The 57671-nt window shown below is 66.5% G+C and carries 46 protein-coding genes (1 of these 46 running past the window's edge); 23 read left to right on the forward strand and 23 right to left on the reverse strand.

Annotation, left to right across the window (positions count from 1 at the left end):
* Both IV113_RS11860 and IV113_RS11865 read right to left on the reverse strand, forming a co-directional pair.
* Window positions 1-577, reverse strand: a 577-nt coding sequence (locus IV113_RS11860; protein ID WP_291084970.1) for a biotin/lipoyl-containing protein, incomplete at its 3' end; no start/stop codon positions are given.
* Between the two features lie 110 nt (window positions 578-687).
* Window positions 688-993 (reverse strand): RNA-binding protein, encoded by a 306-nt coding sequence (locus tag IV113_RS11865; protein ID WP_056266355.1) that lies wholly within the window; start codon window positions 991-993, stop codon window positions 688-690.
* 244 nt (window positions 994-1237) lie between these two features.
* Between IV113_RS11865 and IV113_RS11870 the strand changes: the two genes are divergently transcribed.
* Entirely contained in the window at window positions 1238-4216 is a 2979-nt protein-coding gene (locus IV113_RS11870) for an EAL domain-containing protein (RefSeq protein WP_291084975.1), read from the forward strand.
* A gap of 127 nt (window positions 4217-4343) precedes the next feature.
* Here the strand turns inward: IV113_RS11870 and IV113_RS11875 are convergent, their stop codons facing one another.
* The gene (locus IV113_RS11875) at window positions 4344-7319 is read right to left on the reverse strand and encodes an L-glutamate gamma-semialdehyde dehydrogenase (RefSeq protein WP_291084978.1); all 2976 of its coding nucleotides are present in this window, start codon (window positions 7317-7319) and stop codon (window positions 4344-4346) included.
* Window positions 7320-7423: 104 nt separating this feature from the next.
* Here IV113_RS11875 and IV113_RS11880 point away from each other — a divergent pair, with 104 nt between their 5' ends.
* Complete coding sequence (locus tag IV113_RS11880; RefSeq protein WP_291084981.1) at window positions 7424-7897, forward strand: Lrp/AsnC ligand binding domain-containing protein; 474 nt, start codon at window positions 7424-7426, stop codon at window positions 7895-7897.
* A 30-nt stretch (window positions 7898-7927) separates the two neighbouring features.
* Here IV113_RS11880 and IV113_RS11885 read toward each other — a convergent pair whose 3' ends face one another.
* Window positions 7928-9559 carry a hypothetical protein gene (locus IV113_RS11885; RefSeq protein ID WP_291084983.1) on the reverse strand — a complete coding sequence of 544 codons (1632 nt, stop codon included), beginning with the start codon at window positions 9557-9559 and terminating at the stop codon, window positions 7928-7930.
* Window positions 9552-10094 carry a hypothetical protein gene (locus IV113_RS11890; RefSeq protein WP_291084986.1) on the reverse strand — a complete coding sequence of 181 codons (543 nt, stop codon included), beginning with the start codon at window positions 10092-10094 and terminating at the stop codon, window positions 9552-9554. Before IV113_RS11890 ends, IV113_RS11885 begins: the two co-directional genes overlap by 8 nt.
* 210 nt (window positions 10095-10304) lie before the next feature.
* Between IV113_RS11890 and IV113_RS11895 the strand changes: the two genes are divergently transcribed.
* Entirely contained in the window at window positions 10305-10847 is a 543-nt protein-coding gene (locus IV113_RS11895) for a DUF3617 domain-containing protein (RefSeq protein ID WP_291084989.1), read from the forward strand.
* Here the strand turns inward: IV113_RS11895 and IV113_RS11900 are convergent.
* The gene (locus IV113_RS11900) at window positions 10831-11547 is read right to left on the reverse strand and encodes a YggS family pyridoxal phosphate-dependent enzyme (protein ID WP_291084992.1); all 717 of its coding nucleotides are present in this window, start codon (window positions 11545-11547) and stop codon (window positions 10831-10833) included. The genes IV113_RS11895 and IV113_RS11900 overlap by 17 nt on opposite strands.
* A gap of 39 nt (window positions 11548-11586) precedes the next feature.
* On the opposite strand from IV113_RS11900, the gene IV113_RS11905 reads away from it, so the two are divergent.
* The 3 genes from IV113_RS11905 (at window position 11587) to IV113_RS11915 (ending at window position 14892) form a co-directional block, all read left to right on the forward strand.
* A complete protein-coding gene (locus tag IV113_RS11905; RefSeq protein ID WP_291084995.1) occupies window positions 11587-12630 on the forward strand; it encodes a type IV pilus twitching motility protein PilT in 1044 nt (347 codons plus the stop codon).
* A 114-nt stretch (window positions 12631-12744) separates the two neighbouring features.
* Window positions 12745-13881 (forward strand): PilT/PilU family type 4a pilus ATPase, encoded by a 1137-nt coding sequence (locus IV113_RS11910; protein WP_291084998.1) that lies wholly within the window; start codon window positions 12745-12747, stop codon window positions 13879-13881.
* 108 nt (window positions 13882-13989) lie between these two features.
* A complete protein-coding gene (locus IV113_RS11915; RefSeq protein ID WP_291085001.1) occupies window positions 13990-14892 on the forward strand; it encodes an NAD(P)-dependent oxidoreductase in 903 nt (300 codons plus the stop codon).
* Between the two features lie 27 nt (window positions 14893-14919).
* On the opposite strand, the gene IV113_RS11920 is transcribed toward IV113_RS11915, so the two are convergent.
* From IV113_RS11920 to IV113_RS11930, 3 genes are read right to left on the reverse strand one after another with little or no spacing between them, the layout of a single operon-like run.
* Window positions 14920-15570 (reverse strand): BON domain-containing protein, encoded by a 651-nt coding sequence (locus tag IV113_RS11920; protein ID WP_291085004.1) that lies wholly within the window; start codon window positions 15568-15570, stop codon window positions 14920-14922.
* Window positions 15567-16187: an SIS domain-containing protein gene (locus IV113_RS11925; protein WP_291085007.1), complete on the reverse strand. Its 621-nt coding sequence runs from the start codon at window positions 16185-16187 to the stop codon at window positions 15567-15569. The genes IV113_RS11920 and IV113_RS11925 overlap by 4 nt, the downstream gene beginning before the upstream one ends.
* 27 nt (window positions 16188-16214) lie before the next feature.
* Entirely contained in the window at window positions 16215-16646 is a 432-nt protein-coding gene (locus IV113_RS11930) for a YraN family protein (protein ID WP_291085010.1), read from the reverse strand.
* Between IV113_RS11930 and rsmI the strand changes: the two genes are divergently transcribed.
* Window positions 16646-17584: a 16S rRNA (cytidine(1402)-2'-O)-methyltransferase gene (gene rsmI / locus IV113_RS11935; protein ID WP_291085013.1), complete on the forward strand. Its 939-nt coding sequence runs from the start codon at window positions 16646-16648 to the stop codon at window positions 17582-17584. The two genes, IV113_RS11930 and rsmI, sit on opposite strands and share 1 nt — an antisense overlap.
* 2 nt (window positions 17585-17586) lie before the next feature.
* Here the strand turns inward: rsmI and IV113_RS11940 are convergent, their stop codons facing one another.
* The gene (locus tag IV113_RS11940) at window positions 17587-17925 is read right to left on the reverse strand and encodes a hypothetical protein (protein ID WP_291085015.1); all 339 of its coding nucleotides are present in this window, start codon (window positions 17923-17925) and stop codon (window positions 17587-17589) included.
* Between the two features lie 223 nt (window positions 17926-18148).
* Between IV113_RS11940 and IV113_RS11945 the strand changes: the two genes are divergently transcribed.
* From IV113_RS11945 to IV113_RS11960, 4 genes are all read left to right on the forward strand, one after another.
* On the forward strand, window positions 18149-18787 hold the full coding sequence (locus IV113_RS11945) for a DUF502 domain-containing protein (protein ID WP_291085018.1): 639 nt from the start codon (window positions 18149-18151) through the stop codon (window positions 18785-18787).
* A gap of 61 nt (window positions 18788-18848) precedes the next feature.
* Window positions 18849-21536: a bifunctional acetate--CoA ligase family protein/GNAT family N-acetyltransferase gene (locus tag IV113_RS11950; RefSeq protein ID WP_291085020.1), complete on the forward strand. Its 2688-nt coding sequence runs from the start codon at window positions 18849-18851 to the stop codon at window positions 21534-21536.
* 65 nt (window positions 21537-21601) lie between these two features.
* Complete coding sequence (locus IV113_RS11955; RefSeq protein ID WP_291085179.1) at window positions 21602-22159, forward strand: protocatechuate 3,4-dioxygenase; 558 nt, start codon at window positions 21602-21604, stop codon at window positions 22157-22159.
* Window positions 22159-23175 carry a metal-dependent hydrolase gene (locus IV113_RS11960; RefSeq protein ID WP_291085023.1) on the forward strand — a complete coding sequence of 339 codons (1017 nt, stop codon included), beginning with the start codon at window positions 22159-22161 and terminating at the stop codon, window positions 23173-23175. The genes IV113_RS11955 and IV113_RS11960 overlap by 1 nt, the downstream gene beginning before the upstream one ends.
* Here IV113_RS11960 and gloA read toward each other — a convergent pair whose 3' ends face one another.
* The 6 genes from gloA to dinG all read right to left on the reverse strand — a co-directional run bounded on the left by gloA (window position 23176) and on the right by dinG (window position 29532).
* Window positions 23176-23709 carry a lactoylglutathione lyase gene (gene gloA / locus IV113_RS11965; protein WP_291085025.1) on the reverse strand — a complete coding sequence of 178 codons (534 nt, stop codon included), beginning with the start codon at window positions 23707-23709 and terminating at the stop codon, window positions 23176-23178.
* Window positions 23710-23799: 90 nt separating this feature from the next.
* The gene (locus tag IV113_RS11970) at window positions 23800-24213 is read right to left on the reverse strand and encodes a ribbon-helix-helix domain-containing protein (protein ID WP_291085028.1); all 414 of its coding nucleotides are present in this window, start codon (window positions 24211-24213) and stop codon (window positions 23800-23802) included.
* Window positions 24214-24326: 113 nt separating this feature from the next.
* Window positions 24327-25895 (reverse strand): GMC family oxidoreductase, encoded by a 1569-nt coding sequence (locus IV113_RS11975; protein ID WP_291085031.1) that lies wholly within the window; start codon window positions 25893-25895, stop codon window positions 24327-24329.
* Window positions 25896-25970: 75 nt separating this feature from the next.
* Window positions 25971-26522: a twin-arginine translocation signal domain-containing protein gene (locus IV113_RS11980; RefSeq protein WP_291085180.1), complete on the reverse strand. Its 552-nt coding sequence runs from the start codon at window positions 26520-26522 to the stop codon at window positions 25971-25973.
* Between the two features lie 201 nt (window positions 26523-26723).
* Complete coding sequence (locus IV113_RS11985) at window positions 26724-27194, reverse strand: CopD family protein (protein ID WP_291085033.1); 471 nt, start codon at window positions 27192-27194, stop codon at window positions 26724-26726.
* Window positions 27195-27219: 25 nt separating this feature from the next.
* Window positions 27220-29532 (reverse strand): ATP-dependent DNA helicase DinG, encoded by a 2313-nt coding sequence (gene dinG / locus IV113_RS11990; protein WP_291085035.1) that lies wholly within the window; start codon window positions 29530-29532, stop codon window positions 27220-27222.
* Between the two features lie 134 nt (window positions 29533-29666).
* Here dinG and IV113_RS11995 point away from each other — a divergent pair, with 134 nt between their 5' ends.
* The 3 genes from IV113_RS11995 to IV113_RS12005 all read left to right on the forward strand — a co-directional run bounded on the left by IV113_RS11995 (window position 29667) and on the right by IV113_RS12005 (window position 31480).
* Window positions 29667-29954 carry a GNAT family N-acetyltransferase gene (locus IV113_RS11995; RefSeq protein ID WP_291085037.1) on the forward strand — a complete coding sequence of 96 codons (288 nt, stop codon included), beginning with the start codon at window positions 29667-29669 and terminating at the stop codon, window positions 29952-29954.
* A 34-nt stretch (window positions 29955-29988) separates the two neighbouring features.
* On the forward strand, window positions 29989-31089 hold the full coding sequence (locus tag IV113_RS12000) for a patatin-like phospholipase family protein (protein WP_291085040.1): 1101 nt from the start codon (window positions 29989-29991) through the stop codon (window positions 31087-31089).
* A gap of 91 nt (window positions 31090-31180) precedes the next feature.
* Window positions 31181-31480, forward strand: a complete 300-nt coding sequence (locus tag IV113_RS12005; RefSeq protein ID WP_291085043.1) for a hypothetical protein — start codon at window positions 31181-31183, stop codon at window positions 31478-31480.
* 59 nt (window positions 31481-31539) lie between these two features.
* On the opposite strand, the gene IV113_RS12010 is transcribed toward IV113_RS12005, so the two are convergent.
* Together IV113_RS12010 and IV113_RS12015 are read right to left on the reverse strand one after the other, a co-directional pair.
* Window positions 31540-31941 (reverse strand): GreA/GreB family elongation factor, encoded by a 402-nt coding sequence (locus IV113_RS12010; RefSeq protein ID WP_291085046.1) that lies wholly within the window; start codon window positions 31939-31941, stop codon window positions 31540-31542.
* Window positions 31942-32202: 261 nt separating this feature from the next.
* Window positions 32203-34656 (reverse strand): ATP-binding protein, encoded by a 2454-nt coding sequence (locus IV113_RS12015; protein WP_291085048.1) that lies wholly within the window; start codon window positions 34654-34656, stop codon window positions 32203-32205.
* 236 nt (window positions 34657-34892) lie between these two features.
* On the opposite strand from IV113_RS12015, the gene IV113_RS12020 reads away from it, so the two are divergent.
* The 5 genes from IV113_RS12020 (at window position 34893) to IV113_RS12040 (ending at window position 45132) form a co-directional block, all read left to right on the forward strand.
* Window positions 34893-36449, forward strand: a complete 1557-nt coding sequence (locus IV113_RS12020) for a methyl-accepting chemotaxis protein (protein WP_291085050.1) — start codon at window positions 34893-34895, stop codon at window positions 36447-36449.
* A gap of 68 nt (window positions 36450-36517) precedes the next feature.
* Complete coding sequence (locus tag IV113_RS12025) at window positions 36518-38179, forward strand: SulP family inorganic anion transporter (RefSeq protein ID WP_291085052.1); 1662 nt, start codon at window positions 36518-36520, stop codon at window positions 38177-38179.
* A gap of 220 nt (window positions 38180-38399) precedes the next feature.
* Complete coding sequence (locus IV113_RS12030) at window positions 38400-38792, forward strand: response regulator (RefSeq protein ID WP_291085053.1); 393 nt, start codon at window positions 38400-38402, stop codon at window positions 38790-38792.
* Complete coding sequence (locus IV113_RS12035) at window positions 38789-43927, forward strand: CHASE domain-containing protein (RefSeq protein ID WP_291085054.1); 5139 nt, start codon at window positions 38789-38791, stop codon at window positions 43925-43927. The genes IV113_RS12030 and IV113_RS12035 overlap by 4 nt, the downstream gene beginning before the upstream one ends.
* A complete protein-coding gene (locus tag IV113_RS12040) occupies window positions 43924-45132 on the forward strand; it encodes a hybrid sensor histidine kinase/response regulator (protein WP_291085055.1) in 1209 nt (402 codons plus the stop codon). Before IV113_RS12035 ends, IV113_RS12040 begins: the two co-directional genes overlap by 4 nt.
* 14 nt (window positions 45133-45146) lie before the next feature.
* Here the strand turns inward: IV113_RS12040 and IV113_RS12045 are convergent, their stop codons facing one another.
* Window positions 45147-45881 (reverse strand): PEP-CTERM sorting domain-containing protein, encoded by a 735-nt coding sequence (locus IV113_RS12045; RefSeq protein WP_291085056.1) that lies wholly within the window; start codon window positions 45879-45881, stop codon window positions 45147-45149.
* A gap of 167 nt (window positions 45882-46048) precedes the next feature.
* Window positions 46049-50866, reverse strand: coding sequence for a PAS domain S-box protein (locus IV113_RS12050; protein ID WP_291085057.1), 4818 nt, complete (start codon window positions 50864-50866; stop codon window positions 46049-46051).
* Window positions 50867-51027: 161 nt separating this feature from the next.
* On the opposite strand from IV113_RS12050, the gene IV113_RS12055 reads away from it, so the two are divergent.
* On the forward strand, window positions 51028-52164 hold the full coding sequence (locus tag IV113_RS12055; RefSeq protein WP_291085058.1) for a response regulator: 1137 nt from the start codon (window positions 51028-51030) through the stop codon (window positions 52162-52164).
* Window positions 52165-52180: 16 nt separating this feature from the next.
* Window positions 52181-53104, forward strand: coding sequence for a delta(1)-pyrroline-2-carboxylate reductase family protein (locus tag IV113_RS12060; RefSeq protein WP_291085059.1), 924 nt, complete (start codon window positions 52181-52183; stop codon window positions 53102-53104).
* Here the strand turns inward: IV113_RS12060 and IV113_RS12065 are convergent.
* Window positions 53095-53514, reverse strand: coding sequence for an Lrp/AsnC family transcriptional regulator (locus IV113_RS12065; protein WP_291085061.1), 420 nt, complete (start codon window positions 53512-53514; stop codon window positions 53095-53097). The genes IV113_RS12060 and IV113_RS12065 overlap by 10 nt on opposite strands.
* Before the next feature lie 123 nt (window positions 53515-53637).
* Between IV113_RS12065 and IV113_RS12070 the strand changes: the two genes are divergently transcribed.
* Window positions 53638-54696 (forward strand): ornithine cyclodeaminase, encoded by a 1059-nt coding sequence (locus tag IV113_RS12070; RefSeq protein WP_291085063.1) that lies wholly within the window; start codon window positions 53638-53640, stop codon window positions 54694-54696.
* Window positions 54697-54700: 4 nt separating this feature from the next.
* Here IV113_RS12070 and IV113_RS12075 read toward each other — a convergent pair whose 3' ends face one another.
* Window positions 54701-56302 carry an NAD(P)/FAD-dependent oxidoreductase gene (locus IV113_RS12075; protein WP_291085065.1) on the reverse strand — a complete coding sequence of 534 codons (1602 nt, stop codon included), beginning with the start codon at window positions 56300-56302 and terminating at the stop codon, window positions 54701-54703.
* A gap of 93 nt (window positions 56303-56395) precedes the next feature.
* Entirely contained in the window at window positions 56396-57280 is an 885-nt protein-coding gene (locus IV113_RS12080) for a LysR substrate-binding domain-containing protein (protein ID WP_291085067.1), read from the reverse strand.
* 136 nt (window positions 57281-57416) lie between these two features.
* Between IV113_RS12080 and IV113_RS12085 the strand changes: the two genes are divergently transcribed.
* Window positions 57417-57671, forward strand: the 5' portion of a protein-coding gene (locus tag IV113_RS12085) for a class II aldolase/adducin family protein (RefSeq protein WP_291085183.1). 585 nt of this gene lie beyond the right edge of the window; 255 of the gene's 840 nt are visible here — the first part of the coding sequence; the start codon lies at window positions 57417-57419; its stop codon lies off the right edge, out of view.

The following is a 57671-nucleotide window of genomic DNA, read 5'->3' on the forward strand; positions in this document are numbered from 1 at the left end:
CGTAGGCCATGACGACGGTGCGCGATCGCTCCGGGCCACAATCCGCCGCGTTGACCGAACCAATGCCGGTCACCATGCCGTCTGCTGGCGTGTTGGCCACCAGGTCCCCCTGGCTGCGCCGGGCGCGCTGCGCGGCCACCGCCAGGGCGCCGTACTCGATGAAGCTGCCCTCGTCGCACAGATCGGCCAGGTTTTCGCGCGCGGTTCGCAGGCCCAGGACATGGCGGCGCGCCACGGCATCGGGTCGCGCGGCGTCTTGCGTGAGCGCATCGCGGTTCAGCATCGCCTGCAGGTCGGGGCGCACCTGGCCCGGTGGATGCGGGTGGACCGACGCCTTGGCCGCCACGGCCGGGCTGGTTGCCACTGGCTCGGCACGCAGCAACACATCGTTCATCTGCACCGACTCTTCGGGCTCGAACAACAGCTCCAGCACCCGGGCATCGGACTCGGCACGCAGCTCGTGCTCCATCTTCATGGCTTCCAGCACCACCACCACGTCGCCGCGCCGCACGGAGTCACCCGGTGCGACGAGCCATTGAACGATCCGTGCCTGCAAGGGAGAACGCAAGAAATTCATGGCGGGATTCTGCGCTTCGTGACCTCCGACAAGGGTCGATGACGCGACACCTCACCCACCATGCAAACAGGCCCTGAAAAGGGCCTGCGACGGGAAAGAGCAGCGAAGAATCAATAAATATCGGAATCAGCCCATTGGGAAGACGGGCCGAAGTCGTTGGCCGTGACCGGGGTGTTGAGGTTGAGGACAAACACCACCTCGCCACCGAAACGACCCACGCCCAGGCTCTTCATGAGCTGCTGTTCCTGCTCGGGGCGCTCCATGCGCAAGAAACAGATGGCTTGCTTCGTGCCTTCGTGCATGGCGGTGAGGATGTCCAGGCGCGTGATGCGACCGAATTCGCTGCACAGTTGGTGCAGCGCTGATTTCAAGCTCGGCACATCGCTGTGCTGTCTGAGTTCTGCAAGTGTGCTCACAATCGACTCCCAAGTTCGTTTCTGTCGTTTGCGCTTTTTGGTCTGCGCCGGCGGCCCTAGGCGCTGGCGAGCGTGAATGGTAGCCCAGTTGCCGTGAAAACTAACAGTTTTGTTACAACTTGGCTTGGCAGCACCGCCTGCTGTGCGCTAGATCACATTCCGACTGTGATGAGAGCACCCGTCTGTGCAAACACCGTGACAACACTTCTGTATTCTCGAACCACCCCACCACCGGAAGTTCCTCATGCGACCCGCTTCCCCAGCACCCTCCGCCACAGCTTTCAACGCCGCCGAAACGACTTCAGAGGGTGTCTCGGGGGAGTTCGGGCAGAGGGGGGAATTTGATCGACTGGCCAGCTGGGCGGCCCGCATCGCGGGCGTCGGCGCTTCGGTGTTGTTCGACACGTCGCAGTGGCCGCCTCGGGTGTTGGGGTCCCATGGACTGGCACCGTCAGCCATCGCTGACGTCCCCCAGGCTGTTGCAGTGCTGTTCGCTGACGGCACCCAGGAATGCCGCTTGACGGACCCGGCGAACCATCCGGCCGAGACACACTTGCAGGCCTGGGCGGCCTTGTCGTCTCCGAACAACCTTCACTGGTGGCCACTGTCTGCGGCCGGCGGACGAACCGCATCGGCCGCGTTGCTCCTGAATGAGGATCCCGATCGCCCATGCGACACCCGCGACCCGGCGATGCAGGAACTCGCCGCTCACGCCATGGACACGGTGGCGCTGGTGCACCGGTGCGAGCAAAGCGAGTTGCGCAATGTGCAGATATTGCGGGAAAGCGAGAGCCGCCTGAACCTCACTGAGCACACCGCGGGCGCGGGGAGCTGGTCGATGCAGGTGGCCAGCGGCGAGCTGGCGCACTCCGACGAGTTCGCCAGCATCCTGGGTTTGGCGGATCACCGCCAGGTCACCTCGCTCGACACCATGGTGCAGCGCTACAACCCGGAGTGGCGCAGCGGGATTCGCCAACGGCTGGAGCGCTGCGCGCAAAGCGGCGAGGGATTCGACGAAGAAATCCAGATCATGGTGGACGGGGGGGTGTCCAAGTGGGTTCGTACCGTCAGCTCCGCCGTGCGTGGCATCGATGGTGAGATCGTTCGCATCCAGGGGGCGATCCAGGACATCTCGGCGCAGAAGCAGGCGCAACAGGACACACTGCGCCTGGCGATGCGGCTGACCACCACGCTGGCCAGCATCACCGAAGCCTTTGTGACGCTGGACCGCCAGTGCTGCTTCACCTATTTGAATCAGGAGAGCGAGCGCCTCCTGCAGAAAACCACCGCCGACCTGCTCGGCCAGGAGGTCTGGCACGACTTCAGTGGTGGTCTGGCCGAGCGGCTCAAGGACAAGCTCACCCGGTCACTCAACACCAACCGCCGGGTGGAGCTGGAAGACTTTTTCCCCACGCTGGGCAAATGGATGGAGGTGCGGGCGTATCCGTTTGCGGAAGGTCTGGCGGTGTATTTCCGCGATGTGACGGAACGCAGGCGCTCGCAGGAGCAGCTGATGCTGCTGGAGACCAGCGTGTCCCGGCTCAACGACATCGTGGCGATCGCGGAAACCGGCGCCGGCAGTCAGGAGCCACGCATCGTCTTCGTCAACGACGCGTTCGAGCAGCAAACCGGCTACACGCGCGCTGAAGTCATCGGGCAGACGCCACGCATCCTGCTGGAGCTGGATCCGGCCATGACCCACATGAACACCCTGGTCGCCAGTCTCCAGGACAACCAGCAAGCCCGCACCGAACTGATGGTGCGGCGCAAGAACGGCGCGCTCTTCTGGGTCGAGCTGGAGGTGGTGACGGTGCAGGCCACGGCCGAAGAAGTGACGCACTGGGTGGCCGTGGGCCGTGACATCACGCAGCGCAAGACGGCCGAGGACATGATCCGCCACCTGGCCTTCTACGACGCACTGACCGATCTGCCCAACCGCCAGCTGCTGCTGGACCGGTTGCAGCAGGCGCTGGCGGCCAGCGCGCGCACCGGCCAGTTCGGCGCACTCATGTTCATCGACCTGGACAACTTCAAGATCTTGAACGACACGCTGGGCCACCACATGGGCGACCAGTTGCTGCAGAAAGTGGCCTTGCGCCTGACGCAGAGCGTGCGCAAGAGCGACATGGTCGCGCGCCTGGGTGGTGACGAGTTCGTGGTGATGGTCGACGACCTGAGCACCGACGCCGAGGCGGCGGCCTACAAGGCGCGCGCCCTGGGCGAGAAAGTCCTCAAGACCCTGCGTGAACCCTTCCAGCTCACCGGCCACCAGCATTTCGCCACGCCCAGCATCGGCGTGACCTCGTTCAACGGCGACCAAAGCGATGTCGGCGAATTGCTCAAACAGGCAGACCTGGCCATGTACCAGGCCAAGTCGATGGGGCGCAACACGCTGTGCTTCTTCGATCCGGACATGCAGGCCACGGTCAGCGTCAATGCCGCGGTGAGCTCCGATCTTCGGATCGGGCTGCGCGAGGAGCAATTCATCCTGCACTACCAGCCGCAGGTGGACCGGGTGGGTGTCGTCACCGGCGTGGAGGCTCTGGTGCGCTGGAATCACCCCACACGCGGCCTGACCTGGCCCGCAGAGTTCATTCCGGTGGCCGAAGACACGGGCCTGATCCTGCCGCTGGGTCAGTGGGTGCTGGAAACCGCCTGCGAACAGCTGGCGATCTGGGCACACCGCCCGCAGACCGCCAGCCTGAGCATTGCCGTCAACGTGAGCGTGCGCCAGTTCCGCCACCCTGATTTCGTGGACATGGTGATGGCAGCGATCACGCGCACCGGCATCCGACCGCACCGCCTCAAGCTGGAACTCACCGAGAGTCTGCTGGCCGACCGCATGGAGATCACCATCGACAAGATGGGCATGCTCAAGGCGCTGGGCGTGACGCTCTCACTCGACGACTTCGGTGTGGGCTACTCGTCACTATCGGTGCTCAAGCGCCTGCCGCTGGACCAGCTCAAGATCGACAAGGGTTTCGTGGCCGACGTGCTGACCGACCCCAACGACGCTGCGATCTCGCGCGCCATCATCGCGCTGGCACAAAGTCTCAGCTTGCAAGTGGTGGCCGAAGGGGTGGAGACGCAGGAGCAGCGCGACTTCCTGGCCTACCAGGGCTGCGACCAGTTCCAGGGCCACCTGTTCTCCAAGCCCTTGCCCATCGAAGAGCTGGACGCGATGCTGGAGAACCCGACCTCGGGCATGGTCGTGGCGGGATGACACCCCCCGCGTCGCCTTCGGCGCCTCGCCCCTCTCTCGCCTGCGGCGGGAGGGGGGCGACAGCTTGGGCCGGCGGAGCCGGACCCTTGCTGTCCCTGGTTGGCGTTGGCTCGCTCGCCGGGCGGTCTCAGGCCGTGAACAGGGCCACGTTGCCGCCCGCCGCGGTGGTGTTGATGGTCAGGGTCTGCTCAGCGCAAAAGCGCAGCAGGTAGTTCGGCCCCCCGGCTTTGGGGCCGGTGCCGCTGAGACCCTCACCGCCGAAGGGCTGCACGCCCACCACGGCGCCGATCATGTTGCGGTTCACATAGACGTTGCCCACGCGCGCCGCACGGGCCAGCGCCTGCGCACGGCTGTCGATGCGGGTCTGGATGCCCAGTGTGAGTCCGTAACCCAGCGCGTTGATCTGCTGCACCACGGCCATCGGATCACCACCCCAGCGCACCACCTGCAGCACCGGGCCGAAGATCTCCTGCGTCACCTCGCCAATCGAAGCCACCTCGAACATCTGCGGCGCGATCACGTGCGGCAGCGCAGGCATGGAACGGCGGCTGTCCAGCAGTGGCGTGGCGTCGGTGTGCAGGCGCTGCACGTGGCGGGAGATGCCTTCAAACGCCTCGGCATCGATGACCGGGCCGAGGTCGGTGGCGAGATCGGAGGGATCGCCCGCCACCAGCTCCCTCGCGGCACCTTCGATCATTTCGATCACACCGTCGGCAATGGCCTCGTGCACACACAGCAGGCGCAGCGCAGAGCAGCGTTGGCCCGCGCTGCGGAACGCACTCTGCGCCACCGCGTCGGCCACCTGCTCGGGCAGCGCCGTGCTGTCCACCAGCATCGCGTTGATGCCGCCCGTCTCGGCGATCAGCGGAATGATCGGGCCGTCCTTGGCGGCCAGCGCGCGCTGGATGATCTTGGCCACCTGGGTGGAGCCGGTGAACACCACACCGGCGATGCCCGGTTGTGCCACGAGCGATGCGCCCACGGTCTCGCCCGGGCCATGCAGCAGTTGCAATGCGCCGGCGGGCACGCCGGCGGCGTGCAGCAGCTTCACCGCTTCGAGCGCAATGGCTGGCGTCTGCTCGGCCGGTTTGGCCAGCACGGTGTTGCCGGTGGCCAGGGCGGCGGCCACCTGGCCCGCGAAGATGGCCAACGGGAAGTTCCAGGGGCTGATGCAGACCCACGCGCCCCGGCCTTCCATGCGCAGCGTGTTGCTCTCGCCTGTGGGGCCGGGCAGCGTCTGCGGCGCCATCACGCGCTCGGCGTCGTTCGCGTAATAGCGCAAGAAATCGATGGCTTCGCGCACCTCCGACACCGCGTCGCCCCAGCCTTTGTGCGCTTCCTTCACCAGCAACGCACACAGGCGCGGCAGTTGCTGCTGCATGGCGTCGGCCGCGCGGCGCAGTGTGGCGGCGCGCTCGGCCACCGGCGTGTGGTTCCAGCCCGCGAAGGCCTGCACAGCCTTGCCCACAGCGGCCTGCGCTTCTGCGGCGGAGGCTTCGGGCACGGTGGGTACCACCAGCGCGGCGTGCGCGGCCAGCAGTGGGTCGCGGTGCACGACCACGGCCAGGTCCAGACCCAGGCTGTTGGGGCGCTTCAGGCCGTACAGGTCGGGGGGCAGCGGCAGGGTTGATGACATCGCCTCGGGCTTCGACTGCTCCAGCGGCGAGAGCAACAGCTCGTCCATGCCCACCGATTCGTCGGCGAGCTGGTGCACGAAGGAGGAGTTGGCGCCGTTCTCCAGCAGGCGGCGCACCAGGTAGGCCAGCAGGTCGCGGTGCGCGCCCACCGGCGCGTAGACACGGCAGGCCACCGCCGGGTTCTTCAACACCTCGCGGTAGATGCCCTCGCCCATGCCGTGCAGGCGCTGCAGTTCGAACGGGGCACCCTGACGCGTTGCCAGTTGAAGAATGGCCGCAATCGTTCCCGCGTTGTGCGTGGCGAACTGCGGGTAGATGGCTTCAGGCGCATTCAGCAAGGCCTGTGCGCACGCCAGGTAGCTCACATCGGTGTGTGGCTTCTGCGTGAACACCGGATAGGCCGGCAGCCCTTGCTCTTGCGCGCGCTTGATCTCCGCGTCCCAGTAGGCGCCTTTGACCAGGCGGCACATGAACTTGAGTTGGTATTGCCGCCCCAGGGCCGCCACATGCTCAATGAGCTCCACCGCGCGCGTCTGATAAGACTGCAGCGCCAGACCAAAACCCTGCCACTGCGGACAATGTTGCGCCACGAGCCTGGCCAACGCTTCGAACACTTCCAGCGAGAGTTCGAGCCGATCAACCTCCTCAGCGTCAATGGTCAGGTTCAGGTTGGCCGCAGCCGCGCCTTCGCACAGCTGCCACACGCGCGGCACGAGTTCGCGCATCACGCGCTCGTGCTGCGCATCTTCGTAGCGCGGGTGCAGGGCGCTGAGCTTGATGGAAATGCCGTCGTTCTGACTCGGTGCACGCTGGGGGTCGGCCGTGCGGGCGATGGCCGCGATCGCGTTCTGGTAGCTCGCGAGATAGCGCAGCGCGTCGGCGTCGGTGCGCGCGCCCTCGCCCAGCATGTCGAAGCTGAAACTCAGGTTGACCTGGCGCTTGCGCGCCGACGCCGCTTCCTTCATGCCCTCTTCGATCGTCTGTCCCAGCACGAACTGGCGGCCGAGCAACTGCACCGCGCGCAGTGTGGCGGCCACGACCGTGCGCGCGCCGAGCTTGACCATGAGGCCCGGCTCGTTGCCCGCTTCGGGCAGGAACTTCTTCGACATCGCGATCGCGGTCGACGACAGCCGCGCCAGTGTGGAGTCGGCGGCGCCGTCGAAATCGGCACGACCCAACTGGTCGGCCGTGAGCGCGATCGCGGTCTCAGCATCGGGCACGCGCAGCAGCGCCTCGGCCAAGCGCATCAGCGCCAGGCCCTCGGCGCTGGAGATCGGGTATTCCTTGAGCAGGCTTTCCATGGCCCAGAACGGCGGCGGGTTCTCACGCACCGAGCGCACCCAGGGCGCGGCCTGCGTGGCCGCGGCGGCCCAATCGAGTGCGCCCTGCAACGCGCTCAGGCGGTGGGCCAACACCCCGGCTTCGGGGCGGTAGGGGAAGGGCAGGCGGTCGGTGGTGCGCGGCATGAAAAGCTCCAGAGCAGACGTTGATTTGCGAATCTGCGTATGTTCACGCCTTCTATGCCGAACTTTTCACTAAAAATCTCACCCCAACTGGATAATTCACGCCCATGAATCCCCATGCCGCCGAACCGGACCGCATCGACCTCAAGATCCTCAAGCTATTGCAGGCCGACGGCCGCCTCACCAACCTCAAGCTGGCCGAGGCGGTGACGCTCTCGCCCACCGCCGTGCTCGCGCGCACCCAGCGCCTGCAGCGCGACGGCTTCATCCTGGGGTACGAGGCACGGCTGAACCCGCTCAAGCTCGGGCGAGGAATGATGGTGTTCGTGGAGGTGCTGCTCGACCGCACCACGCCCAACGTGTTCAATGAATTCAAGGCCGCGGTACAGGTGCGCGACGAAATCATGGAATGCCACATGGTCGCCGGCGGCTTCGACTACCTGCTCAAGACCCGCATGGCCGACATGGCCGCCTACCGAGAGTTCGCCGGCAGCGTGCTGTGGCAACTGCCGGGCGTGCGCGAGACGCGCACGTATGCGGTGATGGAAGAGGTGAAGAACAGTTCGCAGCTGCCTTTGTGAGGACACAACGACCCAGTGCTGATGCAGCATCTACTCCTGTGAAGGCGACTCGCAGGTCATGCGCCTTTGTTCATATTCCCAGCGCAGAAGCGCGTGCTGCTGAGACCTCTCATACTCTGCCTCCTCGTGCATACGAAAGGCCTCCGAATGGGCAAGAAGCGCTTCATGGTTCAGAAGGGCTCCGGCTTTGGCCCAGAATGGCTCTCGCCAGACGTGTTTGTCTTCGAGCTGGCTTGACCAGCGCGACAAGAACCCCGACTGAAACTCGATGAATGGCTTCAATACCGACGTGTTGACGTAGGACACCGAGTAGTTGACGAACGCCCCCGAGTAGGTCATTTCGTTCAAGTGCACGACAGTGCCGTCCGGCACATCTCCCAATGCCACCAGTTCAGCGGGCGTACCCAACTGAATCTCCACCATATGCATCTGGATTGGGACCTTTTGATATGTGCACTCAATGGAAGGCGAGGAGTCAGCAAAACCTTCCAAAGGAACTCCATACGCGCACTCCACGTAGCCGTTCATTCCTTCACCCAAATAGTGCGTGCTGGCTTGTCTGACGCCTGAATAAGGTAGGAGCCCTGATTTGCTCCATCCACGATACTCACTGAACTTCCACAGCACACCAGCCGTATCTTTTTCAACAACCTTCTCGAGCTTGTGCGAGGCCTCATGCGGCGCATAGACGGCGGCGGGTGCAAGCCCTCCTTGCCAGTCGCGATAAACGAAGTCTGGATACGGAGGCATCGGTCTGCGTGGTGCGGCGTCGAGTTCACGCAATGCGGTCATCACATCGTTGCGAATCCTCCCGGATGTGGGCACTGCGGGATTGAGGTAGATCTCCAGCAGGCCGTGCCCGATCAGGTCGCGAGCGCCGTTGAGCCCGGGCGGACGGTCCACATACGGCTGGATCACGTCCGTGTTGGGGGCAACGGTTCCGGTGAGTCTCAATCCATTGATGACGATGTCCTTGTCCGCCAGGGAATGCCGTCCCGACAGACTGGGCGACGCGGGCGCGACGTGCACCACCCGCACATACTCATTGCCCGTCTTGCCAACCGCGTGCGTGTAGGCTTGGTTCACAAACAGGTTGCCCTGGGAGTGCGCCAGGAAAAGCATCTTCTGATTCAAGCTGGCCCAGTGGTTGATCTGCGCCTGGTGTCGAGCCGAGACCTCGGCGAGACTGGGATTGCCGAACTGGGACGTCAGCACCTGCATAAGCTTGGCCAGAAAGGTGTCGAAAAGACTCTTGAGCAAATTGCCCAGCGCCGGAATGGCTTCGATCAAAGCATCCCACCAACCACCCTCCCCCTTCGCGGCCGAGAAAAACAATTCGAAACGCCCGGCGAGCAGACCGTTCTGCTCCTGCAGCCGCTGCTCGAAGGTTTCCACAAAATCAGAGAACCCTTGGGTGTCGTTGTAGAAGAGTTCGTAGGTGATGGGTTTGCCGGCGGGAGTGTTGGAGGGATACAACTGCCCGAGCACCACCAAAGCATTGTTGGCGCTTTCCTTGGTTGTTTGCACTCCATTGAAGAATCCAAAAACCACTCCATCTGCCTCGCACGCTTCTTGAGCGAGAGCCGACAGCGGGAGCGACAACACGAATGCGACCATTCCACGGGCGCCGGCACAAAGCCATCGTTTTGCAATTTCATTCACATGAATCTCCCTTGGGCAACTGGGAGACTGTTCCGCTCACCGCCTTGTTGTATGCGAGATAGGCAAGCAGGCGACCTTTGGTGTTTGTTGTCATTGCCTCAATGTCGCGAGACATTGCATATGCCTCAGGAAAGCGCTCCAACCCAGAAAATACAAGTCCACGACACTTGGCAGCCCGCACTCCTGCCTTAGATACCTCTTCGAGTTTCACTGCATCAGTTTTGTCCACCAGGAGCGTCTGCTGTAACGCCCGACCCGTTTGCATTGCCGCCGCCCTCTCCGGCGCCACGGTGTACTTCTTCTCGATGTATCGCTCGATGTCGTCCCGCACGCCGTTGGCATTCGCATCAATCCCCGCGATGCTGTCGGTGCGATCCAGTGTGGGCAGCGCACCGCTCGCTTCGAGCTGGGCAATCTGTTCCTGTGGCGTGAGCGCCGCCCCCGAACTCGCGACACCCCCGCCACCGCAGGCGGCCAGAGCCGACGCGAGTGCCATCGACGCAAACAGCGCGCGAAATCTCTTCAATTCATTCATGGTGTTTCCTCCCTGTGTCGATGAACCGCCGGGCTCAACACAGCGCTGCGTTGATCTGCCGGCGGCGAGCAGTGTAGGTTTAAAGAACTACAACGCGGACACTGGGGGAGGTACGAAATTACTCAAGTGCGTACTTGTGATCCATTTGACACAGCCGTTGACAGCTTGGGCGGCCTTCGCACAATTGGTGCACCACCTCAAGGAACTCACATGTCACGCATTTCGCTGGTCTTGCTGCTGAGCACCCTCTGCGTCACCACCGCCCACGCCCAAAGCACCAAACCCGGCTTGTGGGAAATCAACCAGAAGATGGGCGGCAGTGCCGAGATGGACCAGGCCATGGCGCAGATGCAAAAGCAGATGGCTGGCATGTCGCCCGCAGAGAAAAAGATGATGCAGGACATGCTGGGAAAACAAGGCATGACGATGTCCACACCCGGCGCCGGTGGCGGCATGGCCATGAAGGTCTGCATCACGCCCGAGATGGCGGCAAAGCAAGACATGCCGGTGCAGACCGAAGGCGACTGCACCACCACCATCACCTCTCGCAGCGCCAACACCCTCAAGATGAACTTCGTCTGCAAAAACCCGCCGTCCACGGGCGAAGGCACCTACACCTTCAGTGGCGACACCGCTTACACCATGAAGATGCTGATGAAGACCACGCAGCAGGGCAAGCCGGTGAGCACGACACTGGACGGGCAGGGCAAGTGGTTGTCGGCCAATTGCGGAACCGTCAAACCACTGAAGTGACTTTGGCCGGTCGGCTGCCGAACACGGCCCGGCCCACGCGCACCATCGTCGAGCCCGCGGCCACGGCGGCCTCCAGGTCGTCGCTCATGCCCATGGACAAGGTGTCGAGCGCCAGGCCCTGTGCATTGAGTTGATCAAACAGCCGCTTGGCGCGCAAAAACAGATCGCGCTGGGTCTCGAAATCGGGCGCTGGCTCGGGAATGCACATGAGTCCGCGCAACCGCAAGCGGGGCAGTCGCGCCACCGCCAGCGCCAGCTCCGCCAAGGCTTCGGGCGCCACGCCCGACTTGTTCGCCCCGCCATCCACGTTGACCTGCAGGCAAACCTGAAGCGGTGGAAGCTGGGCGGGCCGTTGTTCGCTCAAGCGTTGTGCGATCTTGAGTCGATCCACCGACTGAACCCAGTCGAAGTGTTCCGCCACCGGCCGCGTTTTGTTGCTTTGCAACGGTCCGATGCAATGCCACTGCAGTGCAGCGACGGGACGCAACCGCCGCAGCGCCTCGATCTTTTCCGTGCCTTCCTGCACGTAGTTTTCGCCAAAAGCGTGCTGGCCGGCGGCCAGGGCCAGACAGACGGCGTCTGCATCGAACGTCTTGGAAACCGCGAGCAATGCAACCTCGCTCACATCCCGATCTGCCGCCTTGCAAGCCCGCGCCAGACGCTCGTGAACCTGTTGGAGATTGCCTTCAATGGTCGTCATAATCAGTCGTCATACCTCAACACCGCACGGGACCCCGGGATGGATATCACCCAATTGCTCGCCTTCAGCGTCAAGAACAAAGCATCCGATCTTCACCTCTCGGCCGGTCTCCCACCCATGATACGGGTGCATGGTGACGTGCGACGGATCAACGTCGAACCGCTGGACCACAAGCAGGTCCACGGCATGGTGTACGACATCATGAACGACAGCCAGCGCAAGCAATACGAAGAGTTCCTGGAGTGCGACTTCTCGTTCGAGATCGAAGGCTTGTCGCGTTTTCGCGTCAACGCTTTCAACCACAACCGGGGTGCGGGCGCGGTGTTCCGCACCATCCCGAGCAAGATCCTGACGCTGGAGCAACTCAACGCGCCCAAGATCCTCGGTGACCTGGCCTTGCGCCCGCGCGGTCTGGTGCTGGTGACCGGCCCCACGGGCTCGGGCAAGTCGACCACGCTGGCCGGCATGGTCAACCACCTCAACGAAACCGAGTACGGCCACATCCTCACCGTGGAAGACCCGGTGGAGTTCGTGCATGAGTCCAAGAAGTGTCTGGTGAACCAGCGCGAGGTCGGTCCACACACCTTGAGCTTTGCCAACGCGCTGCGCTCGGCCTTGCGCGAAGACCCCGACGCGATCCTGGTGGGCGAGATGCGCGACCTGGAAACCATCCGCCTGGCCATGACGGCCGCAGAGACCGGCCACCTGGTCTTCGGCACGCTGCACACCTCGAGCGCCGCCAAGACGATCGACCGCATCATCGACGTGTTTCCGGCCGAAGAGAAAGACATGGTGCGAGCCATGTTGTCCGAATCGTTGGTGGCCGTGATCTCGCAGACGCTGTGCAAGACCAAGGACGGCACGGGCCGCGTGGCGGCCCATGAAATCATGCTGGGCACCAGCGCGATCCGCAACCTGATCCGCGAGGCCAAGGTGGCACAGATGTACTCGGCCATCCAGACCGGCAGCAACGCGGGCATGCAGACGCTGGACCAGAACCTCTCGGAGCTGGTCAAGCGCAACGTGATCAGCCCGGCCGAAGCACGCGGCAAAGCCAAGATCCCGGAAAACTTCCCAGGCTAGACATGACGACCCCCACGCTCCACCGCTGCGCGGGTCGCTGCCCCCCGAGGGGGCTGGCCTTGCTTGGGGCGGCCCTGCGCGGCGGCCGCCTCTGCTGATCTAAAGGACTCTTTAATGGAACGCGACCAGGCATCGAAATTCGTCAACGACTTGCTGCGCCTGATGCTCAGCCGCGGTGGCAGCGACCTCTTCCTCACCGCCGATTTCCCGCCGGCCATCAAGGTCGACGGATCGGTGGTCAAGGTGTCGCCTCAGCCGCTGAACGGGTCGCACACGCTGGCGCTGGCGCGCGCCATCATGAACGACAAGCAGGCCGCCGAGTTCGAGCGCACCAAGGAGTGCAACTTCGCGATCTCGCCGCCCGCCATTGGGCGTTTCCGCGTGAGCGCTTTCATCCAGCAGGGCAAGGTCGGCATGGTGATGCGGACCATTCCCGCCGTGCTGCCCACCATCGACAAGCTCGGTTTGCCGCAGGTGCTCAAGGACGTGGTACTGGCCAAGCGCGGCCTGTGCATCCTGGTGGGCGCCACGGGTTCGGGCAAGTCCACGTCGCTGGCGGCCATGGTCGACTGGCGCAACGAGAACACGCACGGCCACATCATCACCATTGAAGACCCGGTGGAGTTCGTGCACCCGCACAAGAACTGTGTGGTGACGCAGCGCGAAGTGGGTCTGGACACCGACAGCTGGGAAGCGGCACTCAAGAACACGCTGCGCCAGGCGCCCGACGTGATCCTGATGGGCGAGATCCGCGACCGCGAGACCATGGAACACGCGATCCAGTTCTCGGAGACCGGTCACCTGTGCCTGGCCACCCTGCACGCCAACAGCGCCAACCAGGCGCTGGACCGCATCATCAACTTCTTCCCCGAAGAGCGTCGCGCGCAGCTGCTGATGGACCTCTCGCTCAATCTGCGCGCTCTGGTGTCGCAGCGCCTGATTCCACGCCAGGACAACAAGGGTCGCCACGCAGCCGTGGAGATCATGCTCAACTCGCCACTGATCTCGGACCTGATCTTCAAGGGCGATGTGGCCGAGATCAAGGAGATCATGAAGAAGAGCAACCAGATGGGCATGCAGACGTTTGACCAGGCGCTCTTCAACGCCTTCGAAGCCAATCTGATCACGTTTGAAGACGCGCTGCGCAACGCAGACTCGCTCAACGATCTGCGCTTGCAGATCAAGCTCAACAGCCAGCGGGCCAAGACGCTGGATCTGGCTGCGGGCACCGAGCACCTCACGATAGTTTGACCCACCCCCGCGCCGCACCTGCGGTGCGTCACCCCCTCAGGGGGCAATGCCTGCGGCCTGGCAAAGCCAGTTCCGCGGCATTCTTGAAAACACCAAAGAGACCATCTCATGAGCAACATTGCAGAGAAAACCTACGAATCCGTGACCCCCAAGAAGGTGGCCTTCATCGGCCTGGGTGTCATGGGCTATCCCATGGCGGGGCACCTGGCGCGCGCGGGTCATTCGGTCACGGTGTACAACCGCTCCACGGCCAAGGCTGCCGCCTGGGCTGCCGAGTTCGGTGGTGGGCACAAGCCCACGCCGCGTGAAGCAGCGCAGGGCGCCGACATCGTGTTTGCCTGTGTGGGCAACGACGACGACCTGCGCTCCATCACGCTGGGGGCCGACGGTGCGTTCGCCGGCATGGCTTCAGGCGCAATCTTTGTGGACCACACCACGGCTTCGGCCGACGTGGCGCGCGAGCTGTACCAAGCCGCCAAAACCCTGGGTCTGTCGTTCGTGGATGCCCCCGTGTCGGGTGGTCAGGCCGGTGCCGTCAATGGCTTGCTGACCGTGATGTGCGGTGGTGACGCTGCGGCTTTCGACGCGGTGAAGCCTGCGGCCATGGCGTTCTCGCGCGCCTTCACGCTGCTCGGCGAGACCGGCGCCGGCCAGCTGACCAAGATGGTCAACCAGATCTGCATCGCCGGCTTGGTCCAAGGCCTGTCGGAAGCCATCGCCTTCGGCCAGAAGGCCGGGCTGGACATGAACCAGGTGCTGGACGTGATCGGCAAGGGTGCGGCGCAGAGCTGGCAGCTCGACAACCGGGGCAAGACCATGGTGGCCGACAAGTTCGACTTCGGCTTTGCGGTGGACTGGATGCGCAAGGACCTGGGCCTGGTGCTCGACGAGGCCAAGCGCAACGGTGCGCGCCTGCCGGTCACCGCCCTGGTGGACCAGTTTTATGCGGATGTGCAGGCCATGGGCGGCAACCGCCTGGACACTTCCAGCCTGATCAAACGCCTGAAATGAACGCAGCGCCGAGGCGCCGCGTTCATTTCATTTTGCTTCGTTGGCCGCCGGCCTGGGCTGCAGGTTGGCGAGTTCCTGCTCGGTGATGATCTCGAAGGAACGCACCACGCGCGACACACCTGGTGTGTTGCGTGCGACGTCGGTGGCGCGGTCGGCTTCGCGCTGTGTCACGCGGCCCATCAGATACACCGTGCCGCGCTCCGTGATCACCTTGAAAGCGCTGGCCGTGAGGTCTTTGGCATCCACCAATGAAGCCTTGAGGCGACCCGTGACCAACGTGTCTGTGGCACGCTCCTTGAGCGTGGGGCTGGTGGTCACACCGAGTTCGTTGATGACCTCACGCACGTTGGCCACGCCCGAGACGATCTGTGTGATCTGCGTCTTGACGGCCTCGCTCGCTGCTTCGCCGGTCAACAGAACGCGGCGGTTGTAACTGGTCACAGCGACACGGGCACGCGCATCGCCCAGTTCGTCTTTCAGGCGGTTGTTCGCGCGCAATTCGATGCCCTGATCATCCAGCTGGGCGCCCGAGGTGCGGCGGTCCACCGCCACCAGGGCACCACCCACCGCGCCTCCCACGATCAGGGGTGCACAAGCGGACAGGCCAACGGTCAACGCGACGGCAGCGAGTACACCAGCGGCAACACGGCTGCGAACGGCAAAAGGGACATGGCTCATGAGGAACTCTCCTGTTCGTTGGTCAAGACGTCGGGCAGGCCCAGCAGCTGGGCGTCCACACCGTCGCAAATGCAGTGCAGCACCAGGTGATGCACTTCAAGAATCCGGGCGGCGAGGTCGTGCGGCACGCAGATGTGCACATCGGTGTCGCGCAGCAGGAGCGCCAGCTGGCCGCCGCGCGCACCGGTGAGGGCCACCACGGTCATGTCGCGTTCGTGCGCGGCCTCCACCGCCGCCAGCACGTTGGACGAATTGCCCGAGGTGGTGAGCGCCAGCAGCACGTCACCGGCCTGGCCGAGCGCGCGCACCTGGCGGGCGTAGACCGAGCGCACATCGAAGTCGTTGGCGATGCCGGTGAGCACCGCGGCATCGGCCGAGAGCGAGAACGCAGCCAGCTCGGGACGCTCGCGGTCGTAGCGGCCGACGAAGCTCGCGGCGAAGTGCTGGGCGGCGGCGGCCGATGCGCCGTTGCCGCACGAGAGCACCTTGCCACCGCCGGTGACGCTGGCGAGCACCGCGTTGGTCGCGGCTTCGACCACCGGCGCGAGCGACTGCGCGCACTGGTACTTCAGATCGGCACTGTCGATGAACTGTTGCTGGATACGTTGCAGAAGCATGGGGCGATCATAGCGGTGGGGTCTGTATCAAATTGCGCCGGAGGCATCGAAGGCCGCGCGCAGCCACTCGATGTGGCCGCTGGCGCCGTCGATCAGCACCGCGTCGAAACGGCATGGGGGTTCTGAGCCCAGGCGCAGCAAAAAGTGCCGCGCGGCAAACACGATGCGGCGCTGCTTGAGCGGCGTGACGCTGGCACCCGCGCCGCCCTGGCGCTGGCTGGCGCGCTGACGCACCTCGATGAAGACCAGCGTGCCGTCGGGCTCACGCATAATCAAATCGATCTCGCCACCGCCCCGTCCAGGGGTCTTGAAATTGCGCTGAACCAGCTTCAGGCCCTGGCGCTGCAGGTGCAACAGCGCGGCGTCTTCGGCCGCGTCACCCCGGGCCTTGGTGGTCGGTGCAGGCGCCCCCTGTTTTGGAGACGCCACCAGCGCCCCCTGTTTTCTGGAACTCCACATTGTCTGCAAGCTCTCCATCCCTGTTGGCGGCCGCGCGCGACGCGGCGGCGCACCAGCATTATCCGCAGGGCGCGCTCTACATGGTCGCCACACCCATCGGCAACCTGGCCGACATCGGCCTGCGCGCGCTGCAGGTGCTCTCGCTGGTGGACACCGTGGCCTGCGAAGACACGCGCCACACCGCCGCGCTGCTGCAGGGCTACGGCCTGCACAAGCCGCTGCTGGCCCTGCACGAGCACAACGAGGCCGAGGCGGCGCAGACGGTGGTGCAGCGCCTGCAGGCCGGCCAGCGCGTGGCCTATGTGAGCGACGCCGGCACGCCCGGCGTGAGCGACCCGGGCGCCCGCCTGGTGGCCGCCGTGAACGCAGCGGGCCTGCGCAGCGTGCCGATCCCCGGCGCCAGCAGCATCACCGCCTTGCTCAGTGTCTCGGGCACGGTGGCGGGCAAGGGGGGCTGGGACGGGCGCTTCGTGTTCGCCGGCTTTTTGGCCAGCAAGGCGGCCGAACGGCAGCGTGAGGTGCAGTTGATCGGCGCCGATGCGCGCGCGTGCGTGCTGCTCGAAGCCCCGCACCGCATCGAGGCGCTGGCCAAAGATCTGGGGCTGCTGGGCGAACGCATGCTCACCTTGGGCCGGGAACTCACCAAACAGTTCGAGGAAGTGGCCCACCTGAAGGCGCAGGACTTCACCGCCTGGCTGCAGGCCAACGCCAACCGCACGCGCGGTGAATTCGTGTTGCTGGTGCACCCGCAGCCAGCCCCTGCCGAGACAGAAGGAACCGTGGATGCGGCTGCGTTGCGCACACTGGATGTGCTGTTGAAAGAGTTGCCCTTGAAAACCGCAGTGAAGCTGTGCGCCGAGATCACCGGTCAGCCCCGCAACGCGCTCTACGACGCCGCACTGGCGCGGCGCCAAGGCGGCGCCGGTTCAGACGACTGAGGTCAGCGGATCACGCGCGCCATCGGGTCCTGCCCGGAGCGCGGGACCGGTGCATCGGGTACCTCGTGGGCCTGGACGTCGACCACATCGCCCATCGGCTGGGCTGGGCCACGGCCCGGCCACACGCCCTGGGTGTATCGCTGCGAGGTCTCGCGGAAGCGGTTGAACACCACCAGGGGTGCGGGCTTGCGGCCGGTGATCAGCGCCCAGAGCGAGACCCCCAGCACCACCACCAGCGTGGCCAGCAGCAGGCTGAGCACGAACGCCAGCGCCATCAGGCCGAGCGCGAGCTTGAGAACACCGCGCAACAGGCGGGCGAAAAAGTCGAATAAACCGTTCATATGGTGACTGAGCCCCAAGGGCCGGTGTTGGTTCCGCGGTCAGGCTGTGCACCGATCCAGCCCACACCGGTGTCCGGGCCAAACAATTCGCACATGGAGCCATTGTCCGCGGATGCAAGGTCTGCCGGCGCACCGACGGTCGTCACACCGGCCCGTGAAACTGACTGCTATGCTGACCGTTGCTCGCGCGCACAGCCCGCGCGAGGTCCATCCAAGGCCCCCCATGAAACCGATTTACCAGTACTTTTTCCGCGGCCTGATCACCTTCCTGCCGCTGGCCATCACGGTCTATGTGTTCTACCTCACCGTGGCCTGGATCGAGTCGATCGCCATGTGGATGATCCGCCCCTTCATCGGCGACTTCTACCTGCCCGGCCTGGGCATCGTGCTGGGCGCGGGGCTCATCCTCGGGCTGGGCTTCCTGATCTCGCAGCCCAACGTGGCGCGCTGGCTCTCGTGGATCGAACTGCCGTTCACCAACCTGCCGGTGGTCAAAAGCATCTACTCCTCGCTCAAGAGTTTTGCCGACTATTTCTCGCCCCACAAGGACACCCCGCAGCAGGCCGTGGTGGTGCTGCGCATGCCCGGCAACGAGATGTCCATCGTCGGGCTGGTCACGCGCCAGAACATGCAGGGCCTGCCGCCCGCGCTGGCCGAGCTGGACCAGGTGGCCGTGTACCTGCCCATGGGCTACATGATTGGCGGCTACACCGTCTTCGTGCCGCGCAGCTGGATCACACCGATCGAGATGTCGGTTGAGGAGGCCATGCGTTCTTCGTTGCTGGCCTGGATGGCGTCGAACCGCAACGGCGACAAGCCCGCCACCCCGGATCCCACCGAGTTCAACCGCTCCGCCCCATGAGCGCCGCCCGGCCGTTCCGAAGGCGCTCAGCCCCGCAGTGCGCGGCACGGAGGGTAGTCCAGTGAGCATCCGCCACCTCGACGCCGTCTTTTCACCCGCCTCGGTGGCGGTGATCGGGGCCTCGATGCGGCCGGCCAGCGTGGGCGGCACGGTGTGGCGCAACCTGAACAACGGGGACTTCAAGGGCGCGCTGTACGCGGTCAACCCCAAACACGCCGAACTCGGTGGCGTGAAGACCTGGCCCTCGGTGGCCGCGCTGCCCGCAGCGCCCGAGCTCGCCATCCTGTGCACCCCGGCCGCCACCGTTGTCGGCTTGATCAGGGAGCTGGGCGCACGCGGCACCCGCGCGGCCATTGTGCTCACCGCCGGGCTCGACGCCGCGCAGAAGCAGGCCATGCTCGATGCGGCGCGCTTGCACACGCTGCGCATCCTCGGGCCCAACTGCATCGGCATGCTGGTGCCGCACCTGGGTCTCAATGCCAGCTTCGCGCACACCGGCGCGCTGCCGGGCGAGCTGGCCTTCGTGTCGCAGTCGGGTGCATTGGTCACGGCCATGCTGGACTGGGCCGGCTCGCGCGGCATCGGCTTCTCGCACTTCGTTTCGCTCGGCGAGCGCGCCGACGTCGACTTCGGCGACATGCTCGACTTCCTGGGCAGCGACGCCAAGACGCGCGCCATCCTGCTCTACATCGAAAGCATCGAAGAGCCGCGCAAGTTCATGTCGGCAGCACGCGCGGCCGCGCGCAACAAGCCGGTGATCGTGGTCAAGGCCGGGCGCTCGGCCGCCGGTCAGCAGGCCGCCGCCTCGCACACCGGCGCACTCGCCGGCTCCGACGCGGTGTTCGACGCGGCGATTGCGCGCGCCGGCATGCTGCGCGTGAACACCTTGCAAGACCTGTTTCTCGCCGCTGAAACGCTCTCGCGCTTTCATGGCAACCGCGCTGATCAACTGATCGTGCTCACCAACGGTGGTGGCGCCGGCGTGATGGCGGCCGATGCCGCCGCCACCGAAGGCGTGCCACTGGCCACGCTGAGCGACGAACTGCGTGCCCAGCTCGACGCCGTGCTGCCCGCCAACTGGTCGCACGCCAACCCGGTCGACATCATTGGCGACGCACCGGCCACGCGCTACGTGCAAGCCTTGCAGGCGCTCGCGCAGGACACGGGGAGCGCCGTGCTGTTCATCCACGCGCCCACCGCCATCGTGCCCAGCCTGGAGATTGCGCAGGCCCTGCTGCCACTGGCCAGCGCGAGCCCGAAGCGCGTGCTGGGCTGCTGGCTGGGAGACGGTGCCGTGGCGCAGGCCCGCGCGCTGTTTCGCGGCGCCGGCATCCCCGACTTCAACACCCCCGAAGACGCGGTGCGCGCCTTCTCGCTGCTGCGCACCTACCGCGAACACCAGGCCGAGCTGCTGCAGACGCCGCCGGCGCGCAGCGCGGCGCACGCCGCCGATCTGCCGCGCATCCGCGCCATCGTGGACGGCGTGTTGGCCAGCGGACGCGAGCTGCTGACCGAGCCCGAGGCCAAGGACCTGCTGGAGGCCGCCGGCCTGCCGGTGGTGGCCACGCGTGTGGTCGGACCGCACGCACAGGAGGCCCAGACAGCCGCCGACGCGCTGGGCTATCCGGTGGCGCTCAAGATCCTGTCGTTCGACATTTCGCACAAGTCCGACGTGGGCGGCGTGCGCCTGAACCTGGGCAGCGCGGCCGAGGTGGGCGAGGCCTGCGCGACCATGCTGGCGCGCGTGCGCGAGCAACGCCCCGATGCGAAGGTGGAAGGCTTCACCGTGCAGACCATGGTGCGCAAGAAGCACGCGCACGAACTCATCATCGGCGCCAGCGTGGACCCGGTGTTCGGCCCGGTGATCCTGTTCGGCCAGGGCGGTGTGGCGGTGGAGGTGCTGGCCGACACCGCGCTCGCGCTGCCGCCGCTGAACACGACGCTGGCGCTGGCGCAGATCGCCCGCACCGGCGTGGCCCGGTTGCTGCGCGGCTACCGCGACGAGCCCGCCGCCGATATGGACGCCATTGCGCAGGTGCTGGTGAGCGTGTCGCAGCTGCTGGCCGACGTTCCCGAGCTCGCCGAGCTCGACATCAACCCGCTGCTGGCCAACCACGAAGGCGCGGTGGCGCTCGATGCCCGCGTGCGCGTGTCGGCCAGCCGCCAGGCCGGCGCCCACCACTTTGCGATCCATCCCTATCCGCAAGACCTGGTGGAAACCTGGGACTGGCAAGGCCAGCCCGTCACGCTGCGCCCGATCCGCCCCGAAGACGAGACTCAGCACCGCCGTTTCCTGGAAAAGCTCGACCCTGAAGACATCCGCCTGCGCGTGTTCTACAGCCGCCGCCACATCGAGCACAGCGAGCTCGCGCGCCTGACCCAGATCGACTACGCACGCGAGATGGCCTTCATCGCCACCCGCCTCGGGCCAGACGGCGTGGAGGAAACCCTGGGCGCGGTGCGCGCGGCGGTTGACCCGGACAACGACACGGCCGAGTTCGGCGTGATCGTGCGCTCCGACCTCAAGGGCAGCGGTCTGGGACACAAGCTCATGACCAAGCTCATCGAGCACGTGCGCGCACGCGGCACGCGCCGGCTGGTGGGCACGGTGCTGCGCATCAACCACGGCATGCTGGAACTTGCGCGCTCGCTGGGCTTCCAAGAGACGACCAACCCCAGCGATCCCGGCGACCACGAAACGCGGTTCGTCGCGCTGGAACTTCAAACACCCGCCGGGCCGCCGCCATGAACAAGCCATCGAACCGCCGCCACCTCTTGATCGCCAGCGCCACCGCCCTGGCCGCCCCGGCCTGGATGCCGTCCGCCCTGGCACAGGCGAAAAACCTGCGCCCAACCCCCAGCCAGACCGAGGGCCCGTTCTACCCCGTGGCCCTGCCGGCCGACAGCGACGCCGACCTGCTCAAGAACGGCAACGTGAACTATGGCCAGGGCCAGCCGGCCTGGGTCGAGGGCACCGTGGTCGATGTCGCCGGCGTTCCGGTCTCGGGCGCGGTGGTCGAGATCTGGCAGTGCGACCACGCGGGGCACTACCACCACCCGGGCGACGGCGGCCGCGCCGACCCCGCGTTCCAGGGTTTCGGCAAGGTCACCGTGGGGCGCGACGGCCGTTACCGCTTCCGCACCATCCGCCCGGTGCAGTACACCGGGCGCACGCCGCACATCCACGTGAAGGTGCGGCTGGACCGCATGGAGTTGCTGACCACGCAGCTCTACGTGGCGGGGGACCCGGGCAACGAGCGCGACGGCCTGTGGCGGCGGCTGAGCGAAGAAGGTCGCGCCGCCCTCACCGTGCCGTTCACACCTGGCAATGACGGCGTGCGCGCCACATTTCCCATCGTTGTTCAAGCCTGATGGATTCGCTCACCCAGATTGCCCTGGGCTCCGCCGTGGGCGTGGCCGTGATGGGCCGCCGCACGGCGGTGTGGAAAGCCGCACTGTGGGGCGCCATCGGCGGCACCCTGCCCGACCTCGATGCCTTCATCGACCACGGCGACGCCATCCTCAACATGACGCGCCACCGCGCCGAGAGCCATGCGCTGTTCATCCTGACGCTGGCTTCGCCGGTGCTGGCCTGGATCGCCTCGCGCATCCATGGCGAAGCGGCCTTGTTCAAGCGCTGGTGGCTGGCGTTGTGGCTGGTGCTCATCACACACCCGCTGCTCGACGCCATGACGGTTTACGGCACACAGTTGTTGCAACCCTTCACCGAGCACCCGTATGGCGTGGGCAGCATCTTCATCATCGATCCGCTCTACACCGTGCCGCTGATCGTGGGCGTGGTCGCCGCGTTGCGGCTGAAGAACACACGCGGGCTCGGCTGGAATGTGGTCGGCCTCGCACTCAGCACGCTCTACCTCGCCTGGAGCGTGGGCGCGCAGCAGCACGCCACGCAGATCGCGCGCGCCTCGCTGCAGCAAGACAGCATTCCAGTCACCGGCCTGCTGGTGACGCCCTCGCCCTTCAACACGGTGCTGTGGCGGTTGGTGGCCACCACGCCGACACACTACTTCGAGGGCCACTACTCGTTGATGGACGATGACAAACGCATCGTCTGGACACGGCACGAGCGCGGGGCCGGCCTGCTGGAGCGGCACGCTGACGAGCCCTCGGTGGCGCGCATGGCGGCGTTCACCCACGGTTTCTACAGCGTGTCGGAAACGGGTGGGCGGCTGTTCGTGACGGATCTCCGCATGGGTCAGGAGCCCAGCTACACCTTCCGCTTCGATCTGGGCACCGAGGCAGCACGCGCCAATGGCCGACACCGGCCCACCCTCAACGGTCAGCGGCCCGACATCGGCACAGCGCTCGAGTGGCTGTGGCGGCGGATGTGGGGTGAGCGCACCCCGTCGGCACGGCCGAGTGCCTGATCAGGTGCCCAGGTTGGCCAACAGGTCCGCCTGCACGATCTCGATCCAGTAGCCGTCGGGGTCCTTGATGAATGCCACATTTTTCATCTTGCCCTGGTCGGGCCGCTTCACGTAGGGCACTTGGTTCCCGTCGAACCAAGCCACGGCGGCAGCCAGGTCGGGCACCGAGAAACAGATGTGGCCAAAGCCCTGCGGCTGGGCGTTGCCGTCGTGGTACTTGAAGTCGGTCTGGGACTCGGTGCCCCAGTTGTGAGTGAGTTCGAGCACGCCTCGCTGGCTGAAGGTCCAGCGGGTGCGCGAGCCCACGTCTTCGGGTGCTGCGCCGTCTTCCGGACGCGCCAGGAAGTACAGCGAGAACGACATCTCGGGAAAGTCCAGTTTGCGCAGCAAGCGCATGCCCATGACGCGGGTGTAGAAGTCCAGCGCCACGGCGGGGTCCTTCACGCGCAGCATGCTGTGGTTGAACACGAAACCGCGCGAGGCGTCGCTGGGATGGGCGCAGACGCCAGGCTGGTTTTCGGTGGTGAAGCTCATCGATGGATCTTTCTGAAAGTGAAAGGCAAGACGGGTGACAAAAGAAAAAGCGCGGGACCGTGAGGCGACCCGCGCTGGAACGGAACCTGTTCAACGCGCGCGGATCGGCGATATCACCGGGCGCAACGCACCCGAGCCATGGGTGCCGGTGGCTTGCAATGGCGTGGTCATGGCCTCGGCGGCTGCCATCTGCAAAGGCTGCAGACGCACCGCTGGTTCGCCTTGCTGCTTCTCCAGCGCCATCATTCGCCTGCGCATGTAGCGCATGCAGGTCACGCGCAGGAAAGATGCGAAGTTGGGCACCTCACCCCGGTGAGCCAGGATTTCGTCGTGAAACTGCGCGATCAGCGCGTTGGTGGTGCAGCCCTCGTCCTCGGCCATCTCGGCGAGCAAATCCCACACCATGTTCTCCAGTCGGATGCTGGTGAGCACTCCGTGCACACGCACTGTGCGCGAGCGCTGCTCATACTGGATCGGGTCGGCCTTGACGAAAAATTCGCACATGGTGTTGATCTCCTAGCGTCTCAGGAAGGAAAGACGATCCGCCGCAGGGCCGCCCCAAGGCGGATCAGCCCCCTCGGGGGGCAGCGACCCGCGCAGCGGCGGAGCGTGGGGGCTTATAGCGCACGTGCCGTCATCTGTTGCGCAATGTAGTCCGCCTGGCGAATCGCCAGCGTAACAATGGTCAGCGTGGGGTTTTCCGCACCGCCGGTGGTGAACTGGCTTCCGTCGCTGATGAACAGGTTGGGAATGTCGTGCGTCTGGCCCCAGCCGTTGCACACGCCGTCCTGCTTGCGCGCGCTCATGCGGCAGGTGCCCATGTTGTGCGTGCTCGGGTACGGCGGCGTGCGGAAGGTTTTGATGGCGCCCGCCGCCTGGTAGATGCGCTCACCCTGGGTGAATGCGTGGTTGCGCATGGCGATGTCGTTGTCATGGTCATCGAAGTGCACGTTGGGCACCGCGTTGCCCCACTGGTCTTTTACCTTGTCGTTGAGCGTGACGCGGTTGGTCTCGCGCGGCATGTCTTCGCCCACCAGCCACATGCCGGCGAGCTGGGTGTAGCGCTCCATCCACCACGCGAAGTCGGCGCCCCAGCCACCCGGGTTCAAGAAGGCGGCCATGAAGGGCACGCCCAGCGCCAGGGTTTCCAGCTCGTAGCCGCCGGCAAAACCGCGTTTGGTGTCGTGCCTGGCCTCGTCGCGCACGATGCCGGCCATGGTGGTGCCTCGGTACATGTGCACCGGCTCCTTGAAGGCGGCGTAGACCGAGCCGGTCATGTGGCGCATGTAGTTGCGGCCCACCTGACCCGAGCTGTTGGCCAGGCCGTCTTTGAACATGCTGGAGGCCGAGAGCAGCAGCAGGCGCGGCGTCTCGATCGAGTTGCCCGCCACGCAGACGATGCGTGCTTTCTGGCGCTGCTCCTTCTTGTCCTTGTCGACGTACACGACACCGGTCACCTTGCCCGAGGGGTTGTGTTCGATGCGGGTCACGTGGGCTTCGGTGCGCAGCTCGAAGTTGCCGGTGGCGTCGGCCTTGGGCAGCTCGGTGTAGAGCGTGCTCCACTTGGCGCCGCTCTTGCAACCTTGAAAGCAGAAGCCCAGTTGCAGACAGCGGCCACGGCCGTCGCGCGGCTGGCTGTTGATGGCCATGTTGCCGGTGTGCACATCCTTGTAACCGAGCTTGGAGGCACCGCTGTACATCACCTTGAAGTTGTTGTTGCCCGGCAGGCCGGGAATGCCGTTGGTGCGCGTCACGCCCATTTTGTCTTCCGCCTTGGCGTAGTAGGGCTCCAGGTCTTTGAGGGTAACGGGCCAGTCGAGAAGGTTGGCGCCCTTGATCTCGCCGTACACCGTCTTGGTGCGGAACTCGTGCTCCTGGAAACGCAGCGAGGCGCCGGCCCAGTGGGTGGTGGTGCCGCCCACGGTCTTGCAGATCCAGGCTGGCAGGCCGGCGAAGTCTTTGGCCACGCGCCAGCTGCCCGAGGTGGTGCGGGTGTCGAGCCAGGCCAACTGGCTGAACGATTTCCACTCGTCGTTGATGAAGCTGGCGTTGCTCTGCGCCCCGCCGGCCTCCAGCACAACGACCTTGATGCCCTTCTGGCACAACTCGTTGGCCAGCGTGCCGCCGCCCGCGCCCGAACCGATGATGACGACGACCGAGTCGTCGCTGTTTGCAAACGTTGTCATGTGTGTCTCCTGGAGCGTCCCGGTGCGCGCTGTCCCGGTCGCCTCTTGTTGAACTCGTGGGGGAAAACCGGGGAATCAGAGATCGGCGGCGGGGCTGGCTTGTGCGGTGGGCGCGGGCAACCACTTCAGGTCCTGGAAACCGCGCGTGATGTAGCCGCCCTTCTCCCAGGCCGAACCCGGGTAGCCGAAGGTGGCGTAGGCCATGTCGTTGTCGTAGAGCGAGGTCACGCACTGGCCCCGCACCGTGCGAAAGAAAGGCTGGCCTTCCATTCCCTTGACGATCTGCAGTCTTTTTGCCGCACCGGCCTTGTTGAAGTCACCGTTGGCCGCCTTGTTCAGGGCGGCGATGCCGTCCTTGAGCATCTTGGCCGCGCCCGCGTCACCCGCGGCCTTGGCATCCAGGTCCTTGGCCAGCAGCGCATACACCGCATCGGGCAGTTTCTCGTGCGGGTAAAGAACGCGGCCCATGGCCATGAGCGCTTCACCCTCGGCCTTGCTCAGCACCTTGAGCTCGACAGCCCACACCGACGAGGGCGCAAGGCTGGCGAGCAGGCTGCCGGTGACCAGCGTGCCCATGAGCACGCCCGACCCCTTGAGGAATTCGCGCCGCGCCAACGGCAGGTTCATCTTGGGCACTTCGCCCACGTCTTCGTTGCAAGCGCTGGCCGTGGCGACGGCGGGGGCGCTCCCCTGGATGGCTATGACGCGCATGTTGTCTCCTGCTTGTAGGTCTTGCACCCGCAGGGCCTGCGGGTGTGAAAAGCAGTATTGCGCGCCCGGCCGGGGGGCGGGTGGTAGCTCGCTACCTACAGGGAAAACCCGGGCTGTTCAACCCAGAACGACCGTCGCCGCAATGGTCGCAACGCCCAGGATCAGGTTGACGCCGACCCAGAGGCGGATGGCGGCGATTGCCGCACCGCCGGCGGCCCAGTCGCTGGCGTTCACAGCGCGGCTCAGGCGCTTGAACAACGCGAAGCGGATGTGACCGAAGATCACGATCATCAGAATGCCCAGGGCGGCCATCACGGTCCAGCCGAGCGGCATGTTGAACGACAGCCCCGCCTGCACCGACTCCTTGGCCACACGCCCGATCATCCAGAGGCCCGTGACCAGCACCAGCACCACCACGACCAGCACGACGGCGAAAAAGCGCTTGAGCACGTCGTGCATGAAGCGGATGCGCACGGGCGGCTCCAGCGACTGCAAGGCCGGGCGCAGGAAGGTGTGCGCGAAGAACATGCCACCGATCCACAGCACGATGGACAAGACGTGGATGAGCTTGAGGCTGGCGTAGATCATGGAGGTGCTTTCGTTGGAGAGAAAATCAGACGTCGGACAGCACACCGCCCACGCGGCGCTGCAAGCGGTAGGGCGGCAAGCCTTGCAGCATGCGCCGGCCGTAGCTCTGGCGCAGCAGGCGCGCGTCGTAGCAGACCACCACGGCTTCGTCGGTTTCGCTGCGCAGCGCGCGGCCGGTCCACTGCAGCAGGCGGGCGCCGGTGGCGGGCACCACGAGTTCACTGAACGGGTCTCGTCCCTGCGCCTTGAGCCAGTCGGCGCGCGCCTGGCCCACCGGGTCGCTGGGCGACGCGAACGGCAGCTTGGTGATGAACACCCACTCGCACAGCTCGCCGGGCAAATCCAGCCCCTCGCCGAACGACTGCAGGCCGAACAGGATGGAGGCTTCACCCTCGGCCACACGCTCGGCGTGGCGGCGCAGCAGCACGGTGCGTGAAGCCTCGCCCTGCACCAGTACCCGGTCTCGCAATGCGCCGTGTTCGCCGCGCTCCAGCAGGCCTTGTGCCTGGCGCATCTGTGCCTTGGAGGTGAACAGCACCAGCGCGCCGCGCTTCACCTCGCGCAGGTCGGCCATGAGCGACGCGAGCATCTCGCGCGTGTAGCCTTCCACGTCCTTGGGGTCGGCCACGGTCTGCACCACCACCAGCCGGCCCTGGCGCGCGTGGTCAAACGGGCTCTGCACCTGGCGCGCGACCACCGCGTCGTCGTACGCCAGACCCGACTCGTGCAGGAAATGGTCGAAGTTCCCGCAGGTCACGAGCGAAGCCGAGGTGACCACCGCCGCGCGCACCTTGTTCCACAAATGGTTGCGCAGCAGGCTGCCGGGCTGCAGCGGGCAGGCGTGCGCGGTGAGGGTGACGAGACCGTGGTGGATGCCGGCTTCCAGCCACTTGGCCAGCGGCGGCTGGCCGTCGGTGGCGGCCTGCATCCACAGCGTGGCGGTCTCCTGCGCGCTCTGCAGGCGCGGCGCGAGCACACCCAGGCGGCTGTAGAGCTTGGCGCAGCGCGCGGCGTCGCTCGGGTTCTCGCGTGCGTTGGCCTTGAGCTGCGTGGCCAGGGCTTCAAACACCTTGAGCAGCGCGCTGGCGTTGGCGTGCATCTGCGCCACCACCTCGCTCCATTCGGGTGGCAGCACGCCACCGTCGAAGCGGTCGACGATGGGCGGTGCGCTGTCGTTGAAGCCAGTGCGCGCGGGCGGGCGGCCCGGGGTGCGGCCGGTGAGATCGAGCCAGGCCGGCAGCGCACCGATGCGCTGCATGGCCAGGCGCGCGAGTTCTCCCTGCGCGGTCTTGAGGTCTTTGGCGAGTTGCGCCACGTCCGACGTGGGCTTGTGCTCCAGCGCGCCGGCCACTTCGTCCACCGCGCGCGGCAGCTTGTCCAGCCACTGGCTGCGCATGAGGTCCATGGAAGCGGTGAACTGGCCTTGCGCCACCGAGCCGAGGTGGTGCGCTTCGTCGAACACCACGTAGCAGTCTTGCGGCGCAGGCAAGGCGTGCAGGCCCAGGGTGGAGAGCAGCAGGTCGTGGTTGACCACGATCACCTGCGCCTGCGCCAGCTTGGCGCGCGCCTGGTAGTAGCTGCAGCTGTTGTAGCTCGGGCAGTGGCGCGCGGTGCAGGTGTGGCGCTCGGCGGCCACCGGGGCCCACAGGCTGCCGTCGGGAGGCTCGTCGAGCCGGTCGCGGTCGCCGTCCCAGCTGCCGCCGTCCAGCGCATTGGCCCAGGCGGTGTATTGCACGCCACGCTCCTGCCAGCGCGCCGCCGCCGAGGCCGAGGCCACGGCGCGCGCGGCCACGCCCGAGGCGCTGGTATCGGTGGGGGCGTCGTCGCTCTCGAACAGGTCGGCGCTGTCCGCGTCACCGCCCGAAAGCTGGTCGAGCTTCAAGCGACACACGTAGCGACCGCGCCCCTTGGCCAGTGCAAAGCTGAACGGCTGCGGCAGCGTGGTGGCCAGGGCCGGCAAGTCCTTGGCGATCAACTGCTCCTGCAGCGCCACGGTGGCGGTGGAAATGATCACGCGCTTTTGCTGCGCCAGAGCCAGCGGGATCACGGTGGCCGCGTACGCCGCCGACTTGCCCACGCCGGTGCCGGCCTGCACCACCGCGATGCCGCGCGCGGGCAGGGCCGCGTCGCTGGCCACCGAGTCGTCGCCCGGCGTCACGCCCGAGAGCGTGTGCGCGATGTGGGCGGCCATCTCGCGCTGCCCCGGCCGGGCGCGGTAGCCGCTCGCGTGCGCCACCACGTGGTCGAAGGCCGCCAGGGCCAGCGCCTCGCGCGCCAGCGGGCCGGTGGGCAGTGCGGGCGTTTCGTCGGCGGTCGGCTCAAGGGTGGTGGTGGACATGCGGGGGCGAGAAGGCAAAGCGCGATTGTCCCAGACGGCATGCATGCCCCGGGGTCGGGGCGCGGGACGTGCAAACGGTGACCGCGTCGCCCCTGGGTGGTAGCCTGACGGCTCGCCCACCACCGGAGATCGTCATGACCCATTCCATCGAACACGAGGACAACGGATCCCGCGGCGCCTTCTACATTCAGCGCAATGGGCAGCGCATCGCGGAGATGACCTACAGCATCACCCGCCCGTCGCTGGTCGTCGTCGACCACACCTATGTGGACCCGAGCCTCAGGGGGCACGGCGTGGCGCGCCAGTTGCAGGACGCCATGGTGGCCTGGGCCCGTGGGACCGACACGAAAGTCATCCCCGTCTGTTCGTACGTGAAAGTCCAGTTCGATCGGGATCCATCGATCCGCGATGTTCTGGCATGACCGCCCCTTCACCGACACCCTGACCCTGGCGCCCATGACAACGACCCCCCGCTCGAAACGAAAGTCCACCCCCCGCACCGCCAGTGGCAAGCTGCCGATCGACCTGGCGCTGCAAGGCGGTGGCTCCCACGGCGCCTTCACCTGGGGCGTGCTCGACCGCTTGCTGGAAGAAGAATCGCTGGAGATCTCGGCCATCAGCGGCACCAGCGCCGGCGCCATGAACGCGGTGGCCTTGGCCGCTGGCCTCATGGAGGGTGGGCGCGAAGGCGCGCGGCGCGTGTTGCGGCAGTTCTGGACGCGGGTGGCCGAAATCTCGCCCTTCCACAAGCTGCAGAGCAGCTCGCTGGGCGCGGCGTTCGGCCCGGCCCAGGCGCTCATGGCGCCGTGGCTGGCGCCGTTCAAACAATTCAACACGGTGCTCGGCAGCCAGCTCTCGCCCTACCAGCTCAACCCGCTCAACCTCAATCCGCTGCGCGACATCCTGGTGGAGACGGTGGATTTCAAGCGCGTGTGCGCCTGCCACAAGACCCAGCTCTTCATCTCGGCCACGCAGGTGCGCACCGGCGCACTGCGCGTGTTCGGCCAGCACGAGCTCACGGCCGACATGGTGATGGCTTCGGCCTGTCTGCCGCTCCTGTTTCAGGCGGTGGAGATCGACGGGGAGGCTTACTGGGACGGCGGTTACGCGGGCAACCCCTCGCTCATGCCCCTGATCACCGACACCCCGGCCGACGATCTGCTGCTGGTGCAGATCAACCCGGTGCTGCGCGACACCGTGCCCCGGCGCGCCAGCGACATCCTGGACCGCATCAACGAAGTGACGTTCAACGCCAGCCTGCTCAAGGAGATGCGCAGCATCGCGCTGCTCAAGCAACTCATCGACGGCGAAGGCCGCGCCGGCCAGCGCCACCGCCAGCCGCTGTTCAAACGCGTGCAGGACCTGCGCGTGCACCTGATCGACGGTGGGGAATCGCTCAGTCCGCTGGGCGCGGCCAGCAAGACCGAAACGCAGTGGGCCTTCCTCTCCAAGCTGCACGAACTCGGCCACGCCTCGGCCGATCGCTGGCTGGTCGCCCACGGGCAGCACCTGGGCGAGCGCAGCAGCTTCGACCTGGCCGGTGTGCTCGACGGTTGAAGGACCGGGCCCCTGCCTTCAGTAGAATCGCCGACCCGATGACGACCTGAGCGCAAGCCGCCTCGTCACCCCACACATTCACTGGACAGCCATGCCTTATTCCGTCTCCCACCACAAGCTCACCCAGATCCTGTCCGCCCATGGCTTGAAGGCGGGAGACGCCGGCGGCATCGACAAGCTTTTCGGCGGCAACGACGGCTATTACTGGTTCGGCACCGTGCGCGACCTGTGCCCGCCCGGCAAGACCATGGTCTGGGAAACCCAGTACGACATGGTCAACGCCATCCAGGCGCACGAGAACGCCACCGCCGCCGAGGACGAGATGAAGCCGCAGGTGCCCAGCGCGGCCAACATCGCAGCGCTGTCCAAGGCGCTTCACGACCCGCTCTGAAGCATCGGACCCGCGCGGCCCTCAGGACCGGCGGGCCACGATCGGGTGCGATGGAGGGGCTACGTGGTGTAGTCGCCGCTGGCTTCGGGCTGGAACAGCAGCGTGACCACCTCGGCTGCGCAAGCGTCGCCGTTGGGCGTGCGCCAGCGGGCGATGGCGCCCACGCGCTGGCCGAGCAGGCTTGTCCCCACCGGCGAGAGCACGGAGATGAAACCCAGGTGTGGCTCGGCGTCAGCGGGGTAACACAGCGTGAGCTTCTGCCGCTTCCTCGTCTCGAGGTCTTCGACGATGACTTGCGAGTACATCGTGACGACATCGGGCGGGATCTCGCGCGAGGGAACGAGGTCCAGGGTGTCGAGCGCATCAACCAGCTCCGGCGGGAGTGGTCCGCCGCGCAGGTTGTTCAAGCGTGCGAAATCAATCTCGGTGAGCAGCCGCTCACCCGCAAGGGTTTTGTGCATGGTGCACTCCAACTGGTGCAGGCACGCCGGGAAAAGGCGGCGCCCGCGATCGCGCTGGGCTGGGGCCCGGCGATAGATGGATTGCGCAAAAAAGGGAGGAAGGGGTATCGCCGGGCTTAAGAATGTGCGGCCGGCTGGCGCAGTCCCGCCGAACCCATCAGCTTGCGACCGGCCACAGCGCCGCCTGCCGCGAGGGGCATGCAAGCTGCCGGGTGGGCAGTGATGGTGGGGTGAACAGCCATGAGGCATTGTAGGTCGCGCTCAAACACCGGGCAGCTGGAAGCAGAAAACGGCCCCACGCCCCACGGTGCCTTCACCGCTCACCCGGCCACCATGGCGTTCGATCACGCGGCGCACCGTGGCCAGCCCAACGCCCGAGCCTTCGAACTCGTGGTGGGCGTGCAGGCGCTTGAACGGCTCGAAGAGCTGGTCTGCATAGGCCATGTCGAAACCGGCGCCGTTGTCGCGCACACAAAACTCCATCGCCCCATGGGGCCGCTCGAGTTGCGTGAACAACACCATGGCATCGGGTGTCTGGCTGGTGTACTTCCAGGCGTTGCCCAGCAGGTTCTGCAGCACCACCCGCATGAGGCCCGGGTCGGCGATGACCTGCATGCCTTCGTCGATGCACCAGCGCACGCTGTGGCCAGGATCGGTGCTGGCCAGCTCCTTGGCAATCGAGTGGGCCATGCGCGTGAGGTCCACCCGTTCGCGGCGCAGCTCGGCGCTGCTGAGGTGCGCCAGGGTCAACAGATCGGAGATCAAACGGCCCATGCGCCGTGACGACGCACGAATGCGACCGACATAGTTCCTGCCGTCCTCGTTCAGCACCGGGCCGCACTCTTCTTCGAGCAGGCTGGCAAAACCGTCGATGCTGCGCAGGGGGGTGCGCAGGTCGTGCGAAACGCTGTAGGCAAAGGCCTCCAGTTCCCGGTTGAGCACGGACATCTCGCGCGTGCGCTCGGCCACGCGCAGCTCCAGCTCTTCGTTCAAGCGTTTGAGCGCTTCTTCGGCGTCGTGTACCTCGGTGATGTCCTGCACCGTGCCCACGCTGCGCAAGGGCAACTCCCCGTCGAACTCGGTGAAGCCCGAGACCCGCACGTGTTTGACGCGCCCGTCGGCCATGAGCAACCGGTGCACCAGGTCGTAGGGCTCTCGCCCGTCGAACGAGCGCTGGTAGGCCTCGGTCACCAGGGCGCGGTCGTCGGGGTGCACGCTGGTGATGAAAGTCTTGTAGGTGGGCGTCACGGAGGGTTCCACCTCGAAGATGCGGAAGATTTCGTCGGTCCAGCTGAGTGCGTTGGTGGTCAGATCACGCTGCCAGCTGCCCACGCGGGCCAGGCGCTGCGCCTCCTTCAACCGGGCTTCGCTGTCTTGCAAAGCAGTCTCGGTGCGCTTGCGCAGCGTGATGTCCTGCATGGTGAACTGCATGAGCGGACGCCCGTCCAGTTCGAACGCCATCAGGTGGCCCTCGCCATCCCACTCGCTGCCATCGGGGCGCCGATGACGCCACTCGAAGACCACAGCGCCGCTGTCGCGAGCTTGCTTGAAATACGCAACACCCTTCGCGGCCGAGGACCGTCCATCGGGTTGCACTCGGGACGAGAGGTCCAGCGGCGACTTGCTCAGCAGCGCTTCGCGCGTCGGATAGCCATAGAGCGCCAAGGCCGCCTCGTTGCAATCGACAAAGCGGTTGGTGAGGGAGTCCATCACCAGCATGCCCAGCGGAGAGCTCTCGAACTGCCGCAGCCGCAGCACCTCGCTGGCTTCGAGCGCCGACGCCTTGCGCCCCACACGCAACAGCAGCGCAATGATCAGCCCACCGCTCAACAGCAGCAGCACGATCAGCGCAGCGGTCACCTTGCGGCTGCTTTGAAGGGCTGGTGCCAGGGGTTCCAGCACGGCTGCGTCGGCAATGCCGATGGCCACCACCAGACCGGAGGCGCGCAGGCGGTACCAGCCGTAGGTGCGGGAAATGCCGTCCAGCAAGCCACTGGCGTGAAAGCTGCCGCTGCGGGCGGTGCGATCGGTGAGAAAAGGCCGATCCGCCGGCACATTGGTGCCCATGGCTCCCTGGTGGTCGAGGGTGCGGGCGAGAAAAGCGCCGTCCGGCGTGATCAAGGACACCACATCCTGATCAGACAGCTGCAAGGCGCCCAACCTGCGGGCGATGAAGTCGGTGGACACCACGAGTTGCACGGTGCCGTCGAACACGCCCCCCCGCATGATCGGGCGGTTGACCACAATGGCCCACCCCGAAGCAATGCGCGATTCAACCGGCCGGCTGATCAAGAGACGGTCTTCCTCGGCTGCGTCCCGCTGGGCCTGGAAATGCGCCCGGTCGCCGACGAAGGTGGCGAGCGGTCTGGCCAGGCTGTCGTACACCACATAACCCTCCGCGTTGGCCACCGAGATGTGGGTCACGAAGTCCGGGGGCAAGCCCTGCAACACGCCCAGCGCGAACTCGTTGAAACCCAGAGGGCCACGCAACCACTCGCGGCGCAGGTCGCGCAATTGCAGATCGAGCGTGGTGAACAGGCCACTGACCTGCCCGCCCATGGCATCAGCCAGGTGCACGCTGCGCTTTTCGGCCTGCAGGAGCACCTGCTCGCGCAACAGAGCCTGTGAACGCTCCGACTGCCACCACAGAAATGCCGCGGCCAACACGGTGAGCAACGCCACCAGGGCGGGGACGAGACGGGCGCGTTTGCTCACGGAGCAGCCCTGGGCGCTGCAGGGATCGACACGGCGCAGTGAACTCCGAGCGGCATGGGTGGGGGGTCAGTGACGTCAGCGGGTGCCGATGTTTCAAAAATATACCCCGTGGGGCAGCGCCCCGCGCGGGGGGTCGGGTAAATGCGGGGTGAAAACCCGCCATTTCCAACTACAGCCTGGCTGCAGGGCGTCGATACAACCGGGACCTCCTCGGCATTCCTCGACTGGATATCCCCATGTTCAAACTGTCTTCACTCGGCGTCTCCAAGCGACTCGGCATCCTCGTGGCCAGCGCCGTGGCCGGCCTCGCCGTGCTGCTTGCCATCTTCCTCACCTCCGAGAAAGCGCTGATCCTCGAAGAGCGGCAGGCCGGCGTGCGGCAGACGGTGGAAACCGCGCACGGTCTGGCGGTGCACTTTCACGGGTTGGCCACACAGGGCAAGATGACCGACGAGCAGGCCAGGGGCCTCGCGCTGGACGCCATCCGCTCGCTGCGCTACAGCGGCACCGAGTACTTCTGGATCAACGACATGCAGCCGGTGATGGTGATGCACCCGATCAAGCCGGATCTCGAAGGCAAGGACCTGAAAGGCAACAAGGACCCGACCGGCAAACACCTGTTCGTCGAGTTCGTCAACACCGTCAAAAAATCGGGTGCAGGTTATGTGTCCTACATGTGGCCCAAGCCCGGCAGTGAAGCACCGGTGCAGAAGGTGTCCTATGTGAAGGGCTTTGCGCCCTGGGGCTGGGTGATCGGTTCGGGCGTTTATGTGGACAACGTGACCGCCACCATCTGGGATCGCACCCTGATGATGGGTCTGAGCTCGCTTGCACTGGCCGTGCTGCTGTTGGTGGCTGGTCTGGTGATCGCGCGCAGCATCCTCAGGCAGCTCGGTGGCGAACCGAGCCACGCCTCCGCCATCACCGACCGCATCGCACAGGGCGACCTGAGCGTGGCCATCGACCTGAAGCCGGGCGACACGCACAGCCTCCTGCACGGCCTGCGCGTGATGCGCGACAACATGGCCGGCATCGTCGGCCGCGTGCGGCAGGGCAGCGAGTCGGTGGCGCTGGCCAGCAACGAGATCGCACAGGGCAACCACGACCTGAGCGCACGCACCGAAAGCCAGGCCAGCGCGCTGGAGCAGACCGCCGCCAGCATGGAAGAGCTCGGCAGCACGGTGCGCCAGAACGCCGACAACGCGCGCCAGGCCAACGCACTGGCCCAAAGCGCCTCGTCGGTCGCGGTGCAGGGCGGCGAAGTGGTGGGCCAGATGGTCGACAAGATGCGCGCCATCAACGAATCCAGCAAGAAGATCGCCGACATCATTTCGGTGATCGACAGCATCGCGTTCCAGACCAACATCCTCGCGCTCAACGCCGCCGTGGAAGCGGCGCGCGCGGGCGAGCAGGGTCGCGGCTTTGCCGTGGTGGCGGGCGAAGTGCGCCTGCTGGCCGGGCGCAGCGCCGAAGCCGCCAAGGAAATCAAGGGCCTGATCTCCGACAGCGTGGACCGCGTCGATCAGGGCTCGGCCCTGGTGGACCAGGCGCGCAACACCATGAACGAGGTGGTGCAGAGCATCCGCCGCGTCACCGACATCGTGGGCGAGATCAGCACGGCCAGCACCGAACAGAGCAGCGCGGTGGCTCAGGTCGGCGAGGCTGTCACCCAGATGGACCAGAGCACGCAGCAGAACGCCGCCATGGTCGAGCAGATCGCCTCGGCCGCCAGCGGCCTCAAGAGCCAGGCCAGCGAGCTGGTGCAGACGGTGTCGACCTTCAAGTTCGCCTGACCGGTCTCTGCCGCATTCGCCGCCGTCCTGGGACGCGCGCTGATCCGGCTCGCAAGTAGGATCGGCGCATGTCCCGTTTGAAACGTCTGCTGCCTTTCCTGAACTGGCCACGACCCGACGCCGCCTTGTTGCGCGGCGAAGCCATGGCCGGCCTCACCGTGGGCCTGATGGTGGTGCCGCAAGGCGTCGCCTACGCCGCGCTGGCCGGCATGCCGCTGATCACCGGCATCTACGCCTCGTTGCTGCCCGCACTGATCGCTGTGCTGTTCAGTGCTTCGGTGCGCCTGTCGGTCGGACCCACCGCGCTCACCTGCCTGCTCATCAGCGCCTCGCTCAGCGGCCTTGCCGAGCCGGGCAGCGCGCAGTGGATCGCGCTGGCCGTGTGGCTGGCGCTGCTCAGCGGCCTGCTGCAGATCGTGCTGGGTTTCGCGCGCTTCGGCTGGCTGCTCAACCTGGTGAACTCACCCGTTCTGATGGCGTTCACCCAGGGCGCGGCGGTGCTCATCATGGCCTCGCAGTTGCCGGCCCTGCTTGGGCTGGGCAGCTGGGACAGCCTGTCATGGCCTGTGCAGGTTCATTTGCCGTCGCTCGGCTTCGGTCTGGGCAGTCTCGCCGCACTCGTGCTGGCGCGCCGCTGGCGCCCGGGCTTTCCCACCGTGCTGGCGGTGGTGGGGGCCAGCGCCGGCATCAGCTACGCGCTGGGCTTCGAGGCCGCGGGTGGCACGGTGATCGGCTCGCTGCCGCAGGGCCTGCCCATGCCCTATGTGCCCACCTGGCCAGGCTGGAGCGTGCTCGGCCAGCTGGTGCTGCCCACGCTGGTGATCACGCTGGTGAGTTTTCTGGAGACGGCGTCCAGCGCCAAGGTCGACAGCGGGCAGCGCGGCCAGCGCTGGGACCAGGACCAGGACCTGATTGGCCAGGGGCTGGCCAAGCTGGCCTCGGGGTTCTGCGGCGCGTTCCCCACCAGTTCGTCGTTCTCGCGCTCCGCGCTCAACCTGTACGCGGGGGCCAGGACCGGCTGGGCCACCGTGTTCGCGGTGGTTGTCGTGGTGGTGGCGCTGCTCGTGCTCACCCCGCTGCTGCACCACGTGCCGATGGCGGTGCTGGCGGCCATCGTGCTGGTGGCCATCCTGGGCCTCATCAAGCCGCGCGCCTTCGTGCAACTGTGGACGGTTTCGCGGGTGGAGGCCGGCATCGCCGGCGTCACCTTCGCCGTGACCTTGCTGGCCGCGCCGCGCCTGTACTGGGGTGTGCTCGCGGGCGTGCTGATGGCACTCACCCACTTCCTCTACCTGCGGCTACACCCGCGCATCATCGAGGTCGGCCTGCACCCGGACGGCAGCCTGCGCGACCGCCACCTGTGGCTGCTGCCACCGTTGGCGCCCGACCTCTACGCGCTGCGCATGGACGCCGCACTCGATTTCGCCACCGCCAATGGTTTCGAGCGTGCGGTGGCTGAGCACATCGCGACCCATCCCGGCACCCGCCACGTGATGTGGATCGCGCACCCGATCAACTGGATCGACGCCACCGGTGCCGAGGCCTTCGGCCGTTTGCGCGAGCACCTGGACGACCTGCACATCGAGCTGCATCTGGTGGGTATCAAACTGCCGGTGGAAGAGGTGCTCAAGCGGGCCGGCTACCTGGACGCAGGCCCGCGGCTGCACCTCTACCGCACCGAAGCCGAGGCGCTGCGCGCCACGCAGGTGTTGTTCAGCGCAGTGAACTGAGCGTCCTGCCCGGCCAACGGGGTCAAGAAACGCACGGTTCCCGCCGATATCTCAGTAGACCCCCGTTGTTGCCCTGCACGTTGGGGTCCAATATGAACTGTTGCCGTGAGCATGCTCACGGTGGTGTCAGCCGGGATCAAGTCCCCGCGGCGAACATGGCGCGGCGTGCCCCGCGCACAGCAATATCAGGGTTGAAAAAAGTGTGCTTTCTGGAGCCCTGATGAGCTGCCGCGTGTTGATGGTTGACGACAACGAGAACGACCTGCTGTTCACCCGCATCGCCTTGCAGCGCTGCGGAGTCGACTACGAGGTTCGCACGTTCGAGCGGGCGCAAGAGGCGCTCAGCCTGCTGGCCACCGATCCCGCGCACGGCATCGACCTCATCCTGCTGGACATCAACATGCCCGTCATGAACGGTTTCGGCTTCCTGCGGGCCTTTGAAGCCTTGCCAGCCAGGCAGCGGGGTCACGCCGTGGTGGTGATGCTCTCGTCGTCGTCCGACCCGGCGGACCGCGCTCGCGCCGCGGGCCATGCCTGCGTCCGGGGATTCATGAATAAACCGTTGGACAAGGCGGCAGCCGCCCAACTGATCCATCTGGTCCGCGCACCATGACACCCGGCCAGACCAGCCGCCGATGGGCGCTGGCACTGTGGTGCGCCGGTGTGCTGCTCAGCGCCCTGCTCGCCGCACAGGTGCAGCGCGACAACCACCGGCTGTTGACGGAACACACCAGCGCCGCCGCCGATGCGTTGAGCGCGGCGATCCAGGAGCGCTTCAAGCTTTACGAGTACGGCTTGCGAGGTGCTCGCGGAGCGGTGGCCGCCAGCGGCGGAGACAGCGTCACGCGCGACCAGTTCAAGGCCTATGTGAACAGCCGTGAAACCCGGGAGTTTCCCGGCGCACGCGGCTTCGGCTTCATCCGGTGGGTACCGCGGGCCAACGAGGCCGCGTTCGTGGCCCGCGCACGCAGCGAGGGCGCTGCCGACTTCAGCATTCGCGAGCTGGCACCGCACGCGCACGACCGCTTCGTCATCCAGTACATCTATCCCGAGGACACCAACCAGGGCGCCACCGGTCTGGACATCGCCTCGGAGCCTAACCGCCACGCGGCCGCTCTGGCCGCCGCGCGTGAGGCTCAGGCCAGGCTCACCGCGCCGACCACCCTGGTGCAGGCCAGCGGGCAGGCGCGCCGTGGATTCCTGTTGCTGCTGCCGGTGTACCGCGACCTCCAGCCCAACCCGGCGCCGGCGGCCCGGGAGGCGGCCACGCTGGGCTGGACCTACGCGCCACTGCTGGTGGACGAGGTGCTGGCCGACGTGGCGCCCCAGCTGCGCACGGTGGCGATCTCTCTGACCGACGGTGCCGAGCAGGTGCCCTTTTTCGAATCACAAGATGCGTTCCGCTCGGACGTGGAGGTCGTTCGCCCGCTGGACGTGCAGGGCCGCCAGTGGGTGATGCGCGTTATCCCGCTGCCCGCTCTGATCGCTTCGGCCCGGACAGGCTCACCTGTCTCGACCCTGCTGGCGGGCGTGGCCCTGAGCAGCTTGCTGGCCGTGGTTCTGGCCTTGCTGCTGGAGCACCGCTGGCTCGCGCGCGAGCACACACCCCCGGCGGTGATGGGGCACTCTCGCGGCCAGCCCGTGCATCTGGCAGCGTTCCTGCGCAGCCGACTCGCCCTGCGCGCCGGCCTGGGTTTTGCCGTGGTGCTCGCGCTGCTGGTCACCAACGAGTACTTCCATCAGCTCAAGGCACAGCGCCAGCAAGCCGAACTGTCGCTGCAGGGCGCCGTGGACTCGGTGGCCCGCACCGCCGAAAGCAAGTACGCCGAGCGGCGGCGCAGCGTGCTGTTTCTGGCCAACACGCCACCGGTCAAGGGCCTGGTTCGGGCCCTGCAGCAAGGTGGTGTGGATGCGCAGGAGGTGTCCACCGCGGCGCTGTGGCAGCGTCGCATGGAGCAGATCTTCACCGCCTACCTGGCCGCCACGCCCGAGGTGTTCATGGTGCGCTTCGTTGGCGCCACCCATGAAGGTCAGGAAATCGTGCGGGTGGCTCGCCAAGACGGCCACATCGTCGTGGCACCGCCCGGGCACCTGCAACGCAAGGGCGACACGCCATACATGCGAGAGGCGCTGCGCCTGGGTGATGGCAATGTCTTCGTGTCGGAGGTGAACCTCAAACGGGAATACGGCCCGGTGGATCTGCCGCACCAACCCACCATCCGTTACGCCACGCCGGTGTATGACCCTCAGGGTCGGGTGTTTGGCGCGATCGTGATCAACGTGGATCTGACCGGGCGACTGGGTGTGCTGCCGGCCGGGGCGGGCCCCAGGCCAGAGATCTACGTGACCAATGCACAAGGGGATTTTGTGGCTCACCCCGATCCAGCGATGACCTTTGGCTTCAATCTGGGCCAGCGCCACCTGTGGACCGACAGTTTCAAGCCAGCCACGGCGCCTGATGCCCACAGCGGGGATCGTGTCACCTGGTGGACCGGCCCGGAAGGGCTGGTGATGGCCGCGCAAGCCAGCGTGATCGGAAACCCCGATTCATCCATCGGCATCCTGCACTACAGGGCCACCCGCCTGGAGAGCGATCTGAAAGCGGCGGCACGGGTCAGCGCGCGTGGGGGCGTGCTGCCCATGCTGGCCGCGGGCCTCGTGGGGGCATTCATGCTCTACCTGTACTGGGTGGGCGTGCAGCGCCGGTTTCAGGCGCGCGAGGATCGCCTGCAGCTCGCCGCCATCGTCGACCAGTCCCCCGATGCCATCGTGGGACTGGACACCGAGGGCCGTGTGACATCGTGGAACCGCGGCGCGCAGCGGCTCTTTGGCTACACCGCGAAGGAAGCCATCGGGCAGGGGCTGGACGCGCTCACCATGCCGCCGGGTCAACCGAGCGACGAGGTGCGGGCGATCGGTACCATGCCCAACCCGGGCGATGCGCCCCCGATGGAACTGTGGCGCCACACCAGCACCGGCCAGGCCGTGCTGGTGGCCATGACCCTCTTCCGACTGGAGGACGATGCAGGCGCGCCGATGGGCGCGTCGGTCATCGTGCGCGACATCACCTCAGAGCGCGCGGCGCAGCGCAAGGTGGTGGAGCTCAAGGAGGGTCTGGAGAGGCAAGTGATGGACCGCACCGCCGCCCTGGTCGAGGAGCACGAGCGGCTGGACAACATCCTGCGCGGCACCGACGCCGGCACCTGGGAATGGAACGTGCAGACCGGGGAGCTGCGCGTCAACGAGCGCTGGGCCAGCATCATCGGCTACCGCATCAACGAGCTTGAGCCGCTGTCCGTGGACCGGTGGTTTGAGCGACTTCACCCCGGCGATACAACGCTCACCCAAGGGATGCTGCAGGGACACTTCAGCGGCGCCTTCGACATGTACGAATGTGAGGTGCGCGCGCGCCACCGGGACGGTCACTGGGTCTGGGTGCTCGATCGTGGCCAGGTGCGCAGCTGGACCGCCGATGGACAGCCCGAGTGGATGTACGGCACACACCAGGACATCACCGCGAACAAGCAGGCGCAGGAGAACACCGCCCGCAGCGAGGCCTTGTTGCGCGGCGCGATCGACGCGGTCGACGAAGCTTTCGTGCTGTTTGATCCCGACGACCGGCTGGTCTTCTGCAATGAGAAGTACCGCCAGATTGCCCCCCGGGTGGCTCACCTCATGGTGCCGGGCAGTCGGTTCGAAGACATCCTGCGCGCCAGCGCCGCGCTGGGCGAACACCAGGGCACGAGTGGACATGAAGAGGACTGGGTGGCCGAGCGCATGGCGGCCCACCGCTCCGGCGACACCGAGTTGCTGCAGCAGCTCACCAATGGCCGCACGCTGCGCATGGTCGAGCGCCGCATGCCCGATGGTCACACGGTGGGTTTCCGCATCGACATCACCGACCTCGTGCAGGCCAAGGAACAGGCGCAGGAAGCCTCGCGCATCAAGGGCGAATTTCTGGCCAACATGAGCCACGAAATCCGCACGCCGCTCAACGCCATGATCGGCATGACCCACCTGCTGGGCGACACACCGCTCACCCCGTACCAGACGCAGCTGCTGTCGAAGTCGCGGGTGGCCAGCCGCTCGCTGCTGGGCCTGGTCAACGACGTGCTCGACCTGGCCAAGATCGAGGCCGGGGGCTTCGACCTGGACCTGAAGCCCTTCAGCCCACAAGACATGCTGGGCGAGATGGACGCGCTGTTCCGCCCCCAGGCCGAGGCCGCCGGCATCCGCTACCTGATCACGGTGGCACACGACGTGCCGCGCGTGCTGCTGGGCGACGCCCTGCGCGTGCGGCAGATCTTCACCAACCTCATTGGCAACGCGCTGAAATTCACGCAGGCGGGCAACGTGTGGGTGACGCTGGAAACCGTGTCGATGGACGACAGCCAGGTGCGCCTGCGCAGCACCGTGCGCGACACCGGCACCGGCATCGATGCCGACACCCAGTCCCGGCTGTTCACGCCGTTCACCCAGGCCGACACCTCCTCCACCCGCCGCTTCAGCGGCACCGGCCTGGGCCTGTCGATCGTGCGCAAGCTCACCGAGATGATGGGCGGCGAGGTGGGTTTGCGCAGCGAAGCCGGACGCGGCAGCGAGTTCTGGTTCGAGCTGGTGTTGCAGCGCCCTTCGGCCACCACGCTGCTGGCCCTGGGCACCGCCGCGCGCGACAACGGGGTGCGCCTGGAGGCACCGGGTCAGGCGCTGCGCCACCTCAACCTGCTGCTGGTGGACGACAGCGAGATCAACCTGGAGGTGGCCTCGGGCCTGCTCGCACGCGAAGGTGCCCGCGTGTGCCTGGCGCGCACCGGGCGCGAGGCCCTGGAGGCGATACGCGCCACACCCCAGGCCTTCGACGCGGTGCTGATGGACCTGCAGATGCCCGAGATGGACGGTCTGGAGGCCACGCGGCGCGTGCGCGGCGAGCTCGGCCTGATGAATCTGCCCGTGATTGCGCTGACGGCGGGCGCGCTCGCCGAAGAACGCCAGCACGCCATGGAGGCCGGCATGAGCGGCTTCCTCACCAAACCGCTGGACCCCGAGCGGCTGGTGCGCATGGTGCGCGAGTGCGTCGACCAGGCGAGCGCAAACCCATCCCATGTACCCGATCCACCGGACGTGCCCACGGCGGTTGCACCACCGGCCGGCGCCTGGCCGCAGATCCCCGGCCTGGACGGCGCGCTGGCCCATCAACGGTTGGGGGGCGACCTGGAGCTGTGGCTGAAGTCGCTCCAACGCCTGCAGGACGAGTTCGGCGACCTCGCGATGCGCGCCCTCACCCTGCCCGACGCCGGCACCGAGCGCCAGACACTCGCCGCGCGGCTGCACAAGCTGCGGGGCAGCGCCGGGACGCTGGGCGCCACCGAGCTGATGCAGCTCGCCCAGGCACTGGAGACCGGTCTGATCGACGACCGGCCCCCCGCGCAGCTCGACGCACGGTGGCGCGCGCTGCAGAACGCGCTGGAGGCCCTGCGCCGCCACAGCGAACCGGTGTTGAAGGCCGCTCGCAGCGCTGCACCGAGCAACCCGCCCGCGATGCCCTCAGAAGCTGCCGAGGCCGACCTCCCGCATTTTCTGGAGTTGCTGCAGCGCCAGGACCTCGACGCCCTGGCCTGGTGGAAGCTGCACGCCAGCGGGCTGAAGGTCCGCCTGGGCGCGGCCACCGTTGAACGCGTGGGACACTGGCTCGACGAGCTCGATTTCGCGAGTGCCAGTGCCGCCCTGACCGAGGAACTTCCGCCATGACCCGCCCCGCCACCGGGCTTGAGACCACCGCCGCGCCGCCGCTGCTGCCCGACATCCTGATCGTCGACGACGATCCGGGGATGGTGCAGGCGCTGGCGCGGGTGATCCGCCCGCTGGGGCGTCTGCGCTTTGCCACCCAGGGCCTGGATGCGCTGCGGCTGATGGCCGAGTCGCCACCCGACCTGGTGCTGCTCGATGCCCAGATGCCCGGCATGTCCGGCTTCGAGGTGCTGGAAGCCATCAAGGGCGACCCACTGCTGGCCGACATCCCGGTGATCTTCGTGACCAGCCACGCCGAAGCCACCTTCGAGCAGACCGGGCTGGAGAAGGGCGCGGCCGACTTCATTGCCAAACCGATCCGCCCGGCCATCGTGCAGGCGCGTGTGCGCACCCAGCTGCGGCTCAAGCAGGCCAACGATGCGCTCAAGCAGGTGGCCGCCACCGACCGCCTGAACCTGGCCGAGGCCCTGCTTGAACTGCGGGAGAGTCATGCCCAATTGCAGAAGACCGCCGAGGAACTGCAGCTCGCCAACGAAGGGCTGCTGCAGTTCGTGCGCATCTCGTCCCACGACCTGCGCGAGCCGCTGAACACGGTGGTGCAGTTCGTCGGGCTGGTGGAAGAAGACCACGCCGCCGACCTGCCCCCGGACACACGCCACTACCTCAAGCTGGTGCGCCACGCGGGCGAGCGCATGCGCACCATGCTCGACGATGTGGTGCGTTATGCGCGCCTGCAGCATGGCGAGACCGAGCCGCGCACACCGGTGGCGCTGGCGCCACTCATGGCCGAGGTCTGCGATGCCCTGGCTGCGCAGTTGGGCGCCACCGGCGCGCAGCTGCACATGGGCGATCTGCCGGTGGTCGCGGGTCACGCGAGCCTGCTCTCCCAGCTGTTCCAGAACCTGGTGACCAACGCGCTGAAGTTCATGCCGCCGGGCCGCGCGCCCCGCATCGAGATCACGGCCGAGACACACGCCGGCATGACCCTGATCACCGTGAAGGACAACGGAATCGGCATATCGCCTGAAGGCATGGACAAGCTGTTCCAGCCGTTTTCACGGCTGAACTTGCGGCGCGAATTCGAAGGCTCGGGGCTGGGACTGGCGATCAGCCGCCAGATCGCCGAGGCTCACGGCGGCACGATCACCGTGCGATCGAAACCGGGCGAAGGCTCGGCGTTCGAGGTGCGGCTGCCGCTGGCCTGAACCTGGAGCCGGCTTCAGGCGGCGCGATGGCGGCGCAGCGCGCCCGCGGCCAGCAAGCCCAGACCGAGCAAGGCCACCGTGCCGGGTTCGGGCACCTGGCCCACCGTCACGTTGTCGATGCCGAAGCCGTCCGCCGACGAGTTGGAGAAGATCGTGATGCCGGTGATGGCCGACGCCGAGGTGAAGGCCAGGTAGAACACGCGGCCGTTGCTCAAGCCACCGCCGAAGATGTCGTCGAAGCTGATCGTGCCGAGGTCGCTGTTGACCTCGAGGTCGTAGCGCCCTCCCGCATCGTTGGCATCGGTGAGGAAGAAGCCGATGCTGTTGACGTTGTCCAGCGGGCTGAAGGTGAAGATGCGCGCGTCGAAGCTGTCGAGCCACCGGGTGCCGCCCGGGGTGGTGTTGAAGCGGCCACCAAACGGCGAGTTCGTGCTGTTGAGGATGGCCGCACCCGCAGCGCAACCGCCCAGCTTGCCCACGCATGCACCACCCGAACCCGCCCAGTCCATGGAAAAGCTGCCCACGCTGGCCGACTCCAGCGGCTTGCCCTGGCTGCCGGCGACAAAGCCCTCGAAGGTCTCGGTGCTGCGGTGGGTGCCCAGCGAAGCCAGGAACGCCGTCTCTGCGGCACGGCTGGCCAACAGGCCTTCAGCACTGACGGTGAAGGTCACCGCAGCGGCCTGGGCGGCGCCCGCGAACAACAGGGCGCTGACCGCGCAAAGAGCGAAGGATTTGAACTGGCTGAACATGGCGACTTTCGGGAAATGACATGCGGATGGGTACTCTGCACCGTATGCAGCACCGATCGTGCCAGCCTTGCCCGAGCGCTCAGAAACAATAACTTACACGCGTTGACAATCTGAAACCTGTCAGGGTTGTCAATTATTCCGACAGTTCGAGGCAGTGCGGGATCTGGTCAATCCACCGTCCTGAACACCGCGCGCAAGGCCTCCAGCCGTGGCGGTTTGCTCAGCAGGTGGTCCACATGCGGCGGGCATTCGCCCTCTTCCTGCATGCGCCGACCCCAGCCCGTGAGCATCACCACCGGCGTGCCCTGCGACGCGGCCTTGACGGCGGCCGCCACGGAACGACCGTCGACCTCGGGCATGCCGAGGTCGGTGATGACCACGTCGAACGCCTGCGCCGACATCGCTGCCTTGAACGCCGCGATGCCCTCGCCTCCCCCGGCCGCCGTGCCCACCGTGTGCCCTTCGGCGGCCAGGGTGTCGGACAACGAACGCAGCAGCAAGGGATCGTCGTCCACCAGCAGGATCTTCAGCGCCCGGCGTTGATTGGGGGTGTGGATCGGCGTCGCCTCGTTCGGGGCGAGTTCACCGTGCGCGGCAAAGTCCAGGCGAATGGTGGTGCCCTCGCCCGGCGCGCTCTCGATGGTGATCTCCGCACCGTGGCGCTGCATGCTGCCATAGACCATGGCCAGCCCCAGCCCGGAGCCGCGTTGTCCCTTGGTGGTGAAGAACGGCTCCAGGCAACGCCGCTGCGTCTCGGTGTCCATACCGATGCCGGTGTCGATCACGTCCAGTTGCACACGGACCGCACCGTCGGCCAGCACAGCACGCCGTGTCCGCAAGGTGAGTGTGCCGCCCTCGGGCATGGCGTCCACCGCGTTGAGCACGAGGTTGGTCACCGCGTCGCGGATCTCGCCCTCCATGACGAAGACCGGTGACAACAGATCGCCCAGTTCGAGTGCGATGTCGATGGAGATACCCGCTTGCTGCGGCATGTCACGCCAGCGCGCGCGCGTGAGGTCGAGCACCTGCCTGACGAGCTGGTTGAGGTCCACCGCGCGGCTTCGAACACCGGCATCGCTGGGTCGGTAGAAATCGCGCATGCGCGCCACGGTCTCGGCCACGTCGTCGATGGCGATCTGCACCGTCAGCAGCTGGGCGCGCCCGCGCTCGCTCAATGCTGGTTCGTTGGCCAGCAGCGATTCTGTGTAGAGCACCACCGGTGAGATGGCGTTGTTGATATCGTGCGCGATGCCGCTGGCCATTTGCCCGAGAACGCGCAGCCTCTCCTGCTGCAGCACCACCTGTTGCGCCTCGTTGAGCTCGTCGTAGGCCTGCTGCAGCGAGCGGTGCAGCCGGGCCTGGCTGGCGGCCAGCGCCACGTGCTCGGCCAGTTGGCGCATGAACTCGCATTCCCCGCTGTCAAAGCCATGGCCCAGCGCGCGCGCAGCCACCAGCACGCCCAACACCTCGCCCTGCGCATGCAGGGGCGCAAACACCGCAGAGCCCAGGCCCGCGTGTGCCAGCCGCTGGAGCCAGGCAAACGGGGTGTCGGCCAGCACCGGCTCGTGCACCAGCTCGCCGCTCGCGCAGCGCGCCAGGCCGCTGCCCGTCAGGGACAACACATCACCCTCCCGCAGCCCGATCACCTGCCCACGCTCGAGGGCCTGCGCACTCAGGTGGGCGACGGTGAAGGCCTGGGTCGGCAGGTCGAACAGCAAGGCCGCCGAGAACACGGTCGAAAACCGGGATTCGATGTTGTCGCAGACCACGCGAAAGATGCGGTCGAGGTCGAGGCGTTCGTCGGTGGCGCGAACGATGTGGTTGAGCAGCTCGGTGCGCGAGAGCTGCAACTGCAACCGCGCCTCGGCTTCGACGCGCTCGGTCACTTCCTGCACGGTGCCGCCGATCGACACCATCGCACCGCTGGCGTCGCGCCGGGGTTCATCGATGTTTTCCTCGTACCAATGGATCTCTCCATCCGGTTGGACGCAACGGTACTTCCAGCTTCTGGAGGTACCGTCCCGAAGGCATTCGGTCATCGTCTGCAGGTAGTCGGCGCGGTCGTCCGGATGAATGCGGTCCAGGATCTGTTCGATGCTGGGCGGGCCGTTGGCGGGATCACGCCCCGTCAAGGCATAGAGGTTGGCCGACCACACCGCCGAATGGTCTTGCGCCATGCGGTCCCAACTGCCCATGCGGGCCAGCGATTGCGAGCGCGCCAGGCTGGCCTGCGAAGCCTGCACCGCCATCATCGCCTGCGCGCGCTGTTGCTCCAACGCCACCTGGTCGGTGATGTCCATCGCCACCACCAGCTGGGCATCACGACCGTTGTAGTTCAGGCTCTGGGAGGTGATGTCCACCGTGACTGGCACGCCGTTCTTGCGCAGATGCACCCAGGTACCCACGCGCTCACGGCCATCGGGCGACGCAACAGCAGCGCGTCCGCGCAGGCGGTGTTTTTCGCTCTCGGAGCGGATGTCGTCGATGGTGAGTGCGAGGAACTCCTCGCGGCTGTAGCCGTACTGTTCAATGGCCGCGTTGTTCACTTCAAGGAACGCGCGGGTGGCGCGGTCGAACACCCACATCGGGTGCGGATTGCCCAGGAACAGCAACTGAAAGCCCCCGCGCAGCCGGGCTTCCTTCTCCTCGGCCAGCTTGCGCTGGGTGATGTCACGCTCGGTCGCCACCCAATGGGTGAACCGGCCTGTGGCGTCGGCGATCGGAACCATGTCGAGCTCCAGCCAGAACTCGCTGCCGTCCTTGCGGTAGTTGATCAACTCCTCGCGAACCGGCTCCCCGCGCTCGATGCTGCGGCGGATGCGGTCCAGCGCATCGGGATCGGTCCTGGGGCCATGCAGCATGCTCGGGGTCTGTCCGATCGCCTCGACAGCGCTGTAACCGGTCAAGCGCTCGAACGCTTCGTTGACGTAACGGATGCGCGGACCGCCATCATCGATCGACTCGGCCCCCGTGATGAGCACGATGTCGTTGACCCGCGCCACGCACGTCTCCAGCAGCTTGAGCCGGTCCTCGCGTGCGTGCCGCTCCTGGGCTTTCTGCAACTGGTCCAGTGCCGCCGACAGGCTCTCGCCAATGGCAGACAGCAGTTGGCCCTCTTCCTCCATAAAGTACATCGGCTCATCGGCCATGAACACCAGCGCCAACGGCACCTGACCCTGTGGCGCGATGGGCACCACCGCCAACGCCTTGAAACCACGGTGCAACGCCGTGGCAGCCCAGCGGCCCATGCTGGAGTCGTTGGCAATGTCGTTGGACACCACCAGTTGCAAGGTGCGCAGCGCGGTGGGCACGGGCGAAGCGTAGGTGTCCACGTCCACCGATGCGCGGTTGAGCAGGTCGGTGTAGCCGTCGTCCGCGCCCGCGCTCAACAGCGCCGTCATGGTGCGCTTCAGCGGATCCATGCTGGCCACCCAGGCCATGCGCAGTTCACCCTGTTCCACCGCGATGTCGCACACGCGCTGGAGCAGGTTGTCCCTGGAGTCCGCCGAGACAATCGCCGCATTGATCTGGCTCTGCACCTGGTACATGCGGCGCAACCGGTGCTGCTCGGTGATGTCTTGCAAGGCGCCGGCGTACACCACCGGCTCGCCGGCTTCGTCACGCTCCAGGAAGGCGAAACTGTCGACCCAGCGCACGCCCCTGTCGGTGCGCACGATGCGGTATTGCTGGCGCAGCGGCTTGCCGCCCTGGAACAGGCTGTCGCGCTGGGCAACCACCCGATCCATGTCGTCGGGATGGATCATGTACTGGTACATCTCGGCAGTGACCGGCCCCATGGCTGGATCCAGCCCGAACAGTTCGTACGTGGTGTCGGAGGCGCTGTACAGCCGGGTCTTGAGATCGAGCTGGTAGAAGCCCACGCGGGCAATCTGCTGCGCCTTGACCAGTTGGGCCTGGTTTTTGGTGAGCTCGCGCAGCATGGCGTCCAGCGCGGTTTCCAGTTCAGCGAATTCGCGGCCCGTTGCACCCGGCAAAGGCCCGGCCAGCGGTTGGTTGTGCGCGGCCGCACGCATGCGCGCCAGCAGATGCGACACCGGGCGTGCGATGTGTTGCAGACCCAGTTGCCAGGCCAACACCAAGCCCACCAGCGCGGCCAGCGCCATCACGGCGAGTTGCCGTTGCAATTGGCGGGTGGTCGAGGCGAGCACGTCCTCGCGCTGTCCACCCGCGATGACGAACAGCCCTTCACCACCCAGGCCATCGATCGGAACGAACTCGTACAACCAGTCTGTACCCAGGGCATCGCGCAGATCCAGGCTGCCCGTCGTCCTGGCGGCAACGGCCGCTCGCAGACCGTCGTTGTCGAGGGTGGTGCCGATGCGATCCGGGCCGGGCCGGCTGGACGCGAGCAGTGTGCCCGTCGCATCGGTGATGTCCACGTGGATGGAACCCGGCAGAGGCAGGGATTGCAGCTTCTGCGCGGAGGGCAACAGATCCACCGTGGTGAAGGCCACGCCCACGAACGCATTGCCATAGTCGAACACCGGCATGCCGAAGCCGAGCTGGCGCTTGCCCGAGACACGCCCGACCAGGTATTCACCCATGGAAAACTTCCGTTCACGAACCGTGTTGCGGAAGTAGGCGCGGTCGGCCACGTTGATGGGCTGCGGCCCCACATTGGCCAGGCACTGGATGTCGCCCTGCAGATCGGCCACACCGATGTTGCCGTAACCCGGCGTGGCCGCCGAGACGTTGCGCAGGAACTCGTAGCAGAGCTGGCGCAGGTCGGTTCGGCGCACCGAAGGCCCGGCCGCCACGGTGGCCAGGATCTGCCGCACCCCTTCAATGAGTTGCTCCTGGTTGGCCGCGGCCAACACGCCCACCGCCCGGATTTCCTGGCGTCCGCGCTGCACCGCCTCCTGGCTGGTGCTGGTGTAGCCCACCCACAGCATGACCAGGCCCGGCAGGATCGCAATGATCACCAACATGAGCAGCAGGCTGCGGATTCCCCTCTTGTGACGCAAGGCGTGGCCCCTGTTGAATAACCAGAAATAAATCACCGATTGCCGCTGATCCGCATGCTCGCACAAACGCGGTAGGTGGTAGGGTATGCGTCAAGGCCTGATCGTGAAAAATCCCCACATGTGGCAATGACCTGTCACTGATCGACAACTGGCACCCCACCATGCCACACCGCAGTTCTGTCCAGCACCGTCCACGCCCGCGCTTGCTCGTGGTGGACGACGAAGCTCCCCAGCAACGCGCGCTCTGCGAAATCCTGGTTGACCAGGGCTATGAGGTCGTGGGCTGCACCGATCCGCTGGTGGCTTTGAACAAGCTCGAACAGTCCACCTTCGAGCTCCTGCTCACCGACCTGCAGATGCCGGGCATGGACGGCATCGAGTTGACCCGCCGGGCCCAGGCGGTGGCGCCCGACATGGTGATCGTGCTCATGACTGCGCACGGCAGCATCGGCAGCGTGGTGGACGCCATGAAGAATGGCGCCATTGACTACGTGCAGAAGCCCTTTCGCATCAGCGGCATCGTGCCCGCGGTTGAGCGCGCACTCGAGGTGCAGCGATTGCGGGTGAACAACCGTCGGCTCGAAGCCGAGGTGTCTCAACAGGTCAAGGAGCTGGTGGCCGTGAACCAGGAGCTCGACGCGTTTGCCGCCCGGCTCGCGCACGACCTGCGGGGACCTCTGGTCAACATGCGCAGCATCCTGGAGCTGACCTTGCAGGACTCGGGCGATCTGCTTGACGCGCAGCAGGCGGAGTTGGTGCGCCTGGGCGTGCAGTCGGGTGACCTGGCGTTGCGCATGGTGCGCGACCTGCTCGACTTCGCCCGCCTGGGCAACCAGCCACTCACCATGGGCCCGCTGCAACTGGACGATGTCCTGAAGGCGGCGCTGACCACCGTGCAATCGCCCAGTGCGCAGCGCGCCATTGAATGGAGCATCGGCCCGCTGCCGGCCATCAACGGGCATGCGGGCCTGTTGCAGCAAGCGTTCGTCAATCTGCTGGGCAACGCGATCAAGTACACCTCGGCGCGCGACGTGGCGCACATCAGCGTGACCGCCCAGGTGCTGCCCAATGGCGGCCATGAAATCGTGTTTGCCGACGACGGCGCGGGCTTCGACCCCAGGCAGGCGGACCAGCTCTTCAAGCCGTTTCGTCGCCTGCACACCGCCGAAGAGTTCGTGGGCGAGGGCATGGGCCTGGCCAATGTGCGGCGCATCGTTGAGCGCCACGGTGGCACGGTGATGGCGCGCGGGCGGCTGGGCGAAGGCGCCAGCTTCACGATCGTGCTGCCAGCAGCTTAGGGCGATGATGGGCGGCATGACGCCCCTCTTGAACGCCCGCCAAACCGCCGACGCCTTGCCCTACCCGGCACTGGCCGACGAGATCGAATCCTTGTTGCGCGACCCCGGTGTGGTGGTGCCGCCGCGCATCGTGCAGGCACTGGCCGGCGGTGGCAGCCTGTTCGTGATGCCCGCCGCCGATGCGCGCGTGGCCATCACCAAGCTCATCACCTTCATCCCCGACAACGCCTCGCGCAATCTGCCCGCGATCCAGGGCGACATCGTGGTGTTCGACGCCCTCACCGGCCAGCGCACCACCCTGCTCGATGGCCCGACCGTGACCGCCCGGCGCACGGCGGCGGTGTCCCTGCTGGCGGCACGGCTGCTGGCGCCGCGCACCGACGGGCCCCTGCTCATCGTGGGTGCGGGCGTGCAGGGCCGCGCGCACCTGGAAGCCTTTCACGCGGGGCTGGGTGTGCAAGAAGTGTGGGTGGCCTCACGCAGTGCGGCCAGCGCCGACGCACTGGTGATGCATGCGCGCGGCCTCGGCATGAGTGCACGCCGCGCGACGGATGTAGACGCCGCGCTGGCCGATTGCCCATTGGTGGTGAGCTGCACCTCGGCGCAGGCCGTGGCCCTGCGCGCGCGGCCGCGCACCGACGCCTTCGTGGCGGCGGTGGGCGCGTTCACGCCGCGCATGGTGGAGTGGGCGCCCGAGGTCTGCCGCTGGCTCGCCGCCGAAGGCCTGCTGGTGGTGGACACGCGCGATGCCGACCACGAGGCCGGCGACCTCTTGCAAGCCGGCATCGACGTGCCCGCACTGGCCACGCTGGCCGACGTGGTGCGCGAGCCGGCTGCGCACCGGCACGGCGGACCGGTGTTCTTCAAGAGCTGCGGCTGGGCGGGTTGGGACCTGGCCGCGGCGCGATGCGTGTCTGGAAGTCTGGCGCCTCAGCGGTAGGTCGCCAGGTGGATGCTGGTCTCGGTGCTCTGGATGCCCTTGACCAGCCGGATGCGCTCCAGCACCTGGGAGAGCTCGGTCATGGAACCTGCACTGAGCTCGGCCAGCAGGTCCCAGCGGCCGTTGGTGTCGTGCAGCGCGGCCACGCCGGGCTCGCCCAGCAGGCTGGCGATCACCGCGCGCGTCTGGTTGCCGTCCACCAGCACCCCCATCCAGGCGCGGATGCGCTCGGGCTCGGCGTCGGGCCGCAGGCGCACCGTGTAGCCCACGATCAGCTGCTGGTCTTCGAGCTTGCGGATGCGGTTCGTCACGGTGCCGCGCGAGACCTTGAGGCGGTGCGCCAACTCGGCCACGGTGGCGCGCGCGTTCTGGCGCAGTTGGGCAATCAGGGCTTGGTCAATGTCGTCCATGTTGATCATTTTGGCACTCAAGGCTGCCGTTTTGCTGCATTTCTTCTGTTTTTGACAGATTTTTGCCGATTCACATTGCCACGCGGCTGCGGGACACTGCTGTTCATGACTTCGAGCAACACCATGAACCCCGCACACACCCTCTTTCTGAGCGCCCCCGCCGCCGCCGACCTCATCAACCGCCACGGCATCCCGCAGACCCTGCGCGGCATGCGCGACGCCATCGCTGAAGACTTCGCGCGCTGGGCCGATTTCGACAAATCGGCCCGCGTGGCCAATCACAGCGCCAACGGCGTGATCGAGCTCATGCCGATCGCCGACGACACGCTCTACAGCTTCAAATACGTCAACGGCCACCCGAAAAACACCCGCCTGGGCCTGTCCACCGTGATGGCCTTCGGCGTGCTGGCCGACGTGGCCACCGGTACCCCGCTGCTGCTGTCCGAACTCACACTCACCACCGCGCTGCGCACTGCGGCCACCTCGGCCATGGCCGCCCAGACGCTGGCCCGCCCCGACAGCCGCGTCATGGCCCTCATCGGCAACGGCGCGCAGAGCGAATTCCAGGCACTGGCCTTCCAGCACCTGGTGGGCATCACCACGCTGCGCGTGTTCGACGTGGACCGCGAGGCCACCGCCAAGCTGGTGGCCAACCTGGCCGGCAGCGGCCTGGCCATCGTGGTGTGCGACAGCACTGCAGAGGCTGTGCGCGGTGCCGACATCGTCACCACCATCACCGCCGACAAGACCAACGCCACCATCATCACACCCGGGATGCTCGAGCCCGGCATGCACATCAACGGTGTGGGCGGCGACTGCCCCGGCAAAACCGAGCTGCACGCCGAGGTGTTGCAGCGTGCCAGTGTGTTCGTGGAGTACACGCCGCAGACGCGGGTCGAAGGCGACATCCAGCAGATGCCAGCCGATTTCGCCGTGACCGAACTGCACGATGTGTTGGCCGGCCGCCAGAGCGGACGCACCCACGCCGAGCAGATCACCGTGTTCGACTCGGTGGGCTTCGCGCTGGAGGACTACTCCGCCCTGCGCTTCATGCACGCCCTGGCGATAGCCCAAGGCATGGGCACCACTGTCTCGCTGATCCCCGATCTGGCGGACCCGAAGAACCTGTTTGGCGCGCTGCGCCCTCAGGTGGCTGCGGCTGCGCTGCGACTGGTGGCCTGAGGCCTCAGCGCAGCAGACGCCAGGCTTCGCCGGCGGCGCGCGCGCCCGAAAGCAGCGCGCCTTCCATGAAGCCCTGGTACTCGTAAAACGAGTCGGTGTGTTCGCCAGCAAACAGCAGGCGCCCCACCGGCTTGGCGTACTGGCCTTCAAGCGTGGTGAAGTAGCCCGGCGGGTTGTTGCTGTAGCCACCGCCAAACAGCGGGTTCTTCTCCCAATTCTCCAGATGCGCCAGCAGGCGCCCCTTGCTGTCGCGCACCGCCAGCGCCGTGGTGCCGGGCCAGACCCGCTCCAGATCCCCGAGAAAGGCGGTGGCTTCGGACTGGGTACGCGCCGGGTCCAGGCGCGCGGCGCGGTTGCCGCCCGAGTAATCGGTGAGCACACCACGCACACCGTATTGCGCGCGCGCTGGATTGGTCTCCCAGGTGTTCTGGTGATTGGGCAGGTCGCTGTAGCTGCCCCCATCGCTGTTGAGTCGCTCGTACCAGGGCCGGCCTTTGAAACCGATCATGAGCTTGCAGTTCAGCCCGTAGTCAAAGCGCTCGATGGCATCGCGCTTGAACGCGGGCAGCGCCACGCTGGCGTCAAACTCGATGCTGCGCATGGCCGGAGCCGGCAGCGTCAGGATCACCACGGCGTGCGTGCGTTCGACCACCTTGCCCGCCACATCAAAAGCGAGCTTGAAGCGCCCGTCGGCCAGCCGGCTCACTTTGAGCAGGCGGTGCCCGTGACTGACTGGCGTGGGCAACAACGCGGCCAGGCCGGTGGCCACGCGGTCATTGCCCTCAACGATGTGGAAGCGCTCGTCACTGAACACGCCAAAGGGCTTGAACACGGAGCGGCGGCTGGCCTGGGCGAAAAACAGAAACGAGAGCGCGCTCTGTTGTTCGATCTCGCGCCCGAATTCGATGGTGTACGCCACATCGAGCACCTGCGAAATCAGCGGCCCCGCCCCGCGCGAGCGCAGGTAGTCCTTGAGGGTGGTGAAGTCCAGGGTGCGATCGAAGGCGGTGTAGCTGTCGGCAGTGGGGCCACTCGACAGGCGCTTGAGATCGGTCGTCATGGCCGCGGTGAGCGCTCGGTACTCTGCCACCACCTCTGCCTCGCTGAAGCTGCGCCCGTCAAAGAAATAGAACGGCTCGCCCGGCTCCTTGTTGTAGTCCTCCAGCGTGAGGCCCATGCCGGTGGCCAGGTTGCGCAGCGTCACGTGGGTGGTGTCGATCAGCTCTGCACCACGCTCGGCCACCTGCCCCGGGAACACGCCACGCAAGGAGGCCACACGGCCGCCGACATGGTCACTGGCTTCATACACCTGCGCCCCGATGCGCTTGCCAGCGAGCAGGTAGGCGCCGTGAAGGCCCGCCAGCCCCGCACCGACCACACCCACATCGGACGGCACCTGCGCCAGTGCACGGCGCCAGGGCATTGCAGCGAGCATGGATCCGGCCGCTGCGCCCTGCAACAACCGTCGCCGCGACGCATCGGCGCCAGCCAAGCGGGGCTGGCCGGCGCGCCCGATCGCCTCGCTCTCGGCCATGCCCGTTGCATCACACCAGGCCGACAGCGCACCCACACGCTGCAACCGATCAAACCACCGAGTTCTGCCCATGATTCACCTCCTGCCTGCATTGGCGGGCAAGGGCCGTCCGGCGTCAAGAGCCAATTGCGGGGGGAATGGTTGGCTCCACCGGCCGGGGTGAGCTCAGCGCACGGTCTGTGTCAGCCAACCGGTGAAGGCCTGAACAGCCGGGCGGTGCTGGTCGCCCGCACGCACCGACATGAAATGCACCGGCTGGACGACCGCCTGAAACACCTTCTCACCGAGGATCACCAGTTCGCCGCGTTCCAGCTCCCGGGCGGCCAGGCGGGTGCTCTCCAGTGCCACCCCCATGCCGTCGACCGCAGCCGCGATGGCCATCGCCGCGCGGTCAAACGCCGGGCGCGGGCGAGCGGGCAGCGACAGGCCATGGCGCTCGAACCACTGGCCCCAGGTGAGCGGGCTCAGGGTGGAGTCGATCAAGGTCAGCTGATGGATCTGCCTGGCCGCCGGCACGCGCCGCACCAACAGCGAGGGTGACACCAGGGGTGCGATCCGTTCGGACCCCAACGGCACCACCAGCAGTCCAGACATTTCGCGCACCGCGCCATATGACAGTTCCACGTCGACCTCACGCACGACCCGCAGATCCAGCGCGTCGGCGCCCGTGGTCAGGCGAATGTTGACGCCGGGGTGCGCAGCCAGGAATTCGTTGAGGCGTGGACCCAGCCACTTGAGGGCAAGGCTTGGCGCGCAATGGACCGACAGCACCTGGTCTTGTGTGGGCAATTGCACATCGGCGCAGGCCGCCTCCAGCGCATCGAACAGCCGCGCCAGGCTCTCGAACAGGCGCCGCCCTTCGAGCGTGGTCTGCACCTGGCGGTGGCGGCGTTCGAACAGCGCGCGGCCGAAGTGCCGCTCCAGGTCACGGATCTGGTGGCTGATGGCCGAGGCGGTGAGGTGCAACTCTTGAGCGGCCAGCGCAAAACTCTGCAGGCGCGCAGCGGCCTCGAAGGTGCGCAGGCGCGCCAGCGGTGGAAAATTCCTCATGCGATGGGCTTTCAGATGAAACTGGCTCATGTTTCCATGAGCATTCATCGTTTGTCAATGCGTGTGCCCTGGCCCACCATGGCGGCACATCACCACCCGAGGAGACACCATGTCCGCCGTGCTTGAAAAACTCTCGATGCTGGGCCAGAAGGAATACCGCCACGACCCGCTGACCGACCCCAAGGTCTCGATCTACCAGCCCGACCAGCCCGGCCTGATCTACCCCGGCATCCCCTCGTTCGACAACGTGGCGCAGGAGCGGCAGTACTTGAAAGAGCGGCTGGCCGGCGCCTGCCGCGCGTTTGCGCGCCAAGGCTTTGACTACGGCTTCGCCGGCCACCTGACCATTCGCGACCCCGAGCATCCGCACCTGTACTGGACCAACCCGATG

Origin of the sequence: Hydrogenophaga sp. (assembly GCF_018780385.1) — a bacterium.
GTDB lineage: Bacteria > Pseudomonadota > Gammaproteobacteria > Burkholderiales > Burkholderiaceae_C > Hydrogenophaga.

What these genes read in the sequence shown, in the direction of transcription:
- IV113_RS12080 (WP_291085067.1), bottom strand. Translation starts at nt 57,280, where the DNA reads ATGAGGAATTTTCCACCGCTGGCGCGCCTGCGCACCTTCGAGGCCGCT.
- IV113_RS11900 (WP_291084992.1), bottom strand. Translation starts at nt 11,547, where the DNA reads ATGACGACCATTGAAGGCAATCTCCAACAGGTTCACGAGCGTCTGGCG.
- IV113_RS12040 (WP_291085055.1), top strand. Translation starts at nt 43,924, where the DNA reads ATGACCCGCCCCGCCACCGGGCTTGAGACCACCGCCGCGCCGCCGCTG.
- gloA (WP_291085025.1), bottom strand. Translation starts at nt 23,709, where the DNA reads ATGAGCTTCACCACCGAAAACCAGCCTGGCGTCTGCGCCCATCCCAGC.
- IV113_RS11875 (WP_291084978.1), bottom strand. Translation starts at nt 7,319, where the DNA reads ATGCCGCGCACCACCGACCGCCTGCCCTTCCCCTACCGCCCCGAAGCC.
- IV113_RS12005 (WP_291085043.1), top strand. Translation starts at nt 31,181, where the DNA reads ATGCCTTATTCCGTCTCCCACCACAAGCTCACCCAGATCCTGTCCGCC.
- IV113_RS12075 (WP_291085065.1), bottom strand. Translation starts at nt 56,302, where the DNA reads ATGGGCAGAACTCGGTGGTTTGATCGGTTGCAGCGTGTGGGTGCGCTG.
- IV113_RS11945 (WP_291085018.1), top strand. Translation starts at nt 18,149, where the DNA reads ATGAAACCGATTTACCAGTACTTTTTCCGCGGCCTGATCACCTTCCTG.
- IV113_RS12030 (WP_291085053.1), top strand. Translation starts at nt 38,400, where the DNA reads ATGAGCTGCCGCGTGTTGATGGTTGACGACAACGAGAACGACCTGCTG.
- IV113_RS11880 (WP_291084981.1), top strand. Translation starts at nt 7,424, where the DNA reads ATGAATCCCCATGCCGCCGAACCGGACCGCATCGACCTCAAGATCCTC.
- IV113_RS12070 (WP_291085063.1), top strand. Translation starts at nt 53,638, where the DNA reads ATGAACCCCGCACACACCCTCTTTCTGAGCGCCCCCGCCGCCGCCGAC.
- IV113_RS11980 (WP_291085180.1), bottom strand. Translation starts at nt 26,522, where the DNA reads ATGAACCTGCCGTTGGCGCGGCGCGAATTCCTCAAGGGGTCGGGCGTG.
- IV113_RS11970 (WP_291085028.1), bottom strand. Translation starts at nt 24,213, where the DNA reads ATGTGCGAATTTTTCGTCAAGGCCGACCCGATCCAGTATGAGCAGCGC.
- IV113_RS11985 (WP_291085033.1), bottom strand. Translation starts at nt 27,194, where the DNA reads ATGATCTACGCCAGCCTCAAGCTCATCCACGTCTTGTCCATCGTGCTG.
- IV113_RS12045 (WP_291085056.1), bottom strand. Translation starts at nt 45,881, where the DNA reads ATGTTCAGCCAGTTCAAATCCTTCGCTCTTTGCGCGGTCAGCGCCCTG.
- IV113_RS11905 (WP_291084995.1), top strand. Translation starts at nt 11,587, where the DNA reads ATGGATATCACCCAATTGCTCGCCTTCAGCGTCAAGAACAAAGCATCC.
- IV113_RS12060 (WP_291085059.1), top strand. Translation starts at nt 52,181, where the DNA reads ATGACGCCCCTCTTGAACGCCCGCCAAACCGCCGACGCCTTGCCCTAC.
- IV113_RS12065 (WP_291085061.1), bottom strand. Translation starts at nt 53,514, where the DNA reads ATGGACGACATTGACCAAGCCCTGATTGCCCAACTGCGCCAGAACGCG.
- IV113_RS12035 (WP_291085054.1), top strand. Translation starts at nt 38,789, where the DNA reads ATGACACCCGGCCAGACCAGCCGCCGATGGGCGCTGGCACTGTGGTGC.
- IV113_RS12025 (WP_291085052.1), top strand. Translation starts at nt 36,518, where the DNA reads ATGTCCCGTTTGAAACGTCTGCTGCCTTTCCTGAACTGGCCACGACCC.
- IV113_RS11975 (WP_291085031.1), bottom strand. Translation starts at nt 25,895, where the DNA reads ATGACAACGTTTGCAAACAGCGACGACTCGGTCGTCGTCATCATCGGT.
- IV113_RS11960 (WP_291085023.1), top strand. Translation starts at nt 22,159, where the DNA reads ATGGATTCGCTCACCCAGATTGCCCTGGGCTCCGCCGTGGGCGTGGCC.
- IV113_RS12055 (WP_291085058.1), top strand. Translation starts at nt 51,028, where the DNA reads ATGCCACACCGCAGTTCTGTCCAGCACCGTCCACGCCCGCGCTTGCTC.
- IV113_RS11870 (WP_291084975.1), top strand. Translation starts at nt 1,238, where the DNA reads ATGCGACCCGCTTCCCCAGCACCCTCCGCCACAGCTTTCAACGCCGCC.
- IV113_RS11955 (WP_291085179.1), top strand. Translation starts at nt 21,602, where the DNA reads ATGCCGTCCGCCCTGGCACAGGCGAAAAACCTGCGCCCAACCCCCAGC.
- dinG (WP_291085035.1), bottom strand. Translation starts at nt 29,532, where the DNA reads ATGTCCACCACCACCCTTGAGCCGACCGCCGACGAAACGCCCGCACTG.
- IV113_RS11920 (WP_291085004.1), bottom strand. Translation starts at nt 15,570, where the DNA reads ATGAGCCATGTCCCTTTTGCCGTTCGCAGCCGTGTTGCCGCTGGTGTA.
- IV113_RS11915 (WP_291085001.1), top strand. Translation starts at nt 13,990, where the DNA reads ATGAGCAACATTGCAGAGAAAACCTACGAATCCGTGACCCCCAAGAAG.
- IV113_RS11890 (WP_291084986.1), bottom strand. Translation starts at nt 10,094, where the DNA reads ATGAATGAATTGAAGAGATTTCGCGCGCTGTTTGCGTCGATGGCACTC.
- IV113_RS11895 (WP_291084989.1), top strand. Translation starts at nt 10,305, where the DNA reads ATGTCACGCATTTCGCTGGTCTTGCTGCTGAGCACCCTCTGCGTCACC.
- IV113_RS12000 (WP_291085040.1), top strand. Translation starts at nt 29,989, where the DNA reads ATGACAACGACCCCCCGCTCGAAACGAAAGTCCACCCCCCGCACCGCC.
- IV113_RS12010 (WP_291085046.1), bottom strand. Translation starts at nt 31,941, where the DNA reads ATGCACAAAACCCTTGCGGGTGAGCGGCTGCTCACCGAGATTGATTTC.
- IV113_RS11930 (WP_291085010.1), bottom strand. Translation starts at nt 16,646, where the DNA reads ATGTGGAGTTCCAGAAAACAGGGGGCGCTGGTGGCGTCTCCAAAACAG.
- IV113_RS11910 (WP_291084998.1), top strand. Translation starts at nt 12,745, where the DNA reads ATGGAACGCGACCAGGCATCGAAATTCGTCAACGACTTGCTGCGCCTG.
- IV113_RS12020 (WP_291085050.1), top strand. Translation starts at nt 34,893, where the DNA reads ATGTTCAAACTGTCTTCACTCGGCGTCTCCAAGCGACTCGGCATCCTC.
- IV113_RS11940 (WP_291085015.1), bottom strand. Translation starts at nt 17,925, where the DNA reads ATGAACGGTTTATTCGACTTTTTCGCCCGCCTGTTGCGCGGTGTTCTC.
- IV113_RS11925 (WP_291085007.1), bottom strand. Translation starts at nt 16,187, where the DNA reads ATGCTTCTGCAACGTATCCAGCAACAGTTCATCGACAGTGCCGATCTG.
- IV113_RS11995 (WP_291085037.1), top strand. Translation starts at nt 29,667, where the DNA reads ATGACCCATTCCATCGAACACGAGGACAACGGATCCCGCGGCGCCTTC.